Below are 57435 nucleotides of genomic sequence, written 5' to 3'. Positions count from 1 at the left end.
GCTCATCACCGTCGTCTCGGTCGCGATCGGCCTCGCCGTCGCGCTGCCGCTCGCCGTCCTCGCCCGCCGCTACAAGCCGCTCGCGGGCCCGGTGCTCGGCCTCACCACGATCCTCTACACGGTCCCCTCGCTCGCGATGTTCTCGCTGCTCCTCCCCGTCTTCGGGCTCTCCCCGGCGCTCGTCGTGACGGGCCTCGTCCTGTACTCGCTGACGATCCTCGTGCGGAACATCCTCGCCGGGCTCGAAGCGGTCCCCGAGGAGGCCCGCGAGGCCGCGCGCGGCATGGGGTACGGGTCCTGGCGCCTCCTGTGGGAGGTCGAACTGCCCCTCGCGCTGCCCGCCGTGCTCGGCGGCGTCCGCATCGCGACCGTGTCCACCGTCGCGCTCACCACCGTCGGCGCGATCGTCGACTACGGCGGCCTCGGCTCCCTCATCCTCGACGGCCTCGACACGACCTTCAAGGCGCAGGTGCTCGCCGCCTCCGTGCTGTGCGTCGTCCTCGCCGTCGCCGCCGACCTGCTCCTCCTCGGCCTCCAGCGGCTCCTGACCCCGTGGACCCGCGCGGGCCGTGTGCCCCGCAAGGCGCGCCGCGCCGCTTCCCGTACGAACCCGGCGCCCGCGGAGGCGATATGAACGCGCTCACCGGAGCCTTCGACTGGCTCGGCGCCGGGAAGAACTGGCGCGGCGACGCCGGTGTCCAGCACCGCCTGATCGAACACCTCGGCTTCACCGGCCTGAGCATGCTCGTCGCCTGCCTCATCGCCCTGCCCGTCGCGCTCTGGCTCGGCCACCTCGGCAAGGGCGGCGCGCTCGCCGTCAACATCTCCAACATCGGCCGCGCCATCCCCACCCTCGCCCTCCTCGCGCTGCTCTCGCTGACCCCGCTGCGGGAGCACGGCGAGACGCCGACGCTCATCGCGCTCGTCCTCTTCGCGATACCCCCCGTCCTCACCAACGCCTACATCGGCATGCGCGAGGCCGACCGCGCCGTCGTCGAGGCCGCGCGCGGCATGGGCATGAGCGGCGGGCAGGTCTTCCTGCGCGTCGAACTGCCCCTCGCCTTCCCCCTCCTCATGACCGGGATACGCAGCGCCGCCGTGCAGACCGTCGCCACCGCGACCCTCGCCGCGATACCTGGCGGCGGCGGACTCGGCCGCGTCATCACCGCGGGCTTCAACCTCCAGAACACCTCCCAGGTCGTCGCCGGAGCCCTCCTCGTCGCCGCCCTCGCGCTCCTCGTCGAAGGACTCCTCGTCCTCGTCGCCCACTGGGCCGACCCGATGCGGCACCGCAGGACCGGGGGCACGGGTACGGAGACGGACGGCGGCGCGGGCGCCGCCGCGAGCGGCGGTACGGAGTCCGGCGGCGGTACGGGCGCGGGCGCCGAGCCGGCCGCTGCCGCCGCCTGAGCCACGCACACCCGCGCCGGGCGCCGCCCTCGCGACCTCTCGCGCTACGACACCCCCTTGTGAACCGATGAACGGAGACCCCGACATGAGCAGGAACACGCACCGCGCGCGGCTGGCCGGAGCGGTGCTCGCCACCGCGGCACTCGCCGCGGGGCTCACCGCGTGCGGCGGCGACAGCCTGGAGGACAACGGCAAGGACTCCTCCGCCGCCAAGAGCGACGACGGCGGCGGCAAGAAGGGCTCGCTCGTCATCGGCGCCGCCCGCTTCACCGAGGCGAAGGTCCTCGCCGAGCTGTACGCGGGGGTCCTCGCCGACGCCGGGTACAGCACCTCCGTCAAGACCGTGCAGAACCGCGAGGTGTACGAGCCCGAGCTGCGCAAGGGCTCCATCGACGTCGTCCCCGAGTACGCGGCGACGCTCGCCGAGTGGCTCAACCACGCGAAGAACGGCGAGAACGCGAAGCCCGTCGCCTCCAGCGACGTCGACGCGACCGTCGCCGCGCTGCGCAAGCTCGCCGAGCCGCAGGGCCTCAAGGTCCTCGACGCGGGCAAGGCCGTCGACCAGAACGCCTTCGTCGTCACGAAGGACTTCGCCACCGAGCACAAGCTCAAGACCCTCTCCGACCTCGGCAAGTCGAAGGAGAAGGTCACCGTCGCCGCGGGCGACGAGTGCGCGACCCGCCCCTTCTGCGCGCCGGGCCTGAAGAAGACGTACGGCATCAACGTGGCCGGAATCGACCCCAAGGGCGTCGGCACCCCGCAGTCCAAGCAGGCCGTGAAGGACGGCAAGGACCAGCTCGCCCTCACCACCACGACCGATGCCACGCTGGAGAGCTACGGACTCGTCGTCCTGGACGACGACAAGAAGCTCCAGAACGCGGACAACATCATTCCCGTCGTCAACGCCAAGGACGCGGGTGACTCCGCGATAGCCAGTGCGCTCAACAAGCTCAACGAGACCCTCACGACGGACGATCTCGTGGAACTCAACCGGAAGGTCGACGCGGAACGCCTGAAGGAGAAGGACGTCGCCGCGGATTACCTGAAGGAGAAGGGGCTCGTGAAGGGCTGAGCGGAATTCCGGAGGGGCGGGGCCCGTCGTACGGGGGCTGAGCGGGCTGTCGTACGGCGCCGGGCCCGGCTGCCACGCAAGGCCCGGCCGGGGCTGCCGCCCGAGGCCCGGCGGGGCTGTCGTAGGCGGCCGATCCGGGTTGTCGCACGGCGCCTGGCCGGGCTGCTGTACGGCTTCACGGCCCCGGGCCGGGCTGCCGCACGGCTGCCGCGTGGCATCCTTACCGGCGTGGTGCGGGTGCCGCGCGGCGGGTCCCGCCTGCCTCCGGGAGCGGCCCGATGGCGCATACATGCGGAATTTCCGGGTCCGTTCGTGCGGGCTTCGCGCTTTTCCTCACCTGACGGCCTGACATGTTTCCGGCCGGGGCTCCGTAAATTGCCTACGCGCGGTAAGTTTCTGGCCATGCCACACGGACGTCACCGTCACTCCCCACCATTGCACCGGCTGCTGCCGCCCACCGCGATCGCCGTGGTGGCCGTGCTCGGGGCCGGGGCCTCCTGGTTCAGCGGCCAGGCGCTCGTCCTGCGCGGCCTCGTGCTCCTCGTCGCCGTCGCCGCCCTCACCGGCGCCGTCGTCATGCGCCGCTGGGACAGCGTCGCCGGGCTGCGCGTCGCCGAACTGGACCGTGCGCGCGGCGCCGACGAGTGGCGCCACGAGGAACGCGTGGCCGAGCTGGAGACCGAGCTGGAGGAATCACGCGAGCAGCGGGGCGAACTCGCCCGCAAGGTCCGCGCCAAGCGCGCCGAACTCGCCGCGCTGCGCAACGAGCACGCCGCCCTCCTGCGCCGCTACGCCGCCGCCGAGACCGGCCGCGCCAACGCACTCGAAGGCCGCCGCAGGCTCGCCATCGAAGCCGCTTCCCCGGCCCGCGCCCTCCCCCCGGCGGGCACCGACCGCCGCCCGGCCCCGCAGCCGCCCGTGCCCCCCGGCACCCGGCCCACACCGGAGCTGTACGGGCGCGCGAACGCGGCCCTGACCGCCCTCGCGCACCGCGCGGCCCAGGCCGGCAAGGACGCCCGGCCCCGTACGGCTGCCCGGCCCGGTACGGCTGCCGAGTCCCGTACGGCCGCGCAGGCCCCCGCGGAGCACGGTTCGCCCCGGTCCGCCGCCTCGCTCCCGCCCGCCCGCCGCCAGATCGCCGCCGCCTCCGCCTTCGGCCCGGCCCCGGCCCCGCGCCGCCCGGTCCCGCAGGGCAGCTTCGACTTCTTCGGCACGCACGGCGCCGCCGAACCGGCCCCCCACCCCGCCGAGGTCCCCGCCGCCGTCCGTGAGGCCGTGCAGCACGCCGACCTCGCCGATGTCGTGGGCCAGGAGGCGGCCGAGGCCGCCGCGACGGAGGAGGTCATCGACCTCACGGCGCACGACGAGACGGAACAGCTCGACGTCGGGGGACTGCGCCAGGCGATGGGGGCCTGACCTCCGCAGCTTGTGACGGCAGGAAGGCGCGGGCCACGTGGTCCGCGCCTTCGGCGTGTACGGGGCACCGCGGAGGCGGGGAAACGGCGTGCGCGCGCGTCTTCGGGCAGCGAGCGTCGGCGCATGACCGCTCCCGACGCCGAGAGCACGCGCGACGCCCTCGCGAGGCTCCCCGCGCCGTGGCTCAGGGGCGCTCGCGCGACCACTGGGCGGGCGGGGACGCCTTGCGGCTCGTGCGGGAGCGGGCGGCCTGGGCGTGGAAGACGGTGCGCGCCTCGTCGGCCGCGCGGGCGCGGGCCCGGACCGTACCGTTCGCGCCGTGGTCGACGGCGAGCGAGGCGAGGCCGAGGGCACGTTCCCAGGGCCCTTGCGTGAAGTGGACGCTCTGCACCTTCGCGTGCGGGACGAGCGAGGTCGTACGGCGCAGCACACCCTGCCGGGCGACGAAGAGGTGCCCGTCCACCGCGAGGCCCTGGCCCCGCCACCACCACGCGAGGCGCCAGCGCGCGCGGGCCGGGGGACGTACCGGCTCCGGCACCCCCGTACCCGGCAGCACCCGCGCCACGAGCGCCCGGCCCGCCGCGTACGGCGCGACCGGGACCAGCACCGAGTTCTGCGAGCCCGCCACGTGCAGCTCGACCCGCACCCACCCGAAGGCCCGCCACAGCAGCGGCTCCACGAGCCGTACCGACTGCACCCGGCCCGGCGGCACCGTCTCGTGCGCCGTCTCCAGGAGCCCGTGGTCCAGACGCAGCCCGTCGGGCGACTCGCCGACCGTCCAGTCGTAGGCGTTCGCGTACGCGCGGAACAGCTTCGTCGCGGCGCCGCCCACGATCGGGACCGCCGTCACGGCGATCGACCACAGGCTGTGCGATGCCGTCCACAGCAGCCACGACACGAACGCCGCGCCGCACAGCGAACCGAACAGGCCACCGCTCAGCAGCACGGACCCCGCGAGCTGCCCCGGCGCCACCCGCCACAGCACCCGCCGCTCCGCCTCGTCCGGCCCCCGCACCGCGCCCCCCGCGGCCCGCGCGAGCAGTTCGGCGCGCAGCACCCGCGCCTCCGCCTCCGCGAGATACGCCAGCTCGTCCCTCGACTTCGCGCCCACCACGTCGAGCTTCAGCTTCGCGACCCCGGCGAGCCGCCCGAGCAGCGGACGCGTCACGTCCACGGCCTGGAGCCGGTCGAGACGGATGTGCGCGGTACGCCGGAACAGCACCCCCGACCGGATGCGCAACTCGCTCTCCGTCACCGCGAACCACGTCACCCACCAGCTCAGCACCCCGTACACGCAGGCGACGAGGATCACGCCGAGACTCGCGAGCACGAGCGTCCCGGTCGCGAGCGCCGACAGCTGCCGGTACGTCCCGTTCGGGTCGTGCACCGCCCAGCCGAGGATGACGGCGACGGGCGCCCAGGCGCGGCGGAGGGGGGTGAGGGGGTGGAGGCGGCGTTCGGGGCGGGGCTCCGGGCCGGGGAGGAGGACGGGGGCGGCGTGGGCGGGGCCTGCGGGCGGCGTTTTTGCGTACGGGCCCGGCGGCGGTGGCTCGTAGGAGCCTGGCAGTCGTGGCTCGTGAGGGCCCGGGGGTGGTGGCTCGTGAGGGTGTGGCGGTGGCGCCTCGTACGGACCCTCGTACGGGCCCGTCGGCAGCCCGGCCGTGCCGCTCACAGGCCCGCCGATCGGGCCTCGCCGAGCGCGGTGAGCCGGTCGCGCAGCCGTTCGGCCTCCGCCGGGACGAGCCCGGGGACGCGCGCGTCGCTCGCCGCCGCCGCCGTGTGCAACTGCACGCTCGCGAGGCCGAAGCGGCGCTCCACCGGGCCCGAGGTCACCTCGACGAGCTGCATCCGCCCGTACGGGACGATCGTCTCGCGCCGCCACAGCACCCCGCGCGCGAGAAGCAGGTCGTCGGCGCGCTCGCGGTAGCCCCACGAGTGCCAGTTCCGCGCGAGCAGCACCCAGCCGCAGGCGAGCACGGCGAGCGGCAGCAACGCGAAGAGCGCCCACACCGGTCCCGCGAGCCAGCCCACGAGCCCGGCGACGAGGACGGTGAGCGGGACGGTGCAGAGGGAGAGGAGCAGACGGCGGAGGGCGAGGACCTGACGGGGGAGACGGAGCCAGGGGGTGTCGGCGGGGGGTGCGCCCGGGGGAGCGCCGGGGGGTGGGGGAGTGCGGGGGCCGGCGGGAGCTTCACCGTCGCGGGCCGTACGGCCGGACGGGGCCGCGGGGCCGGTGGGGCTCGTGCCGGCCCCCGGAGCCATGCCGTCGCCCCGGTCCGTACCGCCGCTTCGGCCCGTGCCGCCGCCGTCCGCTATGCCGTCGTCCGCGCCCGCGCGCGTCCCCGTCTCCATCCGTCCAGCGTAGGTGCGAGAGACTGAAACCATGACGGAGACCGTGATCGGCATTGGCGGCGCGGCCGAGAGCACCGACATGGTGCTGAACATCGGCCCCCAGCACCCCTCCACGCACGGCGTGCTGCGGCTGCGGCTCGTCCTCGACGGCGAACGGATCGTGAGCGCCGAACCCGTCATCGGATACATGCACCGCGGCGCGGAGAAACTCTTCGAGGCCCGCGACTACCGTCAGATCATCATGCTGGCGAACCGGCACGACTGGCTCTCCGCGTTCTCCAACGAACTCGGCGTCGTCATGGCCGTCGAGCGGATGCTCGGCATGGAGGTCCCCGAGCGCGCCGTCTGGCTGCGCACCCTCCTCGCCGAACTCAACCGCGTCCTCAACCACCTCATGTTCCTCGGCTCGTACCCGCTCGAACTCGGCGGCATCACGCCCATGTTCTACGCCTTCCGCGAGCGCGAGGAACTCCAGGCCGTCATGGAGGAGGTCTCCGGCGGCCGGATGCACTACATGTTCAACCGCGTCGGCGGCCTCAAGGAGGACATCCCGCTCGGCTGGCCGGAGCGCGTCCGCACCGCGCTCGCGCGCGTCCGCGAGCGGATGCCCGACTACGACGGGCTCATCCTCGGCAACGAGATCTTCCGCGGCCGTACCCGCGACGTCGGCGTCCTCTCCGCGCGCACCGTCCACGCGTACGGGGTGAGCGGGCCCCTCGCACGCGCCTCCGGCGTCGACTTCGACCTCCGCCGCGACGAGCCGTACCTCGCCTACGGGGAACTCCAGGACGTGCTCCGCGTCGTCACCCGCGAGGAGGGCGACTGCCTCGCCCGCTTCGAGTGCCTCCTCGACCAGACCCACAACTCCCTCGACCTCGCCGAAGCCTGCCTCGACCACCTCGCCGAACTGCCGCCCGGCCCCGTCAACCAGCGCCTCCCCAAGGTCCTGAAGGCGCCCGAGGGCCACACGTACGCGTGGACCGAGAACCCCCTCGGCCTCAACGGCTACTACATGGTGTCGAAGGGCGAGAAGACGCCGTACCGCCTCAAGCTCCGCTCGGCGTCCTTCAACAACATCCAGGCGCTGACGGAGCTGCTGCCGGGGACACTGGTGGCGGACATGGTGGCGATTCTGGGGTCGCTGTTCTTTGTGGTGGGGGATATCGACAAGTAGGGGGCAGGGGGCAGGGGGCAGGGAGGCAGGGGGTGCCGTGCGGGGCGGGCCGGTTCCGGTGAGGGGTGCGGGCCGACGCGGAGGCGGCTCGCGCGGGCGGTGCGTGCTTGCGGGGGCCGTACGCGATGGCGCTGCGGGTTCGTATGGGGGAACGAGGGCCGGGCCGCCTGGCTAGGGTGCGCGTGTGACCGCTCGACCCGCCGCCCCCGAAGCCTCCTCCGTACCGCCGCCGTGGCCGCTCCCGTGGCGCGAAGCCATGGCCACGGCCCTCTACGGGCCGGGCGGCTTCTACCGCTCCGCCGGGCCGGGACCCGCCGCGCACTTTCGCACCTCCGTGCACGCCTCCCCCCTCTACGCACGGGCCGTCGCCCGCCTCCTCACCGAGGTGGACACCGTGCTCGGCACCCCGCCCGCGCTCGACTTCGTGGACATCGGCGCCGGTCGCGGTGAACTCCTCACCGGCGTCCTCGCCGCCCTCCCCCCGGCGACCGCCGCGCGAGTGCGCCCGTACGGGGTCGAGCGCGCCCCCCGGCCGGAAGGGCTCGACGCGCGCATCGGCTGGGGCGAGGAGATCCCCGGCCACGGGCTCACCGGTCTGCTCTTCGCCAACGAGTGGCTCGACAACGTGCCCGTCGACGTCGTCGAGACGGACGCGGAGGGCGTCGCACGGATCGTCCTCGTCGCACCGGACGGGAGCGAGCGGCTCGGCGAGCCCGTGAGCGGCGCGGACGCGGAGTGGCTGGCGCGGTGGTGGCCGATGGGGGAGGGCGAGGTGTGTTCCGGTGCGGGGGCTGGGGCCGGGGCGGGGGGTGGTGTCGGTTCGGGTCGTGTCGGGGCGGGGTTGCGGGGCGGGGCTGGTGGGCGGGTCGAGCCGGGGGTGCGGGCTGACCCAGGATTGCGGGCCGAGCCGGGGGTGCTGGCTGAGCTGGGGGTGCAGGTCGAGCCGGGGTTGCGGGCCGAGCCGGGCACGGGGCGTGATGCGGCTTGGGCCGCGGCCGTCTCGCACCTCGGGCGAGGTCTCGCCGTCGCCGTCGACTACGCGCACTCCGCGCACACACGCCCCGCCTTCGGAACGCTCACCGCTTTTCGCGCGGGCCGCGAGGTCGCCCCCGTACCGGACGGCACGACGGACCTCACCGCCCACGTGGCACTCGACGCCTGCGCCGCCGCGACCGCGCACCATGGCCCGGCGACCCTCACCCGCCAACGCGAGGCGCTCCGCGCGCTCGGCCTCGCGGGGAGCAGACCACCCCTGTCCCTGGCGAGCACCGACCCGGCCGCGTACGTCCGGGCGCTGGCGGGGGCCGGGGAGGCGAGCGAGCTGACCGACCCCGCCGGGCTGGGGGCCTTCGGGTGGCTGCTCCAGACGGTGGGGCTCGGAGCGGACGGGACGGGCACGGCAGTACGGGCCATGCCGGACGCGCCGGGGCTGTCGGCGCTGTTGGGGGAGGGGGCCCGGGGCGAGGGGGAGGCGGGGCGGTGAAGGGTGAGCGGGGCGCTGGGGGCGGCGGTGAGGGGGAGCGGGGTGGTGGAGCGTAAGCGGGGTGCTGCGGGCGGCGGTGAGCGGGAGCGGGCCGGGGCGTGCGGGGTGGGTCGCGGGCCGGGGTGAGTGGGGGGGAGTGGTGAGGCTGGGGTGACTGGGCCGAGTGGTGGGCCGGGGTGAGCGGGGGACCGGTGAGCCCAGGTGCCTGGAGCGTGTGGCGTGGCGGGCCCGGGTGACTGGAAATGCTGGCCGGGTGAGTGGGGGCCGAGGGCCCGCGACCCCGGGTGGCGCGGGGGCCGGTGACCGGGGCGGAGGGGGGTCTCTCCACCTTGGGGAGTACGGTGATCGCTTCCGGATCGGCCCTTCGGCTGACCCCTCCCCCTCGTCCCCGTTCCTACGCTGGGCAACGTGCAGCGCCTCTACGACCTCATCCGCAGACACCCCTCGTGGGTCGACGGGTGCTGGGCCGTGCTCCTCGTCGTCGTGACGCTCCTCACCTTCGCGGGCCAGCACGGGCAACGCAGCATCCCGCTGTCCGTCATCGTCCTGATCGGCCTCGGCTGCGTCGTCGGGCTGCGCCGCCGCAGCCCCGAACGCGTCCTGCTGCTCGCCATCGTCCTCGGCGTCGCCCAACTCGTCCTCGACGTACAGGTCTTCGTCGGCGATTTCGCACTCCTCGTCGCGGTCTACACTGCCGCGTCCCAAGGCGCGCGCTGGTCCTCGCGCCTCGCCCTCGTCGGCGCCTTCCTCGCCGCACCGCTCGCGGAGGTGCGCTGGCCCACCCGTACCACCGGCACCTCCGAGGCGATCTTCTTCACCGGCATCCTGATGGTGCCCTTCGTCCTGGCGTGGGTCATGGGCGACTCCCTGCGCACCCGCCGCGCCTACTTCGCCCACCTCGAAGAACGCGCCGCCCGCCTCGAACGCGAACGCGAGGCACAGGCGAAGGTCGCCGTCGCCGCCGAACGCGCCCGCATCGCCCGCGAACTCCACGACGTCGTCGCCCACAACGTCTCCGTCATGGTCGTCCAGGCCGACGGCGCCGCCTACGTACTCGACGGCTCGCCCGAACAGGCCCGTACCGCCCTGGAAACCATCTCCGCGACCGGCCGACAGGCCCTCGCCGAGATGCGCCGACTGCTGGGCGTGCTGCGCACCGGCGAACCCCGTGAAGCGGGCGAGTACGTGCCCCAACCCGACGTCGACCAGATGAACGAGCTGATCGAGCAGGTCAGAGGCGCCGGGCTGCCCGTCGACTTCCGCATCGAGGGCGCGGTACGGCAACTCCCGCGCGGCGTCGAACTCACCGCGTACCGCATCGTGCAGGAAGCCCTCACCAACACCCGCAAACACGGCGGCCCCGACGCCGGGGCCAGCGTCCGCCTTGTCTACTTCGACGACGGCCTCGGCCTCCTCATCGAGGACGACGGCCGCGGCGCCCCCACCGCACTCGCCACCGACCGCGGCGCCGACGGCGCCGGCCACGGCCTCATCGGCATGCGCGAACGCGTCGGCATGGTCGGCGGCACCCTCGACGCGGGCCCCCGACCGGGAGGAGGCTTCCGCATCAGCGCCCTCCTCCCCCTAAAAACAACCTGACCCTCCGGGGGGCCTCCCCCCCCCGCCCCCCGCCCCCTCCCACCCCACCCACCCCGCGCCGCTCCGCCCGCCCACCTCGCTCTCTCTCCTCACCCCGGCCCCCGCCCACACCACACCCGCCCGCCCCTCACCTCCGCGCACGCCGCGCTCCCGCCGGGCGCCCACCTCCGCCCCGTCCCCGAAGGAACCCCATGCCGCCCACCTCACCCCCACGCCGCGACACCCCCGACCCGAGCACTCCGGGGTCACGCGCTGACAGCCCACGCCCGAGCAGCCCTCGCGCCTTCCGCCCAGGCGCTCCTCTTCCCGGCGCCCTCGGCTCAGGCAGCCCTCTCCCCGGCACAGCCAGCATTAACGACTCCACCTCTGCCCCGGGCACCCCAGGCACCCCAGGCCCCGGGCCAACCACCCAAGGCCCCACGGGCCCCGCCACCCCCGGCCCCGGCAGCGCCGCCCCCAGCAATCCCGCCCCAGGCCACCCGAGCCCCGGCCCCGCCGACTCCGGCACTCCCGCTCCCCCCTCGCCCTCCGCTCCCATCCGCATCCTCCTCGTCGATGACCAAGCTCTGCTCCGGGCCGGGTTCCGGATGGTGCTGGCCTCGCAGGGGGATCTGGAGGTGGTCGGTGAGGCGGGGGACGGGTTGGAGGCGCTTGAGGTGCTGGAGCGTGTCGAGGTCGATGTCGTGTTGATGGATGTACGGATGCCGCGGCTCGACGGGGTCGAGGCGACGCGCCGGATTCATGAGCGGGCCGGTGCGCCGCGCGTGCTGATCCTCACCACCTTCGACCTCGACGAGTACGCCTTCTCCGCCCTGCGCGCGGGGGCCAGCGGCTTCATGCTCAAGGACGTGCCGCCCAGCGAACTGGTCGCCGCGATCCGCGCCGTGCACAGCGGGGACGCCGTGGTCGCGCCGAGCACCACGCGCCGGCTGCTCGACCGCTTCGCCCCGATGCTTCCCGGCACCGGCCCCGCCACCCACCCCGAACTCGACCGGCTCACCGGCCGCGAGCAGGAAGTCATGCGGCTCGTGGCGCAGGGCCTGTCCAACGGGGAGATCGCCGCCAGGCTCGTCCTCTCCGAGGCCACCGTGAAGACCCACGTCGGCCGCGTCCTCACCAAGCTCGGCCTGCGTGACCGCGTGCAGGTCGTCGTCCTCGCCTACGAGACCGGCATCGTCCGCGTCGGCGGCGGCCCCGGCGCCTGAATCACCGACTCGCGCATCTCCTCCCTCCCTTCCGTCAGTTCTCGTCCCCTCCTCGGCCCGGACCTCCCGGCGCCCCGCTCACCGCAGCAAATGCCCCACGAAGTCCGTCCCCAGCCGGGCCACGAGTTCGAGGTCCAGCTCGTGCAGCACGTAACGGCCGCGCCGGCTCGAAGTGACCAGGCCCGCCCGCTTCAGCACCGCGAGGTGCCGCGAGATCTCCGGGGCGCTCAGCCCGTGCGCCTCCGCCAGCCCGATCGTGCTGTACGCCGAGCGTGAGAGCAGTCGGCACATCCGCATCCGTACCGGGTGCGCGAGCGCCTCCATCCGCAGCGTCAGCTCCTCCACCGTCGGCCCCGGTGGCGGGTCCTGCGAGGCGACCGGGTAGTGCAGCACCGGCTGCCAGCCGTGCCGGTGCAGCACCATCAGGTGCGGGCTGCCCAGCCGCGTCGGCACAAGCGTCAGCCCCTGCCGCGCGGCAGCGGTCCGCGCCGCGGTGAGTTTGTCCACCGTGATGCGCCCTGTCTCCTCGTCGTACGTGATGGCCGGGGAGGCGTGGGCGAGAGCCGCGCCGAGCCCCCTGCGGCGAAGCAACTCCGCCGTATGCCGCGCGTCGGCCGCGAGCCCCGGCCCCACCCGCTGCCACGTATCGGCGAAGAACGCCTCCTCGCACTCCGTCATCAGGCCCCGGAACCACTCCCGCGCCCACCCCGGATCGGCGAGGACCCGTTGCGTGAAGTCGACCAGGGGCCGGCCCTGCGCCGCCGCCAGCGTCAGCGTGCGGCGCCTCACCACGGCGTCCGTCAGCGGACTCGGTATCCGCGCCCCGTACGCCCCGTACGAGGGGTCGCACACCGACTCCAGGAGCGCCGCCACGAAGTCCTCGTCCGGCACCCGGTCCAGGAGGTCCAGTTCCCCGGCGAGGGTCCCGGCCGGCTGCGCCTCCTCCTCCGCCGGCAGCCCCGCGAAGGCCGTGAAGACGTCCGAGAACGTCGCGCCCCACAGGAACCTCGCCTCCTCCAGCCGGTCGGCCAGGTGCGGGTCCAGACGCGCCGTGGTCGCCGTCACCCACGCCGCGAGCCGCGGATGGTGCCGGGACTCCGTGAACGCGTGCAGCGCCATGCCCAGCTCCGCCAGCGGCGAGGGCTTCACGCGGACCCGGTCGTGGGGCAGCCCGGCAATGTCGATGATGACGCTCACCGCACCATGGTGCCCCGCCCCCACCCCCTCCCGTCAGCCCACATCGCCCGCCCCCGGCCTCGCACCTCAGGCTCGCATCCGGATCTCGCCTCCCGGCCCCGCAGCCCCGGCCGCACAGGCCCGGCCCCGCAGCCCCGGCCCCGCAGCCCCGGCCCCGCAGCCCCGGCCGCACAGGCCCAGCCCCGCAGCCCCGGCCCCGCAGGCCCGAGCCGACGACCGAGCCCAGCGGACCAAGCCCCGCGGAACCCGGCCCATGCAGCCCGCCACGCCGAGCCCGCTCCGCGACCGGCGCCTCAGCCCTCCTCCCGCTGCCCCTCTCCCGTCCGGCCGCCCTTCTCCAGGCGGCCCACGAAATCGGCGACCGCCTCCTCGATCTCCTCGTCCGGCCATTCCAGTGCCGCCCCGGTGACGGTCACCTCCGTCAACGCGAGCCTCGGCACCTGCTGGTCGTGCCACGCGCCGAACAGGCTCTCGCTCCGCTCCCGCGCCTGCGCGATCCCCGCCTCGTCCAGCTCCCTCGCCGCGTACGGCAGCCACAACTGGAACTGATGCGTGTGCGGCACCTCCGGGTGCAGCCGGTACCAGGACACCCCGGACCGCTCCAGGCCCCGCCGCAGCGCTGCCGACACCTCGCGCGCTCTCGCCACGTACTCCGGCAGCCGGGGCAGCTCTCGGTCCAGGCCGATCAAGGCACTCAGCGCGGTCGGGAACTGCTGGAAGATCTGGCCCCCGTACCGGTGCCGCCAGGCCCGCGCCTCGTCGACGAGCTGCTGCGGACCGGCGAGCACCGCTCCGCCCAGCCCTTCGAGCGACTTGTAGAAGGACACGTACACGCTGTCCGCGAGCGCCGCGATCTCCCGCAGATCCTTCCCGAAGTGCGTCTCCGTCTCCCACAGCCGTGCCCCGTCGAAGTGCACGACCGCGTCCCGCTCACGCGCCGCCGCGACCACGTCGACCAGCTCATCCCAGCTCGGCAGGACGAAACCGGCGTCGCGCAGCGGCAGCTCCAGCATCAGCGTCCCGAACGGCTCCTCCAGCGCCGCCACCTCCGCCGCGGTCGGCAGCCGCGGAGCCCGCGTCGGGTGCACCGTGCGCAGCCCGCTCACCGTGTGGAGCGCGTCCCGCTCGTGCACTTCCGGGTGCGCCAGCGGGTGCAGCGCCACGACAGGATTCCCCGTCCGCCCGGCCCAGGCGCGCAGGGCGACTTGCTGCGCCATCGTCCCGGTCGGGAAGAACGCGGCGGCCTCCGTACCGAGCAGCCCGGCGACCCGTTCCTCCAGCTCGGCGACGATCCCGCCGCCGTAGATGTCCACCGACTCGTCCAGGTCGGCGACCGTGCCGGCCAGCCGCGCCAGCTCCTCGACCCGTTCCCCCAGCGAGTCCCGCATCCGCGGTCTGCTCAACGCCCGCCGCGCCGCCCGCTGTGCGTCCCTGCGCCGCCGCTGGAGAGCCACCCCCTCGTCCTGCTCCGCCACCTCGGCCCGCTCCGCCGCCGTCTTCGCGTCAGCCATCGCCGCCGCTCCTCTCGTCCGTCGCTCGGTCGTTCGTTCCGGTCGTTGGATAGATCATGGCAAGCCGTCAAAACGAGCGCCCAAAGTTATCCACAGAGGGCGTTGAAGGTCGTACCAGCCGATAACCGCCCCTTGTGGCAGCCGTCCTCCGCCTCACCCTTTTCCGCCCCCGCCCCGCCCTTCTCCGCCTCCGCCTCGGCCGCCCCCACCTCCTCAGCCCCTTTCGCCCCACCCGCCCCCTCGTACCGCCCCGCCGCCCCACCCGGCCGCCTTCGCGTTAGCATGACGAGAAATCGTCCGGTACCGGCAGCGGACTGGAACGGAAGGCCCCGCAGTGACCCACACGAACCCGCCGAGCCGCCACGGCTCGCGCCCCGAGGTGAGCGCGGACCCCTCGCCCGCCGCGACTCCGGCGCCCGCCGCGCCCGCCCCGAGCCCCGCGCCGGGCACACCCACCGCGACCCCCGCGCACCCCTCGCCCGCCACACTCACCGCGCAGGCGGCCCCCACCGCGCACCCCGCACCGAGCGCGCCCCCCGCATCAAGCACCCCCACCACACCCCCCACCCCACAACCCCCCACCCCTCAACCCCTCGGGACCGCCCGGTGAACACCCCGCCCCCCGACCCCGCCTCGCGCCCCGCCCGCCTCGATGTCGGCGTCGTCGGTGCCGGCCGTGTCGGCCCCGCGCTCGCCGCCTCGCTCGCCCTCGCCGGGCACCGGCCCGTCGCCGTCTCCGGCGTCTCCGACGCCTCCCGCAGGCGCGCCGCGAGCCTCCTGCCCGACGTCCCCCTCATGACCCCCGACGAGGTCCTCGCGCGCGCCCAGCTCGTCCTCCTCACCGTTCCCGACGACGCCCTCCCCGGACTCGTCGCCGGACTTGTCGAGACCGGCGCGGTCCGCCCCGGGCAGCTCCTCGTGCACACCTCGGGGCGGTACGGGACCAAGGTCCTCGACCCCGTCGTCCGTGCCGGAGGGCTGCCGCTCGCGCTGCACCCCGTCATGACGTTCACAGGCACACCCGTCGACGTGCAGCGCCTCGCGGGCTGCTCCTTCGGGGTCACCGCGCCCGAGGAACTGCGGCTCGCCGCGCAGGCGCTCGTCATCGAGATGGGCGGCGAGCCCGAGTGGATCGCCGAGGACGCCCGCCCGCTCTACCACGCGGCCCTCGCCCTCGGCTCGAACCACCTCGTCACCCTCGTCGCCCAGGCCATGGACCTGCTCCGCACCGCCGGGGTCGACGCGCCGGACCGCATGCTCGGCCCGCTCCTCGGCGCGAGCCTCGACAACGCGCTGCGCTCCGGCGACGCGGCACTCACCGGGCCCGTCTCGCGCGGCGACGCGGGCACCGTCGCCGCCCACATCGAACAGCTCCGTACGCACGCGCCGCAGACGCTCCCCGGCTACCTCGCCATGGCCCGCGCCACCGCCGACCGCGCCCTGAGCCACGGCCTGCTCAAGGCGGAACTCGCCGAAGACCTCCTCGACGTCCTCGCCGAACCCCCGCACCCCCCCACGGACCCGCCCCGCACGGACCCGCCGCGCACCGACCCGCCCCCCACGGACCCCCCGCACTCCGGAGGCCCAGGCCCCGCCGACCCCACCGGAGGAACCGAATGACCGCCCCGCACCCCGCCACCGCCGGCACCTCCGCCGGGACCACCACCCCCGCCGGAACCGCCACCCCACCCCCCTTCCTCCTCACCACCGCCGCAGCCCTCCACGCCCTCCCGCGCCCCGCGGGCCGCCGCGCCCTCGTCATGACGATGGGCGCGCTCCACGAGGGTCACGCGAGCCTCGTCCGCGAGGCCCGCGCGCTCGCCGGGCCCGAGGGGCAGGTCGTCGTCACCGTCTTCGTCAACCCCCTGCAGTTCGGCGCGGGCGAGGACCTCGACCGCTACCCGCGCACCCTCGAAGCCGACCTCGACATCGCCGGTTCCGCGGGCGCCGACCACGTCCTCGCCCCCTCCGTCGACGAGGTCTACCCCGGCGGCGCGCCCGAGGTGCGGATCAGCGCCGGCCCCATGGGCGAGCGCCTCGAAGGCGCGAGCCGACCGGGCCACTTCGACGGGATGCTCACGGTCGTCGGCAAGATGTTCCACCTCGTACGCCCCGACCTCGCCCTCTTCGGCCAGAAGGACGCCCAGCAGCTCGCGCTCGTCCGCCGCATGGTGCGCGACCTCGCCTTCGGTATCGAGATCGTCTCCGTGCCCACCGCGCGCGAGAGCGACGGACTCGCCCGCTCCAGCCGCAACCGCTACCTCTCCGAGGACGAGCGCCGCAGCGCGCTGGCGCTCTCGCGGGCGCTGTACGCGGGGCAGGACGCCGCCGCGCGCGGCGAGGACCCCGCGGCCGTACGCGCCGCCGCGCGCCGTGTGCTCGACGAGGCCGCGCACGCCGCTCCGCCCGTCGTCCTCGACTACCTCGCGCTCGTCGACCCCGCCGACTTCACCGAGGTCGCGGACACGCTGCCCGCGACAGGGGAAGCGGTCCTCGCCGTCGCGGCCCGCGTCGGCGCGACCCGCCTCATCGACAACCTCCCGCTGGCCCCGGCCTCCGGGCCCGCACCCTCTCCCGCCTCCGGAGCCAGACCATGAGCACCGAAAAGTCCCCGATACCTCCCGAGACCCTGCGCCTCCCCGCGCCCGCCCCCGGCTGGCGCCGCGAGGCGGATGTCGTCGTGGTCGGCTCCGGCGTCGCCGGGCTCACCGTCGCGCTGCGCTGCGAGGCGGCCGGGCTGCGTACCGTCGTCGTCACCAAGGCGCGCCTGGACGACGGCTCGACGCGCTGGGCACAGGGCGGGATCGCCGCCGCGCTCGGCGAGGGCGACACGCCCGAGCAGCACTTCGACGACACGCTCGTCGCGGGCGTGGGGTTGTGCGACTTCGACGCCGTGCGCCTCCTCGTCACCGAGGGCCCCGGCGCCGTGCGCCGTCTCATCGGGACGGGCGCGCGCTTCGACACCGAGGACACCGAAGAGGGCGGTACGGAGATCGCCCTCACCCGCGAGGGCGGCCACCACCGGCGCCGCATCGTCCACGCGGGCGGCGACGCGACCGGCGCGGAGGTCTCGCGCGCGCTCGTCGAGGCGGTGCGGGCCAAGGCGATCCCGACCATCGAGAACGCCCTTGCCCTCGACCTCCTCAAGGACGCCGGGGGGCGCACCGCCGGTATCACGCTGCACGTCATGGGTGAGGGCCAGCACGACGGCGTCGGCGCCGTCCTCGCCCCCGCCGTCGTCCTCGCGACGGGCGGCATGGGGCAGGTCTTCGCCGCGACGACGAACCCGCCGGTCTCGACCGGCGACGGCGTCGCCCTCGCGCTGCGCGCGGGCGCCGAGGTCAGCGACCTGGAGTTCGTCCAGTTCCACCCCACCGTCCTCTTCCTCGGCCCCGGCGCCGAGGGCCAGCAGCCGCTGGTCTCGGAGGCGGTACGGGGCGAGGGCGCGCACCTCGTCGACGCGGACGGCGTCCGCTTCATGACCGGGCAGCACGAACTCGGCGAACTCGCCCCGCGCGACATCGTCGCCAAGGCCATCACCCGGCGCATGCGCGAGCAGGGCACGACGCACATGTACCTCGACGCCAGGCACTTCGGCGCGGAGATGTGGGAGAACCGTTTCCCCACGATTCTCGCCGCCTGCCGCGCCCACGGCATCGACCCCGTCACCGCGCCCGTCCCCGTCTCGCCCGCCGCGCACTACGCCTCCGGCGGCGTCCGCACCGACACCGACGGGCGGACGACCGTGCCCGGGCTCTACGCCTGCGGGGAGGTGGCCTGCACCGGCGTCCACGGCGCCAACCGGCTCGCGTCCAACTCGCTCCTCGAAGGGCTCGTGTACGCGGAGCGCATCGCCGCGCACCTCGTCGCGGGGCACGAGGCGGCGGAACGTGCTCCCGCGACAGCGGCGGAACGATCCAGCGGCCCGGACAACCGACACCAGGCCGTGCGCGAACCGGTTCGCGAACCGGTTCGCACGGAGGTGCTCCAGGCGGCGGAGGATCGTTTCGCCGTACAGCGCGCCATGAGCGAGGGCGCGAGCGTGCTGCGTTCGGCCGCCTCGCTCCGCGCGACCGCCGAAGCGCTCGACGCGCTGCGTGCCCACGCCGCCGAGGCCAAGCCCGCGGAGCCCGGCGTCGACACCTGGCAGGCCACCAACCTCCTCACCGTCGCCCGCGTCCTCACCGAGGCCGCGCTCGCGCGCGAGGAGACGCGCGGCTGCCACTGGCGCGAGGACCATCCCGAGCGCGACGACACCGCCGGCGCACGGCATATCGTCGTCACCCTGGACGCCGCGACGCACACCCCGCGCCTGCGGCCCACGAGCGGCACCACCTTCCCGCCCACCCGTCCGCACGACTGACCTCGCTCACTCGTACGGGTGAGACGCCCGCCCGACCGAGGCGCCCCCGCCCGCCCGTACCCGGCCCCGCGCGCCGTACGACTGTCGTACGTACCGCTCCGTACGCCCGGACGGGCAGCCGAGTGTCCGTGCGAACGCGTACTCTCCGTACGCACGCACGTACCCGCGACCGCCCGGCCCGCCGCGCCCCGCGGCGCGGGCGGTCACACTCGTACGTACCGCACGACGCGCACCACCCGGACCGCGCGCACCACCCGCGGGCGCGACCACGGCGCCCGCACGACCCGTACCACCCGTACCGCACCAGGAGCCCCGACCGTGAGCACCAGTCCCGAGCAGCCCGAGCCGACCGAGCCCACTCCCGCAGCCGCGCCAGGGGCCGCGCTGCCGCTGCTGCCCGCCGACGACGCGGGAGCGGGCGGCGGCTGCGGCGCGGGCTGTGCCTGCGGCGGCCACGACGCCGGGGAGCACGAGGACGGCGAGGACGTCTGCGGCCTCGACCCCGCGCTCGCCGCGCTCCTCGCCGCGGGCGGCCTCGACCCCGTCCACGTCGAGGACATCGCCTACCTGACCCTTGCCGAGGACCTGGACGGCGGCGAGGACGTGACCTCGCTCGCGACCGTCCCCGCCGACGCCGTCGCGACCGCCGACTTCACCGCGCGCGAGAACGGCGTCGTCGCCGGGCTGCACATCGCCGAGGCCGTCATCTCGCTCGTCGCGACCGAGGAGTTCGAGGTCGAGCGGCACGTCGCCGACGGCGACGCGGTGCACGCCGGGCAGAAGCTGCTCAGCGTCACGACCCGCACCCGCGACCTGCTCACCGCCGAGCGCAGCGCCCTCAACCTGCTCAACCGGCTCTCCGGCATCGCGACGGCGACCCGCGCCTGGGCCGACGCGCTCGCCGGGACGAAGGCGCGGGTGCGCGACACCCGCAAGACGACGCCCGGCCTGCGCGCCCTGGAGAAGTACGCCGTGCGCCGCGGCGGCGGCGTCAACCACCGCATGTCGCTCTCGGACGCCGCGCTCGTCAAGGACAACCACGTCGTCGCCGCCGGGGGCGTCGCCGCCGCCTTCGAGGCGGTGCGGAAGATGTTCCCCGGACTGACCGTCGAGGTCGAGGTCGACACGATCCACCAGCTCCGCGAAGTGCTCGACGCCGGAGCCGACCTCGTCCTCCTCGACAACTTCACGCCCGCCGAGACCGAGGAGGCCGTCGCCCTCACCGCCGGGCGCGCCCTGCTCGAATCCTCGGGCCGCCTCACCCTCGACAACGCCCGCGCCTACGCCGGGACCGGCGTCGACTACCTCGCCGTCGGCGCGCTCACGCACTCCGCGCCGATCCTCGACATCGGCCTCGACCTGCGCGAGCCGGACAACGGCTGACCCGTCCCCCCGCCCCCGCCTCCCCCTTCAGGACACTCGCGATGCTGCTGACCATCGACGTCGGGAACACCCACACCGTGCTCGGTCTCTTCGACGGTGAGGAGATCGTCGAGCACTGGCGGATCTCCACGGACTCCCGCCGCACCGCCGACGAACTGGCGGTCCTTCTCCAGGGCCTCATGGGCACCCACCCGCTGCTCGGCATGGAGCTGGGCGAGGGCATCGACGGCATCGCGATCTGCTCCACCGTGCCCGCCGTGCTCCACGAACTGCGCGAGGTCAGCCGCAGGTACTACGGGGACGTCCCCGCGATCCTCGTGGAGCCCGGCGTGAAGACGGGCGTGCCGATCCTCATGGACAACCCCAAGGAGGTCGGCACGGACCGCATCATCAACGCGGTCGCCGCGCAGCACCTCTACGGGGGCCCGGCGATCGTCGTCGACTTCGGCACGGCGACGACCTTCGACGCCGTCTCCGCGCGCGGCGAGTACACCGGCGGCGTGATCGCCCCCGGCATCGAGATCTCCGTCGAGGCGCTCGGCCTGCGCGGCGCCCAGCTCCGCAAGATCGAGCTGGCCAGACCGCGCAGCGTCATCGGCAAGAGCACCGTCGAGGCGATGCAGTCCGGCATCCTCTACGGCTTCGCGGGCCAGGTCGACGGCGTCGTCCAGCGCATGGCCCGCGAACTCGCCCCCGACCCCGCCGACGTCACCGTCATCGCCACGGGCGGCCTCGCCCCGATGGTCCTCGGCGAGGCCGCGGTCATCGACCACCACGAGCCGTGGCTGACACTCATCGGGCTGCGGCTCGTCTACGAGAGGAACGCGGGACGGAGGTGAGGGGCGCGGTGGGGCGCGTCGGGGGCACGGGGGTGAGCTGAGGGCGTAGGGGGCGTACGAGGCGGTGGTAGGGGCGGTGCAGCGCCCACCGCGCACCTCGCGCCGCCCGCATGGCCCGCGCCCACCGCTCACCTCGCGCCGCCCGCACGGCCCGCGCCCGCCGCGTTCGTCTCTCCGCCCGCATGTGGCCCCGCGCCCCGGTTCCGGCGTGGCGTGCCCGCTCCCGCGCGGCCCCGGCGTCGCACGCCGTCCCTTCGTACCCCGGCCCCGGCGTGGCGCGCCCGCCCCTCGCGACCCGCACTCCGGCCCCGAGACGCCACCGCCCCAATAACCACATTTTCGCCCGTTATGTGCGTATCGTCCTTCCATGCCCACGCCATACGGATCTTCCCGGGGCGGCATGGTCTTCGGCGCGGACGAAGTGCGCGTCGTGCGCCGTGCCCTCGCCCTCGCCCTGCTGCCAGGACCCGCCCGCCCGGACGACGTCCGCGACTGCCTCCGCCTCTCGCAGGCGGTCGACGCCGCCGTGGACGAGGCCGCGCGGCTGCGGGCCTTCCTCGTGGCCGACCTCGCGCGCTACCGCGCCGCCCTCCCCGGCAGCCTCGCCGGCTTCCTCCCCCTCCTGGCCGAAGCGCTCGACGCCGGATACCAGCCGGGACCCGACGACCTCGCGGCCCTGCGCGCCCTGCGCCACGACCCCGCCGCCGCGCGTCTCCTCGCGCGCTGCCAGGCGCTCGCCGAGCAGGCGGTACGGGCCCGCCTCGCGGGCCGCGCCCTCGCCCCCGGTCCCCGTACCCCGCTGCGCGCCCTGCCCGGTGGCCGCGCCGCCGACGAGCCCGCGAAGCCCGCCCCCGCCAAGCCCGCACCCGCGAAACCGGCGACCCCGGCCCGCAAGCCCGACCAGCCCGCCCGCCGCCCCGGCGCCGTGCCCACCCCCGCCGAGGTCTTCCCGCCCAAGCGCCGCCCGGCGCCCCCCGGCTCCCGCTACGCCGTCCTGAGCGCGGACGTCAATGCGGACACGGCGGACACACCACCCCAGAAGCTCGCGGCCGGTTAGCCCGGTCTACTCTGAGCCCCATGGACTACGTCTCCGCACTCGTGCCGCCCGTGGTGATGGCCATCTTCTTCATCGGCCTCGTCAGGGTCATCGTCAAGACCCAGGGCGGCGCGGCCAAGAGCAAGGAGGACGCCGCCGTCGACGCGGCGTTCGCCCGCGCCGAGAGCGGCCCCCGCGCGGAGCACACCACCGCACGCGACTGACGCCCGCCGCGTCGCGCGCTCCCGCCGTCACGAGGGGTGCGTGTCCCCGGGACCCGCTCACGGGTTCCGCCGGGACGCGCACCCCTTTTGCCGTGCGACGACGGGAATTGCCGTGAATTGAAGAGATGGTGCCGCTTTGTGCACGTACAGTGCACGCGTGGTCCGTCCTTTGGGAGAACTGGAAGACGCGGTGATGACCCGCGTATGGAAGTGGAACCGTCCGGTCACGGTCCGCGAAGTCCTGGAGGACCTGAAACTGGAGCGTTCCATCGCTTATACGACCGTCATGACGGTCATGGACAACCTCCATCAGAAAGGCTGGGTCCGCCGGGAATCGGAGGGCCGTGCCTACCGCTACGAGGCCGTCTCCACGCGCGACGCCTACGCGGCCTCTCTCATGAACGAGGACTGGGGCCGCAGCGACAACCGCGCCGCCGCCCTTGTCGCCTTCTTCCGCATGATGAGCGCCGACCAGCAGGAGGCCCTGCGCGACGCCGTGCGGATGGTGCAGGGACCGGAAACGGCGAACGAACCCCCACCCGCGAACGCCGCGCCGTCCGCCGGGGCCGCGCCCGCCCCAGCCGCGCCCGCGGAGGAGGCCCCCGCCGAGCCGGCGCCGGCCGCGGAGCCCGCGCCCACTGCCGAGCCCGCGCCTACCGCGGAGCCCGCGTCTTCGGCCGAGCCCGCGCCCGCCGACGAGGCGCCCGCAGAGCCCGAAGCCACTACCGCGCCCGCCGCCGAGGCGCCCGTCGCCGAGCCCGAAGCCACCGCCGAGCCCGAGCCCCCCGCACCGACCGCACCGGCCCCACCCCCCGCACCCGGGCCCGCTGACGACGACGGCGAGCGGTAGCGTCGCGATCATGTCCAGCGAAGCCGTACCGCCCGTCCCCGACCCCCTCCCCGCGCCCGCCGTCTCGGTGCGCCGCGCGCGTACCGCCGACGTGGCCGCCGTGCGCGCGCTGCTCGACCCGTACACGCGGCGCGGCATCCTTCTCGACAAAGCGACCGTGACCCTTTACGAGGACATCCAGGAGTTCTGGGTCGCGGAACGCGACGACAACGCGGAGGTCGTCGGCTGCGGGGCGCTGCACATCATGTGGGAGGACCTCGCCGAAGTCCGTACGCTCGCCGTCGACCCCGCGCTCAAGGGCGCGGGGGTGGGTCATCTGCTGCTGGAGAAGCTCCTCCACACGGCGCGCTGGATCGGGGTGCGGAGGGTTTTCTGCCTCACCTTCGAAGTGAACTTCTTCGCCAAGCACGGCTTCGTCGAGATCGGTGAGACCCCGGTCGACACCGAGGTCTACAGCGAACTGCTGCGTTCGCCGGACGAAGGCGTCGCCGAGTTCCTCGACCTCGAACGAGTGAAACCGAACACCTTGGGCAACTGCCGGATGCTGCTGCATCTCTGAACGCGCGGGCGCATCCCTCTTCCCCGCGCGCTTCGCGCCCGTTCCCCGCGCGCTACGTGTCCCGTTCCCCGTGCGCCCGGCGTACCGTTCCGTGCGCGCTTCCCGTCCCGCGTTTTCCGTACGAACAGTGCTCGCGCGCGGACACGGCGCAGTCGTCCCGGCCTCTGACGTGCGAGGAAGGGGCGACGCCGCCGTGCGCGCCCTCGCTCTCCGCGCGGGTTCGCGCGGGCGCGCGATTGACGCGGCTTTGCGCGCGCCTTGCGCTTGTCTATCCGTACGCCTATCACTCCGCCTATGGCCGCGCGTATGCCGACTCCTATGACCGCACCTATGCCCGCACGTATGGCAAAGGCAGGCGCTGGCCAAAGCTCGTCCGGCCTTCCGGCCCGTTCCCGCCCCCTTCCGCGGCCCGTTCCCCGTGGCCTTCCCGTGCCCTTCCCGTGCTCTTCCCACACTGTTTGGCGACGACAATCCCGGCCCATTCCCCGTCCTGTAGACCAGCCGTGGCCTATGTCCGAAACGCGCATGTTTCCAGCGGGCCCGCTCTGCGCAGTCTCTCCTCAGCATCTCCGGGGGGTTTGTGTTTTCCCGGAAAAAGCGGTTTGCTTTCCGGCGTACTGCATTTAAGGATGAAAGGAAATCCAGTGGCCCAGAAGGTTCAGGTCCTTCTCGTCGACGATCTCGACGGCGGCGAGGCCGATGAGACGGTGACGTTCGCGCTCGACGGCAAGAGCTACGAAATCGACCTCACCACGGCGAACGCGGACAAGCTCCGCGGGCTCCTTGAGGACTACATCAAGAGCGGGCGCCGCACCGGTGGCCGCGGTTCCGCCGCTCGTGCGAAGGCTCGTTCCTCCGCGGGCAGCAGTGAGGAGACCGCGGCGATCCGCGCCTGGGCCAAGGAGCAGGGCCTGGACGTCAACGACCGCGGCCGTGTTTCCCGTGCCGTCCGCCAGGCATACGAGGACGCGCACCGCTGAGCCCCCGGATGCGGTACGGGAGCGGGCGCGGCCCGCGGTGGTGCGGGGGCCCCGCGGGCCGGCCGTACGTGCCCGGCGGCGCCCCGTACCCGTAGGCGTGCGGCCTCGTAGGCACACGGCCCCGTAGGCGCGTGGAGGCGCGTGCCGTGAGCCGTCTCGATGGGCCGTACGGGCCTGCCGCCCCCGGCCGCCGCGCCGCCTCACCGAGCGCGACCGCGAACCGAGCCGCGCGCGCCTTTCGCCCCTCCCTTGCCACCCCCTGCCACCCCCTCCCGGATTCGCCCGCTCTTTCCAGCGCGCGGGAACTCCACCGACGCCCCGGCAGTTACGAGGAGTGTGCGGTTGTGCGCGGATCGTGGCAGTGATGGCCTGGTGGTGCGAGGCGGAGGCGCGCAAGGGTGTTCGCCCGTAGCGGAGGGGGTGGGGTCGTGTCGCATGGACTGTCCCTGCTCGGGGGTAAGACATTCCCAGTAGGGAGGGGCGACGCGGCGGTCCCGGGCCCCCCGCGTTCGCCATCGGCGTAGCGATGGAGCGGGTATCGGCTTGGCCTGGGGGAACATCGTCTCGCACCATCAGTGTTAGTGAGTTCGTTCAGCAGTTCAGGAAGGACGCTGGTCCCCGCGGAGGCGGGGATGGACCCGAGCGGTCCCCGCTTGCGGGACTAAGCTGCGGAAGGACAGAGAGGGGACCGACCCCTTTACTGCCTGACCGCTCTGAGGAGCGATTAACGATGTTCGAGAGGTTCACCGACCGCGCGCGGCGGGTTGTCGTCCTGGCTCAGGAAGAAGCCCGGATGCTCAACCACAACTACATCGGCACCGAGCACATCCTTCTGGGGCTGATCCACGAAGGTGAGGGTGTCGCCGCTAAGGCCCTGGAGAGCCTCGGGATCTCTCTGGAGGCGGTCCGCCAGCAGGTGGAGGAGATCATCGGCCAGGGCCAGCAGGCCCCGTCCGGGCACATCCCCTTCACCCCCCGGGCGAAGAAGGTCCTGGAGCTCTCGCTCCGCGAGGCCCTCCAGCTCGGCCACAACTACATCGGCACGGAGCACATCCTGCTCGGCCTGATCCGCGAGGGCGAGGGCGTCGCCGCCCAGGTCCTCGTGAAGCTCGGCGCCGACCTGAACAGGGTGCGTCAGCAGGTCATCCAGCTCCTCTCCGGTTACCAGACCGGCAAGGAGACGGCGACGGCCGGCGGCCCCGCCGAGGGCACCCCCTCGACCTCGCTGGTCCTCGACCAGTTCGGCCGCAACCTGACGCAGGCCGCCCGCGAATCCAAGCTCGACCCGGTCATCGGGCGCGAGAAGGAGATCGAGCGGGTCATGCAGGTGCTCTCGCGCCGCACCAAGAACAACCCGGTCCTCATCGGCGAGCCCGGTGTCGGCAAGACCGCCGTCGTCGAGGGCCTCGCGCAGGCCATCGTCAAGGGCGAGGTGCCCGAGACCCTCAAGGACAAGCACCTCTACACCCTGGACCTCGGCGCCCTGGTCGCCGGCTCCCGGTACCGCGGTGACTTCGAGGAGCGCCTGAAGAAGGTCCTCAAGGAGATCCGCACCCGCGGCGACATCATCCTGTTCATCGACGAGCTGCACACGCTCGTCGGCGCGGGCGCCGCCGAGGGCGCGATCGACGCCGCCTCGATCCTCAAGCCGATGCTCGCCCGCGGTGAGCTGCAGACGATCGGCGCGACGACCCTGGAGGAGTACCGCAAGTACCTGGAGAAGGACGCGGCCCTCGAACGCCGCTTCCAGCCGATCCAGGTCGCCGAGCCCTCGCTCGCGCACACCATCGAGATCCTCAAGGGCCTCCGCGACCGCTACGAGGCGCACCACCGGGTCTCCATCACCGACTCCGCGCTCGTCGCCGCCGCGACCCTCGCCGACCGGTACATCTCCGACCGCTTCCTGCCCGACAAGGCGATCGACCTCATCGACGAGGCCGGCTCCCGGATGCGCATCCGCCGCATGACCGCGCCGCCGGACCTCCGCGAGTTCGACGAGAAGATCGCCGGTGTCCGCCGGGACAAGGAGTCCGCGATCGACTCGCAGGACTTCGAGAAGGCGGCCTCGCTCCGCGACAAGGAGAAGCAGCTCCTCGCCGCGAAGGCGAAGCGGGAGAAGGAGTGGAAGGCCGGCGACATGGACGTCGTCGCCGAGGTCGACGAGGAGCTGATCGCCGAGGTCCTGGCCACGGCCACGGGCATCCCGGTCTTCAAGCTCACCGAGGAGGAGTCCTCGCGTCTGCTGCGCATGGAGGACGAGCTCCACAAGCGCGTCATCGGCCAAGAGGACGCCGTCAAGGCGCTCTCGCAGGCGATCCGCCGCACGCGTGCCGGGCTCAAGGACCCGAAGCGCCCCGGTGGCTCGTTCATCTTCGCCGGCCCCTCGGGTGTCGGTAAGACGGAGCTGGCCAAGACGCTCGCCGAGTTCCTCTTCGGCGACGAGGACGCGCTGATCTCCCTCGACATGTCGGAGTTCAGCGAGAAGCACACCGTCTCGCGGCTCTTCGGCTCGCCTCCCGGTTACGTCGGGTACGAGGAGGGCGGCCAGCTCACCGAGAAGGTGCGCCGCAAGCCGTTCTCCGTCGTCCTCTTCGACGAGGTCGAGAAGGCGCACCCGGACATCTTCAACTCGCTGCTCCAGATCCTGGAGGACGGTCGCCTGACCGACTCCCAGGGCCGTGTCGTGGACTTCAAGAACACGGTGATCATCATGACCACCAACCTGGGGACCCGCGACATCTCCAAGGGCTTCAACCTGGGCTTCGCCGTCCAGGGCGACACGAAGACCGGCTACGAGCGCATGAAGGCCAAGGTCAACGACGAGCTGAAGCAGCACTTCCGCCCCGAGTTCCTCAACCGTGTCGACGACACGGTGGTCTTCCCGCAGCTCACCGAGAAGGACATCACCCGCATCGTCGACCTGATGATCACCAAGGTCGACGAGCGGCTGAAGGACCGCGACATGGGTCTCGAACTCAGCCAGCCGGCCCGCAAGCTCCTCGGCAAGCGCGGTTACGACCCCGTGCTCGGCGCCCGTCCGCTGCGTCGCACGATCCAGCGCGAGATCGAGGACGTGCTCTCGGAGAAGATCCTCTTCGGCGAGCTGCGCCCCGGTCACATCGTGGTGGTCGACACGGAGGGTGAGGGCGAGAACGAGAACTTCACCTTCCGCGGCGAGGAGAAGTCCACGCTTCCCGACGCCCCGCCGGTCGAGTCCGCCACCGGTGGCGGCCCGAACCTGACGAAGGAGAGCTGAGCCCCCAGGGTCCAGTCTCCCCACCACGAAGGCCCCGCCTTTTCCCGTACGGGAGGAGGCGGGGCCTTCGTGGTGTGAGGGGATCACGCGAGACAAGGACGGCACGTCCAGACCGTGTCCCGCCAAGCCAGACGTCCTGCATCACGAGGCGGAGCGCTGTGTAGTAACAGCGCGTCCGTCGGGTACGGGCGGCCTCCGTGCGGAGGTCACGGAAGGCGGGATGCCACGGTACGGGGCGGGAAAATGAGCCCCTCCGGCGTTTGAGGAGCGGGGTCTGGGGCGGTGCCCCAGGACTCTGGGCCCGGGCATTGCGTGCGGGCAGAAGAGCCGGGGAGCAGGCCCAGGCCGTCGGCGAGCACGGCGAGTGGCCCGTACGAGTCGGCGAGTGGCCCGTACGAGTCGTTGAGCGAGGCCGCGGCCCAGCAGTTCGCGCCCGCCGAGATCCCCCAGAGCAGAGCCCCGCGCGAGGCCGTGTCCCGTATCAGCCGGCCCTCGCCGCGCGCCCGCCACACGGCGAGGAGATTCGCCGCGCTTCCGCCCGCCCCCGTAGAGGACGTCCTGCGCGAGGACCCGCGCGCAGGGCCGCCGCGTCCCGCTCCCGGGCGAAGAGCAGGAGCACGCGCGGCCCGCAGCGCAGTCGAGGCGCCCGAAGGCCGTACGGAAGGCGTCCGCGACGGCCTCGCCGCTCGCGGTCGGCACGAAACAGACTCTGGCCCCGGGGGCCTGGCGCGAGCCCGAGCCGCCACGGGTCGAGCACCGCGTCCCCCGCGACCGAGAAACCACCACCGAGCACGGCGATCCGGACGGTCGATATGGGCCCTCCTGGCCGCGCAGCGTCATCGGAGCCTCACTGTCGGCCGTCCGCGCGGAGAGGGACAAGGGCTTTTCCAGCGGCGGGGGAGTGGTCGCGGTCACTCCCCCAGGGGGTCGGAAGGGCCCGGAAAAGGGGCTGCGGGTGACGTGAGGCACAGGACCTGCGTCACGTACTAACCGTATTAGGGGATAAATAGGGACAAAGAGTCCCAATTAGTTCAAGCGGTATTCCGCGCGGCGTTCGCCGTTCCGGCGGCTCCTTCCGCTCCGCACCCCTGCTCACCTGCTCTTTCTCTCTGTGGGCGGCGTCACGTAAGCCGCGTCACAGGCCCCGGGGGCGGCGCTCGGGGTGCCGGGAAACGGGTTCAGGGCTACGTAATTTATTAGTAGATGCCCTGTTTTGGATGCTCTGGGGGGCTTGTTACCAATGGGGTTGTCGCCCCGGCAATCCGCCGGAATCCCCCCACTCGGAGGTACTCACCCCATGCCGAAGAGCACCACGTCCTCGAACGCCCGCACCACCGCCCGTCTCCGCAACCGCGCCGCCTTCATGGCCGCCGGTGTCGGCGCCGTCGCAGTGCTCGGGGCGGGGGCCGCGGTCGCCGCCGACACGGGCACGCAGACCACCAAGGTCATCCCGACTGTCAGCGCGGCCGGTGTCACCGCCCAGGCCGACGCGCAGTCGAAGGCCGCCGAGCACGCCGTCAAGACCAAGGCCGCCCACGCCAAGACCGCCAAGTCCTGGATAGACCCGGTCAAGAAGTACGAGCTCTCCGCGAGCTTCGGCAACGACGGCTCCCGCTGGGCGCACAAGCACTCCGGCCAGGACTTCGCCGTCCCCACCGGCACCAACGTGATGGCCGCCCACTCCGGCACCGTCGTCAAGGCCGGCCCGATCGGCGCCGGTGACGGCCCCGCCTACGGCAACGCCATCGTCATCAAGCACGGCTACAAGCTGTACTCGCAGTACGCGCACCTCTCGAAGATCGACGTGAAGGTCGGCCAGACCGTCAAGACCGGCCAGCACCTCGCGGAGTCCGGGAGCACCGGTAACTCCAGTGGCCCCCACCTCCACTTCGAGATCCGCACCACCCCGAACTACGGCTCCGCCGTCAACCCGGTCAACTTCCTCCACAAGATGGGCGTGACGGTCTGACCGGACCCCTGAACAGCGGCACACGGAGCAACACCCCGCAGCGGCTCCACGGAGCGACGCCCCCGGACAACGGGAGCACCGCACCACCGCTCCCCAGGGCCCCGGCCCGGTCGACACGACCTGTCGACCGGGCCGGGGCCCTTCCGCGTGCCCGGGGCCGGGCGGCGTGGGGGCGGGGCGGTTGGCATAGGCGGGTTCGACCCACGCCCTTCCGCGTGTGCGGGTTGGGCCGGGCCCTTCCGCGTGTAGGGATTGGCCGGGCCCTTCCTCATGTACGGGTTCGACCTGAGCCCTCTCACGTAGCGGGGTCGCACCGGCCGGCCCCTCCCCCCGGCTCAGACGGCGTCGGGTGCCCCGCCGCCGTCCGTGGGCGCGTGCTCCGGCAGCCACAGGACCGCCACCGCCCCCTCGGCCGGGCTGTCCGGCGCGGCACCGGGTGGCAGCAGGTTGCGGAACGTGAGCCGCGCCCCGAGCACTCGCGCCTGCCCCGCCGCGATCGTCAACCCCAGACCGTGCCCGCCCCCGGAGCGGTCCGCGCTGCCGGTACGGAAACGACTCGGCCCCTGCGCCAGAAGCTCGGCGGGGAAGCCGGACCCGTGGTCACGCACCCGCACCACCCGGCCCTCCACCGTCACCTCGACCGGCCCCTGCCCGTGCCGGGCGGCATTGGCGAGCAGATTGCCGAGAATGCGCTCCAGGCGCCGCGGATCGGTCACCACCTCCGACTCCCGCAGCACACGCACGGAGATGCCCGCGTCGAACGTGCGGACCCGCCGCTCCACGAACTCCCCGAGCATCAGCTCCTGGAGTTCGGCCCGCTCCGCCGCGCTGTCCAGCCGCGCCACCTCCAGCACGTCCTCGACGAGCGTGCGCAGCAGTTGCGCCCTGTCCTTGACCAGCTCCGTCGGCCGCCCCGGCGGCAGCAGCTCCGCCGCCGTGAGCAGCCCCGTCACCGGGGTCCGCAGCTCGTGCGCGATGTCCGCCGTGACCCGCCGCTCCGCCTCCAGACGCTGCCGCAGGGCATCCGCCATGGCGTCCACGGCCCGCGCCAGGTCGTCCGTCTCGTCCCGTACGATCCCGCCGATCGCCTGCCGCACCTGCACGTCCCGCCGCCCGCGCGCCACCTCGCGCGCCGCTGCCGCCGCCTTGCGCAGCCGTCGCGAGAGCTGCCCGCCGATGAGCACGCCGAGCGCGCTGCCCCCGAGCACCACGGCGATCGAGCCGATCACGAGAGCCTGGTCGAGGTCCTGCATGATCCGCTGTTTCCGCGTCGACCAGCGAGTGTGCAGGGACAGGACGTGCCCGTTGCTGAGCGGGAGCGCCGCCCAGATATCGGGCCGCCCCTCGGGCCCGGACGCGATGTACGTCGCCCGCCGGTTCTTCGCCACCCGCTCCCGCAGCGCTTTCGGCAGCCGGGTCGTCGAGCGTGGCGCCGAACTGGAGCCGCCCTGTCGTCTCGTAGATCCGCTGCGCGAACTGCACCCGCTGGTCCTGCACGTCACGGGCGCTGTCGAGCATCGAGAGCTGCGCCGCGTTGTGCACGACGAGGCTCAGCGCGATCGCCACGAGCGCCCCGACGAGCGCGATCGCCGCGCTCAGCTTCCAGCGCAGGCCCGTGCGGAACACGCTGCGCAGGCGCTCCCGCAACGGCGGTCTGGCCCGTCCCGCAGCGGCCCCCTCCCGCCGCGGCTCCTTGTCCCGGTCCTTCTCCCGGTGCTGCTCCGTCTCCGTCACGCTAGGCCCGCAGTTTGTAGCCGAAGCCGCGGACCGTCTCGATCCGGTCCTGGCCGATCTTGGCGCGCAGCCGCTGCACGTGGACGTCCACGACCCGTGTGTCCCCGCCCCAGCCGTAGTCCCACACCCGTTCCAGGAGCCGGTCCCTGCTGAGCACGGTGCCGGGGGCGGCCGAGAATTCGAGGAGCAGCCGCATCTCGGTGGGGGTGAGCGCGATCCGCTCGCCGCCGCGCCGCACCTCCATGCCCTCGGTGTCCACCTCCAGGTCGCCGAAGCGCAGCGGTCCCGACGCCGCCTCCTCCTCCACCGCCTGCCGGGCGCCGCCGCCCGCGTGCCCGAAGCGGCGCATCACCGCGCGCAGCCGTGCCACCAGCACGGACACGTCGAAAGGCTTCGTCACGTAGTCGTCCGCCCCGGCCTCCAGACCGAGGACGACGTCGATGCTGTCCGCGCGCGCCGACAGCATGATGACCGGCACCGTGGACTCGTCCCGGATGCGCCGGCACAGGCTCACCCCGTCCATGCCGGGCACCATCACGTCCAGGAGCGCGATGTCCGGCGCCCCCGCCCGGAAGGACTCCAGGCCCTGAAGCCCGTCGGGGACGGCCGTCACCCGGAAGCCCACCCGCTCCAGGGCGAGCTGCGTCGCCTCCCGGATGACGTCGTCGTCCTCCACGAAGAGGACGCGCGCCCCCGCCCGCCGTTGTGTCTGCTCTTCCATGTCCGTCAGCTCGTCTTCCCGTCGTTCCCCGCCCGCCCCTGCCCGCACGGCCCCGCACCGCGCGACCCGGTCCCGCATGGCCTCGTCCCGCGCGAACCCGCCCCGAAGGCCGCGCGGGCTCCGCCCCGCATGGCCCGAGTCCTGCTGCCGGTGCCCGTACGCCCCGCACCCCCCGGTCGGCCCGGGGGGCCCGTCGTCACCCGGAGGGACTGGTCGGTACGGCCGGGCCGTCGTCCTCCCCGTCCTCCCCGCCCCCGTTTTCCCCGCCCACCGTCTTGCTGTAGTCATTCCGCATCCGGTACGACTCCCTGAACTCGCCCCCGTGCCAGCCGTACGTGATGACTTCCTCGCTCGACGGGTACGAGACCGGGTCGCCCTTCTGGTACAGCTGCCGGGTCACCACGAGATCACCCCGGTCCATCTCCGCGTAGACCGGGGGGTCCTCGGCCCGGAAGACGCTCACGTACCCCGACTTCTCCTTGCGGTAGACGTAACTCGCGACGCCCACCGCGTCCCCGCAGGTCATGACGTTGACCAGGAGATCGGGTGCGCCGGTCCCCGTGAGGTCGCCCGAGGAGACGTCCACCGGGTAGTCGTGCCCGCCGCACGGCTTGAGGTCCTTCTTGGTCTCCGCGCTCACCGAGGCATCGGCGAGGAGCAGCCGGACCACCTTCTGCTGGCCCATGACCGGCACCGCCGCGCTCTCCGAGGCACTCGGCGCCGGACTCACCTGCGCCGCCGACTCCGACCGGGCAGGCCCCTCGTCCCGCGTACCGGTACCCCCGACCGCGCAGCCGCCGGCCGCGAGCAGCGCGGTGGCCCCCACGCCGAGCCCGCGCCAGCGCGCCGCCGCCGTACGTCCACGAACGGCCCGGCGCCCGCGAACCCGAAGACGGGCTTCACGGTCGTCGGACCGGAGCGCCCCTGGCCGTGCTGGGTCGCCCGGCTCGGCGGCGGACTCCGCCGGGTCGTCCGCTCCCGCGGGGGTCCCCGAGTCCTGCCGCCGTGGTCCGCCCGCCACGGTGGACGCGTCCTGAGCGCCGCCCGCCCGCGTCGTCCCCGTCCCTTCGTCGGCGACGACGCGGGGCCGGGCGCACCTCGACTGCCGGGGCACTAGGCCACGCACCGCTCCAGCTCCTCACGTTCCTGCGCCCGCGCTTCACTCGCCCGGGTCTCCAGCTCTTCCCGGAGCCGGGCCAGAGCACGGTGCAGGGTGCTCTTGACGGTGCCCGGCGACATGCCGAGCGCCGCCGCCGTCTCCTCGGTCGACATCTGCTCCCAGTGTCGCAGTACGACGACGCTGCGCTGCTTGGGAGCGAGAACGGAGAGCACGTCCATGAGCAGCGAGCGGTCGGCGTACTGCTCGGTCGGGTCCGGCACCGAGTCGACGCCGTCCTCGGGGAGCTGGGCGCTGGGCACCTCTTCGAGACGCCGCGCCCGCCACCACTCGGTCCGCGTGTTGATCATGACCCGGCGCAGGTAGGCGTCGGCGAGCCGCTTGTCGGCGATGCCCTGCCAGCGGCGGTACGTGCGCGCGAGCGCGGTCTGGAGCAGGTCCTGCGCGTCCACCGGGTCCGGCACGAGGCGCCGGGCGCTGCGCAGCAGGGCGTCCTGCCGTGCTCGTACGTAGTCCTCGAAACCGAGGATCTCCTCGGGCAGCCCGTCCCCCGCCGCCTCGTCCCGCACCCCGTCGCCGACTGTCGCCTGCGCCATGTCGTCCGCCTCCGTGTCCCCGTGATCCCCGTGTCCCCGTGTGCTCTGGTCGAAGCACGGTGCTGACGCTACGGAGGGGGTGTAACGGAGCCTTCCGAGTAGGCGGTCGATGGATGCACAGCTACCCATCGGTTGTGTAACAGCCCACCGGGAGACGGAAATCGGGCACCCTTATGGGGCCTTTGTCGGATTTCGCGGAGCGAGGAGAGGGGTGACGGGCGATCAGCGGGGCTGGTGAGGCGGGAAGGAGCGGTGTCCCGGCAGCCGGTAGCGGCCGTTCTCCAGCGGCTCGACGAGGCCGTCGGCGACGAGCCCGTCGAGTGCCCTGGCCCGCTGCACCGGGTCGTGCCACACGCGGTCGAGCGTCGCCTGCGGCACCGGCTCCAGGGCTTCGCGCAGCACCGCGAGGAGCTTCCCGCGCACCTGGCGGTCGGTGCCCGCGTACGTCTGCGCGCGGCGCGGCGGACCGGTGTGCTCGGGCTTGCCCGCGAGCCGCCACGCGCAGCGGTCGCTGAGCGGGCACGACTCGCACCGCTCGCCCTTCGCCGTGCACACGAGCGCGCCGAGTTCCATCGACGCCGCCGCCCAGCGCGCCGCCGTGTCCTCGTCCTCGGGCAGCACCGAGCGCGCGAGCCGTCGCTCGGCCGCCGTGGTCGCGTTCGGCGGGAACTGCTCGCCGCTCACCGCCCGCGCGAGCACCCGCCGCACGTTGGTGTCGAGCACCGCGTGCCGCTGCCCGTACGCGAAGGAGGCGACGGCCGCCGCCGTGTACTCGCCGATGCCGGGCAGCGCGAGGAGCTGGGCGTGGTGCTCGGGCACGTCGCCGCCGTGCCGTTCCGTTATGGCGACGGCCGCGCCGTGCAGCCGCAGCGCGCGCCGCGGGTAGCCGAGGCGTCCCCAGGCGCGGACGGCCTCGCCCGAGGGCTCCTTGGCGAGGTCGGCGGGACGCGGCCAGCGCCGCATCCATTCCTCGTAGACGGGCAGGACCCGGGCCACCGGGGTCTGCTGGAGCATGAACTCGCTGACCATCACCCCCCAGGCACCGGCCTCGGGCCGCCGCCACGGCAGATCCCTGGCGTTCGCCTCGTACCAGGCGATCACGGGGCCGTGCAGCGATGCGCCCTCCCGTGCGGGAGGCGCCGAGGGCGAGGGGGAGGGGACGGACGCGGCGGAGTGCGTGGGCAAAGTCATGGCGCTCAGATCCTGCCACGCGCACACCTCCCGGCCACAAGGCGCGCCTCCCGCGCCAGGGTGACGACGGGGAGGGCGGAGCACAAAGGGGGCGCACGCCCGGCGCACGCGCGGCCGGGGCGGGAGAGGGGTGCGGCGGTGCGGGGAGAGGGGGAGTCATGAGGTGAGTGGTCGCCGCGGGCGGGCGAACCGGACCGCGCACGGGCACCGCGGGCTCCCGACCTGCTGTTACGCAGAGTGCCCGTGTGATCACGGAAGGATTGTCAGTGGTGCCCCGTACCGTGAGGGGCATGGCAGTCACCGCGCTCTCGCACGGCGTCCGGGCCCTCGGGCTCTGGGCGGTGCTCGCCGTGCCCGTCGTCCTGGCGCGCCTGCTCGGTCTTGTCGAACACGTGCCCTGGGGGGCCACGGCGGCCGGTCTCGTGGCGCTCGCCCTCGCCGCCGCCTGCGCGCGGCACCTGCCCGCGACGGCCCTCCTGCTCGCGGCGGCCCCCGGGCTCGCTTTCGGTACGGCGCTCTTCACCGCGGACTACGGGTTCGCGCTGCCCGTACTCGCCTACCTCCTCGGGCTGCGCGGCGGCGCCCGGCAGACCACCGCGGCCTGCGCGGCCCTCGCGCTCAGCGGGTCGGCGCGGGTGCTGTGGCGTGCGGAGGACCCGGTCACGGCGTGGCTGCTGCTCCTCGCCGTGCTCCTCTTCCTCGTCGCCTTCCCGTGGCTCGCCGGGAGGTACCGGCTCCAGCGCAGGGCGCTCGCCGAGGCGGGCTGGGCGCGGGCGGCCCGGCTCGAAGAGGAGCAGCGGGGGGTCGCCGAGCGTGCGGCACTGCGCGAGCGGGCCAGGATCGCGGCCGAGATGCACGACGCGCTGGGCCACGAGCTGAGCCTCCTCGCGCTGCGCGCCGGAACGCTCCAGGTCGCGGCCGACCTGCCGGAGCGGCACCGCGAGGCAGCGGCGGGACTGCGCGCCGCGACGGCGGACGCGGTGGACCGGCTGCACGAGATCGTCGGCGTGCTGCGCGCGGAAGAAGCGGAACCCGGCCCGGCGGAGACCGATCCGCCCCCCGAGCCCCCACCGGCCCCCGACCTGCACCACCTTCTCGGCCGCACGGTGGCCTCGGGGCTCGCGGTACGGGTCATGGCCTGGCCCGAGCAGCCCGACGCGCACACGGCGCTGCGCCACCGGGTGGTGCGGGAAGCACTCACCAATGCGGCGCGCTACGCGCCGGGCGCCGAAGTGACGGTCGCGTGCGTGCCGGGGGAGGGAGGGACGCACCTCAGGATCGCGAGCGGAGTGCGGCCGGGGCTGGGGTCCGGGGCGGGGGCGAAGGGTGGCTCGGGGGCGGGGTCGGTGGGCGGGGCGCGCGGGGCCGGTGCGCGCGGGGCGGGTGCGGGGTCGCTGGGTGGATTGGGTGCGGGTGCGGGTGCGGCGAGCGGGCGGGGCGCCGCAGGTTCGGCGAGCTGGCCCCGTCCGGCGTCGGTGAGCGACTTCGGCGTGGGTTCCGCGAGCGGGTTGCTGGGTGCTGCGCCTGCGGGCGGAGCGGATACGGAGGCTGTCGGCGGACCGGATACGGAGGCTGGGGGCGGGTCCGGTCCTGGCCGCCCGACGGTCCGGCCACCGTTGCCGCTCGCGCCGAAGGGGGGCGGCTCGGGGTTGCGCGCGCTGGCGGGGGCGGTCCGCGCGGCGGGCGGGCGCTTCGGGGCGGGGCCACGGGAGGAGGGCGGTCACCTCGTCGAGGTGTGGCTGCCCGCACAGGGGCCGGACCTTCTGCCGACCGGGGCGTGGCGGCGGCTCCGGGGGCGCCGGTTGTCCGGTCGGCCCTTCCAGCCCTTCGCGAGGAGTCCCCTTCCGGCAGGCGGCGCGCCGCCGGTGACAGGTCCGGTGCTCGGGACCGCGCCCGAGGCGGTGGCAGGTCTGCCGCTTTCGGCGCGACGGGCGTTCGACGCAGGCCCGGCGGTGTCCGCGAGGGGCCCGGTGTCCGTGACAGCCCCAGTCGCCGCGACCGGCCCGGTGTTCGGTCCGGGTCGGCTGCGCGTGCTCGTGGTGGCGGGCGTCGTGGCCGGGGCGGTACTGCTCGGTGGCGGGTTCGGCTGGTACGCGTACAGCCGCAGTCACTCCGTGCTCGACGCGCGGGTCTACACCGACGCCCGCCTGGGCACGCCGTACGCGGACCTCGCGCCGAGGCTCCCGGCGCGCACGGTCGGGGACGTCCCCGTCGAGCGGGAGCCCGCGCGACCGGCCCGGGCCGCGTGCCGGTACTACCGGGCGGTGCCGGGGCTCTTCGTGAGCGTCGACCACTACCGGCTGTGCTTCAGGGACGGCCGCCTCGTGGACAAGACCGTCGTGCCGGGAGCGGGCGCGGTGGGGGACGCGCGCAGGGAGCTCGGGGAACTGGGCGGATGAGAGAGGAGTAAGGGGTGGAGGCGGAATCGTCCGGGGACGGCGTACCGGGGGCGCCGGTGCGGGTCCTGCTCGCGGACGACGAACGTCTCGTGCGCGAGGGGGTGGCGGCGATCCTGGCGAGCGCGCCGGGCATCGAGGTCGTGGGGCAGGCGGGTGACGGGCGCGAGGCGCTCGCGGAGGGGGCGCGGCTGCGCCCCGATGTGGCGCTGCTCGATGTGCGGATGCCGGTGCTCGACGGGCTCGGCGCGGCGGAGGAGTTCGCCCGGGTGCTGCCGGGCACGGCGGTCGGGATGCTCACGACGTTCTCGGAGGGGGAGTACGTGGAGCGGGCGCTCGCCGGGGGAGCGGCGGGCTTCCTGCTCAAGTCCGGCGACCCCTACGAACTCATCGCGGGGGTGAGGGCGCTGGCGGCGGGCGGGGCGTTCCTCGCGCCGCGGGTGACCCGGCACGTACTGGACGGGCTCGGCGGGCGGCGCCTGGAGCGGGCTGCCGGGGCGCGGCGGGCGGTGGCCCGGCTCACGCCCCGGGAGCGTGAGGTGCTCGTCCTGCTCGCGGGCGGGCTGTCCAACGCGGGGATCGCGGAGCGGCTCGGCCTGAGCGAGGGGACGGTGAAGGCGTACGTGAGCGTCGTGCTCGACCGGCTCGGCGTCCCCAACCGTGTCCGCGCCGCCGTGCTCGCGCACGAGGCGGGGCTGCCGGTGGGGGAGGAGGGGTGAGGAGCGGCGTCGATCAGCGGACGTAGGGCGCGGCGTGCGCGGCGCGACGCTGGCCGGGTCCGGCGAACCAGGCGAGGAGGCCGATCGAGGAGCCGCGCATGGTCGTCGCGAGTGCGGCGAGCGGGCGGGTGCCGAGCTTGACGACGACGAGCGAGGCGAGCGTGCCGAGGACGAGCCCGGTGGCGACGTCGTGCGGGTAGTGGACGCCGACGAAGACCCGCGAGAACGCCATGAGGAGTGCCATGGGCAGGGTCAGCCAGGCGATCACACGCCAGGCGAGCATGAGGCCCACGGCCGCGCCGGCGGCGATCGTCGCGTGGTTGCTGGGGAAGGACCAGTCGCCGTGCGCGGGGCAGTCGATCAGCGGGCGGGCGCCCTTCACGGCGCGACAGGGGCGCTCCTCGGTGATCGAGGACTTCGCGACCTCGCTGATCACGTAGGCGACGGCGGTCCCGAGCGGGGCGAGGACCGCGACGGCCAGGGCGCTCGGGTCGCCGCGCCGGGCGCGCCACCAGGCGACGACGAAGAGCGCCGCGAAGAGCAGCAGCCCCAGTTCCGTCCAGATCTCGGCGAGCTTCTGGAACCACTCCGGCATGCTGTGCCCGAAGTCGAGGATGTCGAGATAGAGGTCAGAGTCGACGCTGGTCATGCCTTCCATGGTCGGGGACGCTACGGGCTGCTCCTGACCACCACATCCCCCGGCGGGACCGTTCCCGACCCTGCCGATCGGCAGGGGCGCGGGGTGAACCGGGGGAGGACACGGCACGAAGGACGGGTGAACCGGACCCCTCGCGGGGTCGGCCGCGCGACGGCGCCGGGGCGGAAGGGATACGCGCGGACAAGCCGGGCGGGGCGTGGGCCTGCGCGGGAGGCGGCGTACGGGCGCGGGCGCGGATGCGTGGCAATTGCAGGCGTGACGGAAGGGAAAAGAAACGGGTAGAGCACGAATAGGGAACGGAGTGATCACGGCCCCGAGTGGGAGGGGTGGGGTGGCGCCGGGGCGCGGTCGCGGGGTGTGCGGGGCGGACCGGAACGGGCCGTACCGCCGCGAAACCGGCAGCCGGGCGCGGGACTGCCGCTGGTGTGAAGACCAGCCGGAATGATGATCCGGGAAAGTTGACGGTGGGGCGGCGGGTGGCGCCGGGAGTGGCGTGCATCTCTCGTAGAGTTGCGCCGTGGGATCTATGCGCAATCCGGTCGGTCCGCTTCCCTCCAGCATCTACTGGCGACGGAGGGCGATTCTCGGCGCCGTACTGGTGCTCGTCGCCCTGCTCGTCGTGTGGCTGGTGAACGTCACGGGCGGAGGCGGAGGCGGCAAGAAGGACGGCGCGCGGGGTTCCGGCGGCTCCTCGGGACCCGCACCCTCGATCACCCCCGGCCCCAGCGGCTCGGGCCCGGCGATCAGTCAACAGCCGGGCGGTCGGGACGAGTCGGGCGGCTCCGACAAGGACGACGACGGCACGGCCACGCCCGGTGACGGCGCCTCGGGCGGGGCCACGGGCGGCGGCTCCGGCAAGGACGGCTCCGGCGGGGACGGCTCGGAAAACGGGTCGGACGGTACGGGCGGCGCGAACGACGCGGGCGGCGAAGGCGGTTCGGGCACCTCGGGCAAGGGCGCGGCGGCCGGCAGCAGCGACGCGCAGCGCGTCCCCGCCGGGTCGAGTCTCCCCGACTGCACGACGGACGCCGCCGAACTCTCGCTGCGCAGCGCGCACAACACGTACGAGCCCGGCAAGAAGCCGGAGCTCGAACTGTCCGTCAAGAACAGCTCCGCCGCCGCGTGCAAGGTGGATCTCGGCGCGGCGCGCACCGTCGTGACGATCACGCTGACCGGCGAGAACGCCCCGTACTGGTCCTCCAAGGACTGCCCGGCGACCGAGAGCCTGTGGCTGCGGGTACCGGCGAAGGAGACGATCCGGTACGAGATCGAGTGGAACCGCAAGGCGAGCCGCGCCGCGTGCGCGAAGCCGCCGAGCGGCTCGGCGAAGCCGGGCACGTACCTGGTGGAGGCGAAGGCGCCGGGGCTGGAGAAGGCCCGCACGTCCTTCCGCCTCGACAAGGACTGAGGAACCGAAGAGCCGGGCTCAGGGGCCGAGGGGGCGGGCGCCCGGACACCGATCCGGGTGCGGGATTCCAGGCGGCTCCGTCCCTGCCGGGTTCGGGGTTCCCGCCGGGTCCGCGCCCGCCTAGCCCGGGTCCGCGCCCGCCGGGTTCGGGGCCGCACCCCGCCGGGTTCGGGATTCCGCCCACCCCCGGGCCGGGCTCCGCGCCCGCCGGACTCCCCGCCTGGCTCGCCCCCTGCCCCGCAAGGTTCGGGACTCCGACCGGTGCCAGCAGGGTCCGGGACTCGGGCGCACCCTCGCCGGGCTCAGGACTCCGCCCGGCTCCGCCCCCCTGCCCCCCACCCCTCAGACGTACCGCTCCAGAATCGACGACTCCGCCAGCCGCGACAGCCCCTCGCGCACGCTGCGGGCGCGGGCCTCGCCCACTCCGTCGACCGTCTGGAGGTCGTCGACGCTCGCGGCGAGCAGCTTCTGCAGGCCGCCGAAGTGCTCGACGAGACGGTCGATGATCGCCCCCGGCAGGCGCGGGACCTTCGCGAGCAGCCGGTAGCCGCGCGGCGAGACCGCCGAGTCGAGTGCTTCCGGGGAGCCCGTGTACCCGAGCGCGCGGGCCACGACGGGGAGTTCGAGCAGCTCGGTGTGCGTGAGCGCGTTCAGCTCGGTGAGTGCTTCCTCGACGGTGCGGGCCCGGCGCGCGGTCGGCTCGGGGACGTAGTCGCGGGCCACGAGTTCACGCTCCGGTTCGACACCGGCGATCAGCTCGTCGAGCTGGAGCGCGAGGAGCCGCCCGTCGGTGCCCAGTTCGAGCACGTACTCGGCGATCTCCGTGGCGATCCGCCGTACCATCTCCAGGCGCTGTGCGACGGCGCAGACGTCCCGCACCGTGACGAGGTCCTCGATCTCCAGCGCGGAGAGCGTGCCCGCCACCTCGTCCAGGCGCAGCTTGTACCGCTCCAGCGTCGCCAGCGCCTGGTTCGCGCGCGAGAGGATCGCGGCGGAGTCCTCCATGACCCGGCGCTGCCCGTCCACGTACAGCGCGATGAGCCGCATCGACTGGCTCACCGACACGACGGGGAAGCCCACCTGCTTGGAGACCCGGTCGGCGGTGCGGTGCCGGGTGCCGGTCTCCTCGGTCGGGATCGTCGGATCGGGCACGAACTGCACGCCCGCCCGGAGGATCTTGGTGAGGTCCTTGTCGAGCACGATGCCGCCGTCGAGCTTGCACAGCTCCCGCAGCCGGGTCGCGCTGAACTCGACATCGAGGATGAACCCGCCCGTGCACAGGGATTCCACGGTCTTGTCCCAGCCGAGGACGATGAGCCCGCCCGTGTTCCCGCGCAGGACCCGTTCGAGTCCGTCCCGCAGGGCCGTGCCCGGCGCGACCGCGCTCAGTGAGGCGCGCATCAGCGCATCGGCACGGGCAACACCGCCCGACTTGCCGGGAGTCGCTCCCCGGTCGCCTGCTGCCACTGCATTCCTCCGGTCGCTGATCTACGGTGCCCGGCCGCCGCCGCCGCGCCGCCCGGCCTCCCCGGGCCGAGCGACCCGTGGCCCACCGTACGGACGGGCGAGACCGGGGCAAAGTCTACCGGCGCCGCCCCGGCGTGCCGGGGCGACGGCGGACACGTTCGGGCCGGGGCTCGCGCGAGCGGCTCAGAACGGGGCCGCCGAGTCCTCCTCCCAGAGGTCGGGTGCCTCTTCCTCGCGGGGCGCGGGGGCCGCCGGGGCGTCCTTCGCGGACGAGGCGCGGGCGGTCCGGCGGGCGGTGGACGTACGGGCTTCGCCGCGCCCCGCGCTCGTACGGGCCGCCGTGCCCGTCCGGCCCTCGGCGCGGCGTCCCTCGTCCGTACGTCCTTCGGCGCGGCGCCCCGCCTCCGTACGCCCTTCGCCTTCCGTGCCCTGGCCGTCGGCCCTCTTGCCGCGTCCCGCGCTCCGGCCGCGGGGGAGGACGAGGAGGGCGTCGCTGATGTCGGCGACCTCGGTGACGCGCATGCCCGCGGGGATGCGGCCCGGATCGGCGGGGACGAGGGCGTGCGTGAAGCCGAGGCGGTGGGCCTCGGCGAGGCGGCGCTGCACGCCTGTGACGCGCCTCACCTCGCCCGCGAGGCCGACCTCGCCGATCGCGACGAGGTTCTTCGGCAGCGGGGTGTCGCTCGCCGCGCTCGCGAGGGCGAGGGCGATGGCGAGGTCGGCGGCCGGTTCGGAGAGCTTCACGCCGCCGACCGTCGCGCTGTAGATGTCGCGCTTGCCGAGCGCGCTGATGCGCCCGCGCTGTTCGAGGACCGCGAGCATCATCGAGACGCGGGACGTCTCCAGGCCCGAGGTGGTGCGGCGCGGCGAGGGGATCTGCGAGTCGACGGTGAGGGCCTGCACCTCGGCGACGAGGGGGCGGCGGCCCTCCAGCGTGACGGTGAGGCACGTGCCGGGGACGGGCTCGTCACGGCGGGTGAGGAAGAGGCCCGAGGGGTCGGTGACCCCGGTGATGCCCTCGTCGTGCAGCTCGAAGCAGCCGACCTCGTCGGTCGCGCCGAAGCGGTTCTTGACGCCGCGCACGAGGCGCAGGCGCGCGTGCCGGTCGCCCTCGAAGCTGAGGACGACGTCCACGAGGTGTTCGAGGAGGCGGGGCCCGGCGATGGCGCCGTCCTTCGTGACGTGCCCGACGAGCAGGGTCGCCATGCCGCGTTCCTTCGACGCGCGGATGAGCGCGCCCGCGACCTCGCGCACCTGCGCCATGCCGCCGGGCGCGCCGTCGATCTCGGGCGAGGCGACGGTCTGCACGGAGTCGACGACGAGCAGCGAGGGCTTCACCGCGTCGAGGTGACCGAGGACGGCGGAGAGGTCCGTCTCGGCGGCCAGGTACAGCTCGTCGTCGAGCGCGTCGATACGGTCCGCGCGCAGCCTGACCTGCGAGGCGGACTCCTCGCCCGTCACGTACAGCGTGCGGTGCCCGGGGCCCGCGGCCTTCGCGGCGACGTCCAGGAGCAGCGTGGACTTGCCGACCCCCGGCTCCCCCGCGAGGAGGACGACGGCGCCCGGGACGAGGCCGCCGCCGAGCACCCGGTCCAGCTCGGGCACGCCGGTGGAACGGGCGGTGGCCTGCCGCCCGTCGACCTGCGCGATGGGGAGGGCGGAGGTCGTGACGCGGCCCGGCGCCGTGGTGCGCACCGCGGGAGCGCCGTACTCCTCGATCGTCCCCCACGCCTGGCACTCCGGGCAGCGCCCCAGCCACTTGGCCGTCTGCCAGCCGCACTCGGTGCAGCGGTAGGACGGGCGTTCTTTGGCGGACTTGGTGCGGGTGGGCATGCGGCCACCGTAGCGGGAGGGACTGACAGGGGGAGTTGGGACGAGGGGCGGGGGGCGGAGGTCCGGGTTTTTTGGGGGATGTCCCTGAGGGGTCCCTCAGGGGTGGGGGCCGGGGAGTCGGGGATGTCCCCTAGGGGATCGGTGGGCCCCCGACGGGCCACAACGGTCGGGGGTCGGCGGGGAGTTCCCGCGGGGCCGGTGCGGGGAGGGGGAGCGTGGGGGATTCGGTGGGGCGTGGAGGGGCGGGCGGCTGCGCGGGAGTGCTCCGTACGCCCCCGGCTGGAGCCGGACGCGCCTTTCGCTGTCCCCTTTCGAGCGATCTGTTCACCCGTAAGGAGTAAAACGGCTCAAGGAGGGGCGAGTGAGGGCGCACGTGCGCCTACGGTCGCCGGGTGATGAGCAGCAGGACCGAGCACTCCACCTCCCGGCACGGTACGGGCTCCTCAGGCGTGCCCGGCGCTGCCCTCGCGCAGCCCGGCGCGGGCATCGACGAGCGGTTCGACCGGCATCTCGACGGCCTCTTCACGTACTGCCTCTCCGTCCTGTGCGCGCACGAGGCGGCGGTCGGCGTGGTGCGCGAGGTGCTCGAACTCGCCGCGCGCAAGCAGAGCCGCGCGCCGCAGGACGAGACGGACCGGCAGGCGTGGCTCTACGCGCTGGCCCGCTGGGTGTGCCTGCGGCGGCTCACCGAGACGCGCGGGCGCTCCGAGGAGGGAGCGCGCGAGGAGTCCGCGGAGGGGCGCGAGCGGCGCAGGGAACTGGCCCGGCTCGCCTGGCCGGAGGCGGCGGGGACGAGCCCCGAGCAGCGCGAGGCGCTGGAACTCGCGGTCCGGCACGAACTGACCCCGCCCCAGGTCGCCTCCGTGATCGGTCTGGAGGCGAGCGCGGCGCGCGAGCTGCTCGCGGCGGCGGCGTGCGAGGTGGAGCGGACGCGAGTCGCGCTCGGGGTCGCGGCGAGCGGGGGCTGCCCGGTCGCGGCGCGGTACGCGGGGGACCGCCGTATCCCGCTCGGCTCCGCGCTGCGCGGCGAGCTGGTGCGCCACGTCGACGAGTGCCCGCGCTGCCGCCGTACCGCCGAGCGCGCCGGTGCCGCCGAGCCGTGGCCCGGCACGGCCGTCACCCCGGACGCGCTGCCCGTCCTCACGGCGCCGCGCGCCGAGATCCTCGCGCGCCCCACCGCCGTGCCGTCCAAGCGCCGCAAAGGCGCCGCGCAGTTGCGCCTCGACCGCAAGGGCTTCCCGCTCGACGCGCGGGAGCGCGCGGCCCGGCGCGAACGGCTGCGCTCGCGCGCCGTCACGTCGACGGTCGTGGCGACCGTCGTCGCCGCGCCGCTCCTCGCGCTGTGGACCTCGTACGGGGGCGGCCTCCCCTTCCTCGACGACGGCCCGGACGGCGGGCGCGCGGTGAGCGCGCGGGACGGCGAGGGCAAGGACGGTGCGGGAGCGGAGCCGTACGAGAACGCGGGCAGCGCCCAGGAGGCGGGCGCACCGCTCTCGGCGACCGTCGTCGACCCGGGGGGCAGGCACCGCGCGGGCGCCTCGGGGCTCGCCATCACCGTCCGCACGCGCGGCGACACCAGTCTGATCACGCTGCGCGCCACCGGCCGCGCCCCGCTCGACTGGGGGCTCGCGACGGGGGCCGACTGGGTGCGGCTGAGCGAGCACGCGGGGCGGCTCGAACGGGGCGAGTCGGTGACGGTGCTGGCGCACGTGGTGCGCGGGCGGGCGCCGGGGCACGGCTGGCGGGCCGAGATCCGGGTGAGCCCGGTGAACGCGGTGATCGTGCTCAGCGGCGGCGGCACCCGTACCCGTGCGCACGACAAGGGCGCCGGAGACGGCGGGCAGAGCGCCGAGCCGCCCACCGCGTCACGGAGCGCCGGGCCGAGCCACAGCCAGGAGCCCCCGACCGACACCGGCCCGAGCGAGGACCCGCCGCCCACCGGTCCCGGCCCGAGCGAGCCCCCGACGAGCCAGCCGCCCGAACCACCGGAGAGCACCCCGCCCACCTCGGGACCCACGGGCCCGGAGGAGCCGACGGCGGGGGAGCCGGGGGCGGAGGGGGAACAGCAGCGGAGGCACTAGAGGGACCGGCCCTCCCCGGCCCGTCCCTCCCGTGCCCCAGGCTCGGCCCCCCGGCCCGTCCCTCCCGCGCCCCACCCTCCGGCCCCCCGGCCCGTCAGCGCACCTGGTCCGCCGGGTGCGGTGCCACCAGCGGAAGCTGCGAGGCCAGCCGCGTCTCGCACATCTCGACGAGCTGCGCGTACGCCTTCTTGCCCATCAGCTCCGTCAGCTCGGGCCGGTACGAGACGTAGACCGGCTCGCCCGCGCCGTGCGCCGAGGTCGCCGAGGTGCACCACCAGTGCAGGTCGTGGCCGCCCGGACCCCAGCCCCTGCGGTCGTACTCGCCGATCGACACCTGGAGGATCTGCGTGCCGTCCGGCCGCTCCACCCAGTCGTACGTCCTGCGCACCGGCAGCTGCCAGCACACGTCCGGCTTCGTCTCCAGCGGCTCACGGCCCTCGCGCAGCGCCAGGATGTGCAGCGCGCAGCCCGCGCCGCCCGCGAAACCGGGACGGTTCTGGAACACGCACGACCCCTGCCAGCGCCGCGTCTGCCGCTCCCCGTCGTTCTCGTCGAGCTGCACCCAGCCCGTCGTGGTGCCCACGTCGTGGTGCTGCCAGATGTCCGGCGTGAGGCGCTCGACGAAACCGGCGACCCGCTCCTCGTCCTCCTCGTCCGAGAAGTGCGCGCCCAGCGTGCAGCAGCCGTCGGCCGCCCGCCCCGCCTGAATGCCCTGGCAGCCGCTGCCGAAGACGCAGCTCCAGCGCGAGGTGAGCCAGGTCAGGTCGCAGCGGAAGACCTGCTCCTCGTCCTCCGGATCGACGAACTCCACCCACGCCCGCGCGAAATCGAGCCCCTTCTCGTCGTCCTCGGGAAGGGGGTACGTGCCCGGCCCGGCCGCCACCGCGACGGCCACCTCGCCCGCACCGTCCTCCGGCGAGGCGGTCCGCAGCTCGCGCGCGAGCAACGCGGCCCGCTTCGCGCTCTGCTTCGCGCTCCGCTTGTCCGCCTGCTTCTCGCCCTGCTTGCGCTTCCGCTTGTCCTGCTTCTGCTGCTGCGGCACCTCGGGGGCCCCTTCGGACGGCGGCATTTCCGGGGACTTCGCCTTTTTCGTCTTCGGCACGGGCCCAGCGTAAGCGCGTCGCCCCGCCGACCGGGAACGTCACACCCGCGTCCCCCCACCAGGTCACACCGCGTTCCGCGACGAGCACGCCGCGCCCCTCCGCCGCCGCTGCGCCGCCCCGCCCCGCGACGCCGCGCCGCCCACCCCGCGTCCCCGCGAGGTCGCACACCCGCCGCCCCGCGCGCGCCCTCCGCCTCGGCTGTCCGCCTCCACCCACGGCCGCCCGCGCCCCGTACGCCCCGGTACACCGGGCGGTACTCCGCCCGCGCGCCCGGAGCGGCGCAGTAGCGTGTGCGGCCATGAGGCTCGGAGTACTCGACGTCGGCTCGAACACGGTGCATCTGCTCGTCGTCGACGCCCACCACGGCGCGCGGCCCCTGCCCGCGCACTCGCACAAGGCCGAACTGCGCCTGGCCCAGCTCCTCGACGCGGACGGCGCGATCGGCGAACGCGGCGTGACCGCGCTCGTCGCCACCCTCCGCGCGGCGCTCCAGGCCGCCGAGGACAAGGGCGTCGAGGAACTGCTCCCCTTCGCGACCTCCGCCGTGCGCGACGCCGTCAACGCCGACGAGGTCCTGCGCCGCGTCCGCGAGGAGACCGGCGTACGGCTCGACGTGCTCAGCGGCCCCGAGGAGGCCAGGCTCACGTTCCTCGCCGCGCGCCGCTGGTGCGGCTGGTCGGCGGGCCGGCTGCTCCTCCTCGACATCGGCGGCGGCTCGCTGGAGATCGCGTACGGCCTCGACGAGGAACCCGACGCCGCCGTCTCGCTGCCGCTCGGCGCGGGCCGCCTCACGCACGCGCGCCTGCCGGGCGATCCGCCCGCGCCCGGGGACGTCAGGGAGCTGCGCAAGTACGTACGGGCCTCGATAGCCCGCGTCGTCGGCGAGTTCAGCCGCTTCGGGCCGCCCGACCGCGTCGTCGCGACGTCCAAGACCTTCCGCCGCCTCGCCCGCGTCGGCGGCGCGGCACGCTCGTCCGAGGGCCTGTACGTGACGCGCGAGCTGAAGCGCCGCTCCCTGGAGGAGTGGGTGCCGCGCCTCGCCGCGATGACCGCCGCCGAACGCGCCGAACTCCCCGGCATCCCCGAGGACCGCGCCGACCAGCTCCTCGCGGGCGCGATCGTCGCCGAGGGCGCCTTCGACCTCTTCGACATCGAGCGCGCGGAGATCTGCCCCTGGGCCCTCCGCGAGGGCGTCATCCTCCGCCGACTCGACCGCCTCGACCGCGCCGAGGGCGGTCGCGGAACGGTCACCGACGCCATCGTCACGCGATCCCCACGGGGCTGAGTCAGGACCCGGCCGCCCTCCACGCACCGCACCTGCGCCGCCGCCGATACGGGGGCAAGCGTCACCGTCACGAGAAGAGGCAGAACCGCCGGGGACTCCGCCGTCACCATCCCCTCGTCGCCCGGGGAACCGGCCGAGCGAGCGACGCCACCCGCAGGCGGCCCGCACCGCACCCCGCCCGGCACCCTGCCTCTCACCCCTGGAGCGCCTTATCGCCGCCGCCCGCAAGGCCGATCGCACCGCTCCGTCTCCGCCCGTCGCCCCTCCTCCCGCCCCTCGTGGTGAAGCGCACACTCTCCGCCACCGCGCAGGTCGAGCCGGGCGGGAGCGCGTCCCGCGCGGCCCGGCGTGGCTTCCGCCCGGACGTCCGCGCGCCGCCGCCCCGTAGGCTGTGGGGGTGGTTGAAGCAGCGGTCCGCGTTCCGGGGGCGAAGGTCGCCCTGTCGACGGCCTCGGTCTATCCCGAGTCGACGGCGACGGCCTTCGAGATCGCCGCGCGCCTCGGTTACGACGGCGTCGAGGTCATGGTGTGGACCGACCCGGTCAGCCAGGACATCGACGCCCTGCGCAGGCTCTCCGACTTCCACCGCGTCCCCGTCCTCGCCGTCCACGCCCCCTGTCTGCTCATCACACAACGGGTGTGGACAACGGACCCCTGGACCAAGCTCCAGCGCGCCCGCAGCGCCGCCGAGCGCCTCGGCGCCTCCGCCGTCGTCGTCCACCCGCCCTTCCGCTGGCAGCGCCAGTACGCGCGCGACTTCGTCGACGGCATCTGGCGCATGGCGAACGAGACGGACGTGCGCTTCGCCGTCGAGAACATGTACCCCTGGCGCTACCGCGAGCGGGAACTCCTCGCCTACGCCCCCGACTGGGACGTCACGCACGACGACTACCGGCACTTCACCGTCGACCTCTCGCACACCGCGACGGCCCGCACCGACGCGACCGCGATGATCGACCGCATGGGCGACCGCCTCGCCCACGTGCACCTCGCCGACGGCTCGGGCTCCGGCAAGGACGAGCACCTCGTGCCGGGGCGCGGCACCCAGCCGTGCGCCGAGACGCTGGAACGCCTCGCCGCGAGCAGCTTCACGGGCCACGTCGTCATCGAGGTCAACACGCGGCGCGCGATGTCCAACGCCGAACGCGAGGCGGACCTCGCCGAAGCCCTCGCCTACACGCGCCTCCACCTGGCCGCCCCGCTCTCCCCGCCCCACCCCGAAAGCACCGGGGCCGCCGGGGCCGCTGAAGCCACGGAAGCCGCCGGGGCCGCCGGAGCCCCGCGCACCGAGCCCGGCCCCACCACCCCCTCGCCCGCGAGGTCCCCCCGCCCCTGACCAGGAACGCGGGCGGGCGGCCCGGCAACGGGCACACGAAACGGGCGGACGGTACGGGAAGACGGCACGGGCACGGCAGCGGGAAGGCGGTACGGATGGCGGACGACGAGACGGAGCGGGAACCCCGCCGACGCCGCGGCCGGCCCCCCAAGGCCCTCGCCGCGAACGGCCCCGGCGCCAGGGAACGCATCCTCGACGCCGCCAGGACCGCCTTCGCCGCGCACGGCTACGACCGCACCCCGGTACGCGCCGTCGCACAGCTCGCCGGGGTCGACGCCTCCCTCGTGCACCACTACTTCGGCACGAAGGACGCCCTGTTCGCAGCAGCCGTCGAGGCGCACTTCGCACCGACCGAAGGGCTCGCCGACGTGATCGGCGCGGGCGCGGACGGCGTCGGCGAACGCCTCGCCACGTACTTCTTCGGCATCTGGGAGAACCCCGCCTCCCGCGCCCCGCTGCTCGCCCTCGTCCGCTCCGCGCTCACCCACGAGGCCGCCGCCGGAGTCCTGCGCTCGCTCGTCCTCAGCCGCCTCCTGGAGCGCATCGCCCAGCGACTCGACGTCCCCGAGCCCCGCCTGCGCGCCGAACTCGCCGCCTCGCACCTCGTCGGCATCGCCCTGCTGCGGTACGTGCTCGGGGTCGAACCCATCGCCTCCGAACCGGCCCCCCGCCTCGTCGCCGCCGTCGCCCCCACCCTCCAGCGCTACCTGACCGACCCGGACCCGAGCGCCGCGGGCGAACCACCGCCCGGCCACCCCTAGGCCCGGCGCCCGGAGAGGCCCGTCCGCGAGAGGCCCGGCCCGGAGACCAGGCGGTCAGCCCACCCCGGCCCCTGGGAACAGTCCCCACGCCAACACCCCGCCCCGCCCCCGCCGGTAGGCCCGCGGACACCGCCCGACCCTCGCCCCACCGCGCACATACGTCCCGTATTCCGGACACCCTGTCCAGATCTTGGAGCACGGGCGTACGCTCGACCGCAAGCCTTACGCGTCGAAGGCGGCCCCCCGGCCGCGCCCGGCGCGCATCACCACCCTGTACGACGAGGAGCGAGCGACGATGCCCGAGCTGAGGTCCCGCACTGTCACCCACGGCCGCAACATGGCGGGCGCCCGCGCCCTTATGCGCGCGTCGGGCGTAGCCAGTGCGGACATCGGCAAGCCGATCGTCGCCATCGCGAACTCGTTCACCGAGTTCGTGCCCGGCCACACCCACCTCCAGCCGGTCGGCCGGATCGTCTCCGAGGCGGTCAAGGCGGCGGGCGCCGTGCCCCGCGAGTTCAACACGATCGCCGTCGACGACGGCATCGCGATGGGCCACGGCGGGATGCTCTACTCGCTGCCCTCGCGCGACCTGATCGCCGACTCCGTCGAGTACATGGTCGAGGCGCACTGCGCCGACGCGCTCATCTGCATCTCGAACTGCGACAAGATCACGCCCGGCATGCTGATGGCCGCCCTGCGCCTCAACATCCCGACGGTCTTCGTCTCCGGCGGCCCGATGGAGGCCGGCAAGGCGACGCTGGTCGACGGCACCGTCCGCAAGCTCGACCTGATCAACGCGATCAGCGACGCGGTCAACGAGTCGGTCTCGGACGAGGACATCCTCCGGATCGAGGAGAACGCCTGCCCCACCTGCGGCTCCTGCTCCGGCATGTTCACCGCCAACTCGATGAACTGCCTCACCGAGGCGATCGGCCTCTCGCTCCCGGGCAACGGCTCGGTCCTCGCGACGCACACCGCCCGCCGCGCGCTCTACGAGAAGGCCGGCGAGACCGTCGTCGAACTGACCCGCCGCTACTACGAGCAGGACGACGACAGCGTCCTGCCGCGCAACATCGCCACGCACGCGGCCTTCGAGAACGCCATGGCGCTCGACATCGCCATGGGCGGCTCGACGAACACGATCCTGCACCTGCTCGCGGCCGCCCAGGAGGCGGGCGCGGACTACGACCTGCACGACATCAACGACGTCTCGCGCCGCGTCCCCTGCCTCGCGAAGGTCGCGCCGAACGTGGCCGGCTCGACCACGTACTACATGGAGGACGTGCACCGCGCGGGCGGCATCCCGGCGATCCTCGGCGAGCTGTACCGGGGCGGGCTGCTCAACGAGGACGTGCACACGATCCACTCGTCCTCCGTCAAGGACTGGCTGGAGACGTGGGACGTGCGCGGCGGCACGGCGAGCGGGGAGGCCGTCGAGCTGTGGCACGCGGCGCCCGGCTGCCGCCGCAGCGCGGAGGCGTTCTCGCAGTCGGAGCGCTGGGACACGCTCGACACGGACGCGGCGGGCGGCTGCATCCGCGACGTCGCGCACGCCTACTCGGCGGACGGCGGCCTCGCGGTCCTGCGCGGCAACCTCGCCGTGGACGGCGCCGTCGTGAAGACCGCGGGCGTCGACGAGTCGATCTGGACCTTCGAGGGCCCCGCCGTCGTCTGCGAGTCGCAGGAGGAGGCCGTCGAGAAGATCCTCGCGAAGAAGGTCACGCCCGGCGACGTCGTCGTCATCCGCTACGAGGGCCCCAAGGGCGGCCCCGGCATGCAGGAGATGCTCTACCCGACGTCCTTCCTCAAGGGGCGCGGGCTCGGCAAGGTGTGCGCACTCGTCACCGACGGCCGCTTCTCCGGCGGCACCTCCGGCCTCTCCATCGGCCACGCCTCGCCCGAGGCCGCCGCCGGGGGCACGATCGCGCTCGTCGAGGACGGCGACCGCATCCGCATCGACATCCCGAACCGCTCGATGGAACTCCTCGTCGACGAGGAGACCCTCGCGGCACGCCGCGAGGCGCTCGGCGGGGTCTACGCGCCGAAGAACCGCGAACGGGCCGTCTCGGCCGCACTGCGGGCGTACGCGGCGATGGCGACCAGCGCCGACAAGGGCGCCGTGCGCGACGTGACCCTGCTCGGGGGCTGAGCCCCCGCCGTGCTCCGCGCCCGCGATAATCGCCGGGTGACCGAGAACGCGCACGAGACCCCCGGCCGCCCCCCGTCCCCCCGGGAACCGGCCGCCAGGACACCGGCCCCGGCACCCGGGACACCGGGCGAGCCGGGGCCCCTCCCCGAACCGCTGCGCTTCTTCGGCACGACGTGGCTCGCCCACGACGGCGGCTACGGCGCCCGCCGCGCCGCCGTCGGCCTCGGCTCGCTGCTCTGCGCGGCGGCCGGGGCCTTCGTGCTGAAATTCGCCTACGAGGGCATCGCGCTCGCCGACGTGGGCGGCCTCGTGAACATCCTGCTCGTCGTGATGTTCACGCTGTGCACGGCGATGGCCTTCGCCCGTACGTGGCAGAACTTCACCCGCCGCCCCGACCCCGCGGCCCAGCAGTCCGTGCGCGGCCTCCTGGCCATCGGCTTCCTCGGCACCCTCCTCGCCCACGCGGTCCGCTGCCTGAGCGAGGCCCCGGGCGAGTCCCTCGTACGGAGGGAGTACGAGGAAGCGCGGGCGCGGTACGAGAAGCGCCGCGCCAAAGGCGGCCCGAAACCGGGCGCGAAGGGCCGCGGGAAGCCGAAACGCCGCTGACCGGAGCCGAGGCGGCCCGGGACGGGGCCCGGCGCCGGGGGCACTTGACCCGCCGCCCGGCGGTCCGCGCAGGATGACCCCATGGACGCTGCCACGCACACCCGCAGAGCACACTCCTTCAACGCCGCCGCGGGTTCCTACGCCGCCTACCGGCCCTCCTACCCCGACGCCCTCTTCGACGCCGTCGAGGACCTCGCCGGACGCCCCCTGAGCGGCGCCCGCGTCATCGACGTCGGCGCCGGAACCGGCATCGCGAGCGCCCGGCTCGCCGCCCGCGGCGCCCACGTCCTCGGCGTCGAACCCGGCGCGGGCATGGCCGCCCAGTACCGCCTCGACCACCCCGGACTCCCCGTCGTGCGCGGCGACGGCAACGCGCTCCCGCTCCGCGACGCCTGCGCCGACTTCGTCACCTACGCCCAGTCCTGGCACTGGACCGACCCCGAGCGCGCGCTCCCCGAGGCCCTGCGCGTCCTGCGTCCGGGCGGCGCGCTCGCCGCGTGGTGGAACATCTCCGACCCGGAGGAGGAGTGGGTCGCCGCCCAAGGGGCCCGCCTGCGCGAGTGGTTCGGCGCCGGGGCCCAGGCGCACGGAGCCCCCGGAGCGCGGGCCGCGCACACGCTCCAGCAGACGCCGGAGCCCGCCCAGGACCCCCGCTACGGCCATGCGAGAAGCCGCGTGCTCGCCGAAAAGACCGACTCCGCCTCGCGCACCGTGCGATGGAGCCGCCGCATCCCGCTCGACCACCACCTCGCGAACCTCGCAAGCCACTCCATCCTCCTCGTTCACGACGAATCCACCCGGAACAACTTCTTGGCAGCCGAACGCGCGGCGCTTCTCGCGGTGTTCCCGGACGCCACGATCGAGGAGAAATACATCGTCGAGTTGACGCTCACGCGCCACCCGGCACGCTGACCCGATCTGGCGCCGCGTCACCCCTGACCTGCGACGCCGCCCCACCCCGTACCGCCGAAGGCCCCCGTACCCCGGGGGCCTTCGCGCGTCAACACGCGGACACGGCCCGGACTGGCACGCGCGGCCCGCCCCACCCCTAGTACCCGCAGGCCCTTGACGGCAGGGACACCGCGCCCAAGAATTAACCGAGCGATTAATTAATCGCATGGCACCCGCACCGCCCACCCGCCCCGCACGACCGACCGGATCGCGCGCCACCGGCCGAGACCCGCACCACCCACCGCCTCCCGCACGAAAACCACGGAAACCACGGAGAACCCATGCCCCCCAGCCGTCCCGCCCCGCCCGCCCCCGACCCCGCGCCCCCGGACGCCGTCCGCGTCTCCCGTCTCACCGTCCACCGCGGCCACCGCACCGTCCTCGACGACCTCGCCTTCACCGTCCCCACCGGCCGCGTCACCGGGCTGCTCGGCCCCTCCGGCTGCGGGAAGTCGACCCTCATGCGCGCCGTCGTCGGCACCCAGCGCGCGGTCACGGGCGAGCTGACCGTCCTGGGCGCGCCCGCCGGAACCCCGGCCCTGCGCCCCCGCGTCGGCTACGTGACACAGGCCCCCTCCGTCTACGACGACCTGAGCGTGCGCCAGAACCTCGCCTACTTCGCCGCCGTGCTCGACCCGGGCCGCCGCGCGGCGCACCGCCGCACCGCCGCGGTCGACGCCGCCCTCGAAGCCGTCGACCTCACCCGGCACTCCGAGGCCCGCGCGGGCGCCCTCTCCGGCGGCCAGCGCAGCCGCGTCTCGCTCGCCGTGGCCCTCCTCGGCAGCCCCGAACTCCTCGTACTCGACGAACCCACGGTCGGCCTCGACCCCGTCCTCCGCCGCGAGCTGTGGGCCCTCTTCCACCGCCTCGCCCGCGAGAACGGCACGAGCCTGCTCATCTCCTCGCACGTCATGGACGAGGCCGAACGCTGCGACCACCTCCTCCTGCTCCGCGAGGGCACCCTCCTCGCCGCGGGCAGCCCCGGGGAACTGCGCACCCGCACCACGACCGACTCCGTCGAGGCCGCGTTTCTCGCCCTCGTGGACACCGCGGCCCAGGAGGACCGATGAGCCCCGCCCGCACCCTCGCCACCGCCGCGCGCGTCCTGCGCCAGCTCCGCAACGACCCCCGGACCGTCGCGCTGCTCCTCGTCGTCCCCTGCCTGATGATCTTCCTGCTGCGGTACGTGTTCGACGCGAGCCCGCGCACCTTCGACCAGATCGGCGCCTCCCTGCTCGGGATCTTCCCGCTCATCACGATGTTCCTGGTCGCCTCGATCTCGACCCTGCGCGAACGCACCTCGGGCACCCTCGAACGCCTCCTCGCGCTCCCCCTCGCGAAGGCCGACCTCATCGGCGGTTACGCCCTCGCCTTCGGTGCCCTCGCCGTCCTCCAGGCGGCCCTCGCGACCGGCCTCTCGGTGTGGGCTCTCGGCCTCGACGTGACCGGTTCTCCCTGGCTCCTGCTCCTGGTCGCGCTCCTCGACGCCCTCCTCGGCACCGCGCTCGGCCTCTTCGTCTCGGCCTTCGCCGCCTCCGAGTTCCAGGCCGTGCAGTTCATGCCGGCGGTGATCTTCCCGCAGCTCCTCCTGTGCGGCCTCTTCACCCCGCGCGACCGCATGCAGCCCGTCCTGGAGGCGATCTCGAACGTCCTCCCCATGTCCTACGCGGTCGACGGCATGAACGAGATCCAGCGCCACACGGGCGTCACGGGCGATTTCGTCCGCGACGTCCTCGTCGTCGCCGGCTGCGCCCTCCTCGTCCTGTCCCTGGGAGCGGCGACACTGCGCCGCCGTACGAACTGACGGTACGAACGTCGTACGAGCCGACGCACTGCCCGTCGTACAAGTCCGCGACGCCCCTCCCGCACACACGCCCGCCCGCGCCCGTGCGCCCGTGCGCCCGCCCGCCCGTACCGCCCACCGGACAGCCCCGCCCGCGAGCGCCGCCCGGTGCGAGACTGGCCGGCGGACGACGACCCCGCCCGGAGGGTGAACACGATGACGCTCAAAGTCGCCGTACTCGGCACCGGAAAGATCGGCGAGGCGCTGCTCAGCGGCATGCTGCGGGCCGGCTGGGCGCCGGAGGACCTGCTCGTGACCGCGCGCCGCCCCGAGCGCGCCGAGGAACTGCGCGCGCGCCACGGCGTGAGCCCCGTGGGCAACGCGGAGGCGGCGAAGAGCGCGGACATCCTCATCCTCACGGTGAAACCGCAGGACATGGGCGCGCTGCTCGACGAACTGGCCCCGCACCTGCCCGCCGACCGCCTCGTGATCAGCGGCGCGGCGGGCATCCCGACCGCCTTCTTCGAGGACCGCCTCGCCCCCGGCACGCCGGTCGTACGGGTCATGACGAACACCCCGGCGCTCGTCGACGAGGCGATGTCGGTGATCTCGGCGGGCACGCACGCCACGGAGGAGCACCTCGCGCACGCGGAGACGATCTTCGGCGGCGTCGGCAAGACCCTGCGGGTCCCGGAGAGTCAGCAGGACGCGGCGACCGCGCTCTCGGGCTCGGGCCCGGCGTACTTCTACTTCCTCGTCGAGGCGATGACGGACGCGGGCATCCTGCTCGGCCTCCCGCGCGACAAGGCCCACGAGCTGATCGTGCAGGCCGCGATCGGCGCCGCCGTGATGCTCCGCGACTCGGGCGAGCACCCGGTCAAGCTCCGCGAGAACGTCACGTCCCCGGCGGGTACGACGATCAACGCGATCCGCGAGCTGGAGAACCACGGCGTCCGCGCCGCCCTGATCGCGGCCCTCGAAGCGGCCCGCGACCGCAGCCGCGAGCTGGCGGCCGGGGCCTGAGACGGGCCGGGCCGGCGGGCGGGGCCTGAGCCGGGCCCGGGACCCGGCCGCCGCTCGGCCGTTCAGGACAGCGCGCGGATCGTGTTCCAGCTCCGCAGGCCCACCGTCGTACGGGGCCCGTCCGTCGGCTCGCCGCTCGCGGAGGTGCCGCCGGAGTAGAAGAGCAGGGTGCCGGTGCCCTCGCTCGTCGTGGCCCAGAGGTCCGCGCGGCCGTCCCGGTCGGCGTCCGCCGCCCCGGCGAGCAGGGGCCGGGCGGCGGTGGTCCAGCCGTGCCCGTACTCGGTCCGCGCGCCGACGCCTCCACCGGCGAGACCGCGGTACAGCCACAGCGTGCCGTCCCGCGTGTCGCGGGCGAGCAGGTCGGGACGGCCGTCGTGGTCCGCGTCCCCGGGCGCGGTCAGGGTCATGGGCGACCAGCCACCGGTGCCGATCAGCCGGGGTTCCCGCACGGCGGGCCGGTGCGTCCAGTCGTTCTCGTACAGCCACAGCTTGCCGCCGGTCGACACGACGAGGTCCGTGCGGCCGTCGCCGGTCGCGTCGCCGATCGCGACGAGCCGCGCGTCGGAGGCGAGACCGGTGCGGAGGCGGACGGGGGAGCCGAGCGTGCCGCCGACGCGTCCGGGATAGACGCGCAACTCG

46 protein-coding genes and 2 pseudogenes (2 of these 48 only partly in view) are annotated in these 57435 nt (G+C 74.2%); 33 read left to right on the top strand and 15 right to left on the bottom strand.

Annotation, left to right across the window (positions count from 1 at the left end; translation table 11 throughout):
* The 4 genes from STTU_RS13635 to STTU_RS13620 all read left to right on the top strand — a co-directional run.
* Positions 1 to 634, top strand: the 3' portion of a protein-coding gene (locus STTU_RS13635; protein WP_043255119.1) for an ABC transporter permease. 98 nt of this gene lie to the left of the window's left edge; 634 of the gene's 732 nt are visible here — the last part of the coding sequence; its start codon lies off the left edge, out of view; it ends in the stop codon at positions 632 to 634.
* Positions 631 to 1410, top strand: coding sequence for an ABC transporter permease (locus STTU_RS13630; protein ID WP_043255117.1), 780 nt, complete (start codon positions 631 to 633; stop codon positions 1408 to 1410). Before STTU_RS13635 ends, STTU_RS13630 begins: the two co-directional genes overlap by 4 nt.
* Positions 1411 to 1495: 85 nt before the next feature.
* Complete coding sequence (locus STTU_RS13625) at positions 1496 to 2482, top strand: ABC transporter substrate-binding protein (RefSeq protein WP_043255114.1); 987 nt, start codon at positions 1496 to 1498, stop codon at positions 2480 to 2482.
* 402 nt (positions 2483 to 2884) lie between these two features.
* Positions 2885 to 3898, top strand: a complete 1014-nt coding sequence (locus STTU_RS13620; RefSeq protein ID WP_234019228.1) for a hypothetical protein — start codon at positions 2885 to 2887, stop codon at positions 3896 to 3898.
* Positions 3899 to 4082: 184 nt separating this feature from the next.
* Here the strand turns inward: STTU_RS13620 and STTU_RS13615 are convergent, their stop codons facing one another.
* Entirely contained in the window at positions 4083 to 5465 is a 1383-nt protein-coding gene (locus tag STTU_RS13615; RefSeq protein WP_420713572.1) for a PH domain-containing protein, read from the bottom strand.
* A 101-nt stretch (positions 5466 to 5566) separates the two neighbouring features.
* Entirely contained in the window at positions 5567 to 6160 is a 594-nt protein-coding gene (locus STTU_RS13610; RefSeq protein WP_043257377.1) for a PH domain-containing protein, read from the bottom strand.
* A gap of 121 nt (positions 6161 to 6281) precedes the next feature.
* Here STTU_RS13610 and STTU_RS13605 point away from each other — a divergent pair, with 121 nt between their 5' ends.
* The 4 genes from STTU_RS13605 (at position 6282) to STTU_RS13590 (ending at position 11711) form a co-directional block, all read left to right on the top strand.
* Positions 6282 to 7424 (top strand): NADH-quinone oxidoreductase subunit D, encoded by a 1143-nt coding sequence (locus STTU_RS13605; RefSeq protein ID WP_007823735.1) that lies wholly within the window; start codon positions 6282 to 6284, stop codon positions 7422 to 7424.
* Between the two features lie 256 nt (positions 7425 to 7680).
* Positions 7681 to 8907, top strand: a complete 1227-nt coding sequence (locus STTU_RS33025; protein ID WP_007823734.1) for an SAM-dependent methyltransferase — start codon at positions 7681 to 7683, stop codon at positions 8905 to 8907.
* Positions 8908 to 9315: 408 nt separating this feature from the next.
* Positions 9316 to 10506, top strand: coding sequence for a sensor histidine kinase (locus STTU_RS13595; protein ID WP_007823732.1), 1191 nt, complete (start codon positions 9316 to 9318; stop codon positions 10504 to 10506).
* A gap of 587 nt (positions 10507 to 11093) precedes the next feature.
* On the top strand, positions 11094 to 11711 hold the full coding sequence (locus tag STTU_RS13590; protein WP_007823730.1) for a response regulator: 618 nt from the start codon (positions 11094 to 11096) through the stop codon (positions 11709 to 11711).
* 78 nt (positions 11712 to 11789) lie between these two features.
* Here STTU_RS13590 and STTU_RS13585 read toward each other — a convergent pair whose 3' ends face one another.
* Positions 11790 to 12908, bottom strand: a complete 1119-nt coding sequence (locus tag STTU_RS13585; RefSeq protein ID WP_007823728.1) for a DUF5937 family protein — start codon at positions 12906 to 12908, stop codon at positions 11790 to 11792.
* A 293-nt stretch (positions 12909 to 13201) separates the two neighbouring features.
* Complete coding sequence (locus STTU_RS13580) at positions 13202 to 14419, bottom strand: threonine aldolase family protein (protein ID WP_007823727.1); 1218 nt, start codon at positions 14417 to 14419, stop codon at positions 13202 to 13204.
* 606 nt (positions 14420 to 15025) lie between these two features.
* Between STTU_RS13580 and STTU_RS13575 the strand changes: the two genes are divergently transcribed.
* The 11 genes from STTU_RS13575 to STTU_RS13525 all read left to right on the top strand — a co-directional run bounded on the left by STTU_RS13575 (position 15026) and on the right by STTU_RS13525 (position 27909).
* Positions 15026 to 16039: a Rossmann-like and DUF2520 domain-containing protein gene (locus tag STTU_RS13575; protein WP_007823711.1), complete on the top strand. Its 1014-nt coding sequence runs from the start codon at positions 15026 to 15028 to the stop codon at positions 16037 to 16039.
* Positions 16036 to 17016, top strand: a complete 981-nt coding sequence (gene panC / locus STTU_RS13570; protein WP_043255110.1) for a pantoate--beta-alanine ligase — start codon at positions 16036 to 16038, stop codon at positions 17014 to 17016. Before STTU_RS13575 ends, panC begins: the two co-directional genes overlap by 4 nt.
* On the top strand, positions 17013 to 18782 hold the full coding sequence (locus tag STTU_RS13565) for an L-aspartate oxidase (protein ID WP_052862364.1): 1770 nt from the start codon (positions 17013 to 17015) through the stop codon (positions 18780 to 18782). Before panC ends, STTU_RS13565 begins: the two co-directional genes overlap by 4 nt.
* Before the next feature lie 318 nt (positions 18783 to 19100).
* Positions 19101 to 20165, top strand: a complete 1065-nt coding sequence (nadC, locus tag STTU_RS13560; protein WP_043255108.1) for a carboxylating nicotinate-nucleotide diphosphorylase — start codon at positions 19101 to 19103, stop codon at positions 20163 to 20165.
* A gap of 41 nt (positions 20166 to 20206) precedes the next feature.
* A complete protein-coding gene (locus tag STTU_RS13555) occupies positions 20207 to 21004 on the top strand; it encodes a type III pantothenate kinase (protein WP_007823703.1) in 798 nt (265 codons plus the stop codon).
* A 400-nt stretch (positions 21005 to 21404) separates the two neighbouring features.
* Positions 21405 to 22061: a hypothetical protein gene (locus tag STTU_RS13550; protein WP_007823701.1), complete on the top strand. Its 657-nt coding sequence runs from the start codon at positions 21405 to 21407 to the stop codon at positions 22059 to 22061.
* A gap of 20 nt (positions 22062 to 22081) precedes the next feature.
* On the top strand, positions 22082 to 22264 hold the full coding sequence (locus STTU_RS13545; protein WP_007823689.1) for a hypothetical protein: 183 nt from the start codon (positions 22082 to 22084) through the stop codon (positions 22262 to 22264).
* A gap of 193 nt (positions 22265 to 22457) precedes the next feature.
* A complete protein-coding gene (locus STTU_RS13540) occupies positions 22458 to 23114 on the top strand; it encodes a BlaI/MecI/CopY family transcriptional regulator (protein ID WP_043255105.1) in 657 nt (218 codons plus the stop codon).
* Between the two features lie 10 nt (positions 23115 to 23124).
* Entirely contained in the window at positions 23125 to 23673 is a 549-nt protein-coding gene (locus STTU_RS13535) for an amino-acid N-acetyltransferase (protein WP_007823687.1), read from the top strand.
* Between the two features lie 644 nt (positions 23674 to 24317).
* Positions 24318 to 24653 carry a histone-like nucleoid-structuring protein Lsr2 gene (locus STTU_RS13530; RefSeq protein WP_007823686.1) on the top strand — a complete coding sequence of 112 codons (336 nt, stop codon included), beginning with the start codon at positions 24318 to 24320 and terminating at the stop codon, positions 24651 to 24653.
* 730 nt (positions 24654 to 25383) lie between these two features.
* Positions 25384 to 27909, top strand: coding sequence for an ATP-dependent Clp protease ATP-binding subunit (locus tag STTU_RS13525; protein WP_007823684.1), 2526 nt, complete (start codon positions 25384 to 25386; stop codon positions 27907 to 27909).
* Positions 27910 to 28115: 206 nt separating this feature from the next.
* Here the strand turns inward: STTU_RS13525 and STTU_RS36055 are convergent, their stop codons facing one another.
* Positions 28116 to 28421 carry a Type 1 glutamine amidotransferase-like domain-containing protein gene (locus STTU_RS36055; protein WP_324607884.1) on the bottom strand — a complete coding sequence of 102 codons (306 nt, stop codon included), beginning with the start codon at positions 28419 to 28421 and terminating at the stop codon, positions 28116 to 28118.
* Between the two features lie 785 nt (positions 28422 to 29206).
* Here STTU_RS36055 and STTU_RS13520 point away from each other — a divergent pair.
* Positions 29207 to 29878 carry a M23 family metallopeptidase gene (locus STTU_RS13520; protein WP_007823673.1) on the top strand — a complete coding sequence of 224 codons (672 nt, stop codon included), beginning with the start codon at positions 29207 to 29209 and terminating at the stop codon, positions 29876 to 29878.
* 335 nt (positions 29879 to 30213) lie between these two features.
* On the opposite strand, the pseudogene cseC reads toward STTU_RS13520, so the two are convergent.
* From cseC to STTU_RS13495, 5 genes and pseudogenes are all read right to left on the bottom strand, one after another.
* Positions 30214 to 31525, bottom strand: a pseudogene (cseC, locus tag STTU_RS13515) (two-component system sensor histidine kinase CseC).
* A gap of 88 nt (positions 31526 to 31613) precedes the next feature.
* Positions 31614 to 32333 (bottom strand): two-component system response regulator CseB, encoded by a 720-nt coding sequence (cseB, locus tag STTU_RS13510; protein WP_043255103.1) that lies wholly within the window; start codon positions 32331 to 32333, stop codon positions 31614 to 31616.
* A 196-nt stretch (positions 32334 to 32529) separates the two neighbouring features.
* Entirely contained in the window at positions 32530 to 33018 is a 489-nt protein-coding gene (locus tag STTU_RS13505; protein WP_420713553.1) for a hypothetical protein, read from the bottom strand.
* Positions 33019 to 33446: 428 nt separating this feature from the next.
* Entirely contained in the window at positions 33447 to 34046 is a 600-nt protein-coding gene (locus STTU_RS13500; RefSeq protein WP_007823666.1) for a SigE family RNA polymerase sigma factor, read from the bottom strand.
* Positions 34047 to 34268: 222 nt separating this feature from the next.
* Positions 34269 to 35237: an A/G-specific adenine glycosylase gene (locus STTU_RS13495; protein WP_043255097.1), complete on the bottom strand. Its 969-nt coding sequence runs from the start codon at positions 35235 to 35237 to the stop codon at positions 34269 to 34271.
* Between the two features lie 290 nt (positions 35238 to 35527).
* Here STTU_RS13495 and STTU_RS33015 point away from each other — a divergent pair, with 290 nt between their 5' ends.
* Both STTU_RS33015 and STTU_RS13480 read left to right on the top strand, forming a co-directional pair.
* Positions 35528 to 37636: a sensor histidine kinase gene (locus tag STTU_RS33015; RefSeq protein WP_078518971.1), complete on the top strand. Its 2109-nt coding sequence runs from the start codon at positions 35528 to 35530 to the stop codon at positions 37634 to 37636.
* A 14-nt stretch (positions 37637 to 37650) separates the two neighbouring features.
* A complete protein-coding gene (locus tag STTU_RS13480) occupies positions 37651 to 38352 on the top strand; it encodes a response regulator transcription factor (protein WP_007823658.1) in 702 nt (233 codons plus the stop codon).
* Positions 38353 to 38365: 13 nt separating this feature from the next.
* Here STTU_RS13480 and STTU_RS13475 read toward each other — a convergent pair whose 3' ends face one another.
* A complete protein-coding gene (locus STTU_RS13475) occupies positions 38366 to 39010 on the bottom strand; it encodes a phosphatase PAP2 family protein (protein WP_007823655.1) in 645 nt (214 codons plus the stop codon).
* 517 nt (positions 39011 to 39527) lie between these two features.
* Between STTU_RS13475 and STTU_RS13470 the strand changes: the two genes are divergently transcribed.
* Positions 39528 to 40418, top strand: a complete 891-nt coding sequence (locus STTU_RS13470; protein ID WP_234019227.1) for a hypothetical protein — start codon at positions 39528 to 39530, stop codon at positions 40416 to 40418.
* A 342-nt stretch (positions 40419 to 40760) separates the two neighbouring features.
* Here STTU_RS13470 and disA read toward each other — a convergent pair whose 3' ends face one another.
* Positions 40761 to 41885: a DNA integrity scanning diadenylate cyclase DisA gene (disA, locus tag STTU_RS13465; protein ID WP_007823651.1), complete on the bottom strand. Its 1125-nt coding sequence runs from the start codon at positions 41883 to 41885 to the stop codon at positions 40761 to 40763.
* Positions 41886 to 42347: 462 nt separating this feature from the next.
* Positions 42348 to 43718, bottom strand: a pseudogene (gene radA, locus STTU_RS13460) (DNA repair protein RadA); the annotation flags it as partial.
* Positions 43719 to 44113: 395 nt separating this feature from the next.
* Between radA and STTU_RS13455 the strand changes: the two are divergent.
* Complete coding sequence (locus tag STTU_RS13455) at positions 44114 to 45799, top strand: sigma-70 family RNA polymerase sigma factor (protein ID WP_007823645.1); 1686 nt, start codon at positions 44114 to 44116, stop codon at positions 45797 to 45799.
* 94 nt (positions 45800 to 45893) lie between these two features.
* Here the strand turns inward: STTU_RS13455 and STTU_RS13450 are convergent, their stop codons facing one another.
* Entirely contained in the window at positions 45894 to 46901 is a 1008-nt protein-coding gene (locus STTU_RS13450) for a hypothetical protein (RefSeq protein WP_007823643.1), read from the bottom strand.
* A gap of 299 nt (positions 46902 to 47200) precedes the next feature.
* Here STTU_RS13450 and STTU_RS13445 point away from each other — a divergent pair, with 299 nt between their 5' ends.
* From STTU_RS13445 to proC, 9 genes are all read left to right on the top strand, one after another.
* Positions 47201 to 48187: a Ppx/GppA phosphatase family protein gene (locus tag STTU_RS13445; RefSeq protein WP_007823641.1), complete on the top strand. Its 987-nt coding sequence runs from the start codon at positions 47201 to 47203 to the stop codon at positions 48185 to 48187.
* Between the two features lie 397 nt (positions 48188 to 48584).
* A complete protein-coding gene (locus tag STTU_RS13440; protein WP_007823639.1) occupies positions 48585 to 49523 on the top strand; it encodes a sugar phosphate isomerase/epimerase family protein in 939 nt (312 codons plus the stop codon).
* A gap of 95 nt (positions 49524 to 49618) precedes the next feature.
* Positions 49619 to 50284: a TetR family transcriptional regulator gene (locus STTU_RS13435; RefSeq protein ID WP_007823637.1), complete on the top strand. Its 666-nt coding sequence runs from the start codon at positions 49619 to 49621 to the stop codon at positions 50282 to 50284.
* A 295-nt stretch (positions 50285 to 50579) separates the two neighbouring features.
* Positions 50580 to 52433, top strand: coding sequence for a dihydroxy-acid dehydratase (gene ilvD / locus STTU_RS13430; RefSeq protein ID WP_043257369.1), 1854 nt, complete (start codon positions 50580 to 50582; stop codon positions 52431 to 52433).
* 36 nt (positions 52434 to 52469) lie between these two features.
* A complete protein-coding gene (locus tag STTU_RS13425) occupies positions 52470 to 53039 on the top strand; it encodes a hypothetical protein (RefSeq protein WP_007823633.1) in 570 nt (189 codons plus the stop codon).
* Positions 53040 to 53120: 81 nt separating this feature from the next.
* The gene (locus STTU_RS13420) at positions 53121 to 53951 is read left to right on the top strand and encodes a class I SAM-dependent methyltransferase (protein WP_007823631.1); all 831 of its coding nucleotides are present in this window, start codon (positions 53121 to 53123) and stop codon (positions 53949 to 53951) included.
* A 320-nt stretch (positions 53952 to 54271) separates the two neighbouring features.
* A complete protein-coding gene (locus tag STTU_RS13415) occupies positions 54272 to 55060 on the top strand; it encodes an ABC transporter ATP-binding protein (protein ID WP_007823628.1) in 789 nt (262 codons plus the stop codon).
* Positions 55057 to 55794 carry an ABC transporter permease gene (locus tag STTU_RS13410; protein WP_010277327.1) on the top strand — a complete coding sequence of 246 codons (738 nt, stop codon included), beginning with the start codon at positions 55057 to 55059 and terminating at the stop codon, positions 55792 to 55794. Before STTU_RS13415 ends, STTU_RS13410 begins: the two co-directional genes overlap by 4 nt.
* A gap of 195 nt (positions 55795 to 55989) precedes the next feature.
* Entirely contained in the window at positions 55990 to 56796 is an 807-nt protein-coding gene (gene proC, locus STTU_RS13405) for a pyrroline-5-carboxylate reductase (protein WP_010277329.1), read from the top strand.
* Positions 56797 to 56858: 62 nt separating this feature from the next.
* Here proC and STTU_RS34920 read toward each other — a convergent pair whose 3' ends face one another.
* Positions 56859 to 57435 carry the 3' portion of an FG-GAP-like repeat-containing protein gene (locus STTU_RS34920; RefSeq protein WP_234019226.1) on the bottom strand. The gene runs 1160 nt beyond the window's last position, so the window shows 577 of its 1737 coding nt (coding positions 1161–1737); the start codon falls outside the window, past its right edge; its stop codon occupies positions 56859 to 56861.

The organism is Streptomyces sp. Tu6071 (genome assembly GCF_000213055.1).
Taxonomy (GTDB): domain Bacteria; phylum Actinomycetota; class Actinomycetes; order Streptomycetales; family Streptomycetaceae; genus Streptomyces; species Streptomyces evansiae.
This window is presented reverse-complemented; position numbering and strand designations above follow the sequence as displayed.

Excerpts from the sequence above, each read along its gene's own strand:
- STTU_RS13415 (WP_007823628.1), top strand. The coding sequence starts at position 54,272 with ATGCCCCCCAGCCGTCCCGCCCCGCCCGCCCCCGACCCCGCGCCCCCG.
- ilvD (WP_043257369.1), top strand. The coding sequence starts at position 50,580 with ATGCCCGAGCTGAGGTCCCGCACTGTCACCCACGGCCGCAACATGGCG.
- proC (WP_010277329.1), top strand. The coding sequence starts at position 55,990 with ATGACGCTCAAAGTCGCCGTACTCGGCACCGGAAAGATCGGCGAGGCG.
- STTU_RS13435 (WP_007823637.1), top strand. The coding sequence starts at position 49,619 with ATGGCGGACGACGAGACGGAGCGGGAACCCCGCCGACGCCGCGGCCGG.
- STTU_RS13500 (WP_007823666.1), bottom strand. The coding sequence starts at position 34,046 with ATGGCGCAGGCGACAGTCGGCGACGGGGTGCGGGACGAGGCGGCGGGG.
- STTU_RS13605 (WP_007823735.1), top strand. The coding sequence starts at position 6,282 with ATGACGGAGACCGTGATCGGCATTGGCGGCGCGGCCGAGAGCACCGAC.
- STTU_RS13580 (WP_007823727.1), bottom strand. The coding sequence starts at position 14,419 with ATGGCTGACGCGAAGACGGCGGCGGAGCGGGCCGAGGTGGCGGAGCAG.
- STTU_RS13475 (WP_007823655.1), bottom strand. The coding sequence starts at position 39,010 with ATGGAAGGCATGACCAGCGTCGACTCTGACCTCTATCTCGACATCCTC.
- STTU_RS13540 (WP_043255105.1), top strand. The coding sequence starts at position 22,458 with ATGACCCGCGTATGGAAGTGGAACCGTCCGGTCACGGTCCGCGAAGTC.
- STTU_RS13455 (WP_007823645.1), top strand. The coding sequence starts at position 44,114 with ATGAGCAGCAGGACCGAGCACTCCACCTCCCGGCACGGTACGGGCTCC.
- STTU_RS13545 (WP_007823689.1), top strand. The coding sequence starts at position 22,082 with ATGGACTACGTCTCCGCACTCGTGCCGCCCGTGGTGATGGCCATCTTC.
- cseB (WP_043255103.1), bottom strand. The coding sequence starts at position 32,333 with ATGGAAGAGCAGACACAACGGCGGGCGGGGGCGCGCGTCCTCTTCGTG.
- STTU_RS13420 (WP_007823631.1), top strand. The coding sequence starts at position 53,121 with ATGGACGCTGCCACGCACACCCGCAGAGCACACTCCTTCAACGCCGCC.
- STTU_RS33025 (WP_007823734.1), top strand. The coding sequence starts at position 7,681 with ATGGCCACGGCCCTCTACGGGCCGGGCGGCTTCTACCGCTCCGCCGGG.
- STTU_RS13520 (WP_007823673.1), top strand. The coding sequence starts at position 29,207 with ATGCCGAAGAGCACCACGTCCTCGAACGCCCGCACCACCGCCCGTCTC.
- panC (WP_043255110.1), top strand. The coding sequence starts at position 16,036 with ATGACCGCCCCGCACCCCGCCACCGCCGGCACCTCCGCCGGGACCACC.
- STTU_RS13590 (WP_007823730.1), top strand. The coding sequence starts at position 11,094 with ATGGTGCTGGCCTCGCAGGGGGATCTGGAGGTGGTCGGTGAGGCGGGG.
- STTU_RS13505 (WP_420713553.1), bottom strand. The coding sequence starts at position 33,018 with ATGGGCCAGCAGAAGGTGGTCCGGCTGCTCCTCGCCGATGCCTCGGTG.
- STTU_RS13525 (WP_007823684.1), top strand. The coding sequence starts at position 25,384 with ATGTTCGAGAGGTTCACCGACCGCGCGCGGCGGGTTGTCGTCCTGGCT.
- STTU_RS13625 (WP_043255114.1), top strand. The coding sequence starts at position 1,496 with ATGAGCAGGAACACGCACCGCGCGCGGCTGGCCGGAGCGGTGCTCGCC.
- STTU_RS13410 (WP_010277327.1), top strand. The coding sequence starts at position 55,057 with ATGAGCCCCGCCCGCACCCTCGCCACCGCCGCGCGCGTCCTGCGCCAG.
- STTU_RS13630 (WP_043255117.1), top strand. The coding sequence starts at position 631 with ATGAACGCGCTCACCGGAGCCTTCGACTGGCTCGGCGCCGGGAAGAAC.
- STTU_RS13535 (WP_007823687.1), top strand. The coding sequence starts at position 23,125 with ATGTCCAGCGAAGCCGTACCGCCCGTCCCCGACCCCCTCCCCGCGCCC.
- STTU_RS13445 (WP_007823641.1), top strand. The coding sequence starts at position 47,201 with ATGAGGCTCGGAGTACTCGACGTCGGCTCGAACACGGTGCATCTGCTC.
- STTU_RS13555 (WP_007823703.1), top strand. The coding sequence starts at position 20,207 with ATGCTGCTGACCATCGACGTCGGGAACACCCACACCGTGCTCGGTCTC.
- STTU_RS13495 (WP_043255097.1), bottom strand. The coding sequence starts at position 35,237 with ATGACTTTGCCCACGCACTCCGCCGCGTCCGTCCCCTCCCCCTCGCCC.
- STTU_RS33015 (WP_078518971.1), top strand. The coding sequence starts at position 35,528 with ATGGCAGTCACCGCGCTCTCGCACGGCGTCCGGGCCCTCGGGCTCTGG.
- STTU_RS13550 (WP_007823701.1), top strand. The coding sequence starts at position 21,405 with ATGGTCTTCGGCGCGGACGAAGTGCGCGTCGTGCGCCGTGCCCTCGCC.
- STTU_RS13565 (WP_052862364.1), top strand. The coding sequence starts at position 17,013 with ATGAGCACCGAAAAGTCCCCGATACCTCCCGAGACCCTGCGCCTCCCC.
- STTU_RS13620 (WP_234019228.1), top strand. The coding sequence starts at position 2,885 with ATGCCACACGGACGTCACCGTCACTCCCCACCATTGCACCGGCTGCTG.
- STTU_RS13610 (WP_043257377.1), bottom strand. The coding sequence starts at position 6,160 with ATGGCTCCGGGGGCCGGCACGAGCCCCACCGGCCCCGCGGCCCCGTCC.